The following is a 51,513-nucleotide window of genomic DNA, read 5'->3' on the forward strand; positions in this document are numbered from 1 at the left end:
TCCGGCGCCGCTTCAAGAATGGTGACCTCGGAACCAAGCCGCTTCCACACGCTGCCCATTTCCAGGCCGATCACACCTGCGCCAATCACGCCCAAGCGCTTGGGCACTGCCTCGGTCTTGAGGGCGCCTTCGTTGTCGACGATGTGAACATTGTCGACCGGCACACCCGGCAAGTGCCGCGCGCGCGAACCGGTGGCGACGACGACATGCTTGGCGATGACATCGGCCTCGCCAACCTTCATCTTCCACATGCCCCCCGCATCCGCCACAAAACTGCCGTGACCCGGCAGGAAGGTGACCTTGTACTTCTTGAACAGGCCTTTGATGCCCTGGGTGAGTTGCGTGACGATGTTGTCCTTGCGGCGGATCATCGAGGGAACGTCGATCGACACGCCCTCAACCTTGATCCCATGCATCACGAAGGCATGCGTTGCGTGATCATAGAGTTCGGACGAATGCAGCAGCGCCTTCGACGGCACGCAGCCAACGTTCAGGCAGGTACCACCAAGGCGCGGTTCACCCTTGGGATCGGCATACGGATTGGATTCGCAGCAGGCCGTCTTCAGCCCCAGTTGCGCCGCGCGGATTGCCGCCACATAGCCGGCAGGACCGCCGCCGATCACCAGTACATCGAATTCTTGAGCCATTGAGCGCTCCGATCTTGATTACCCGGCGTTCTCGTCGGGTACGAATATCCAGCAGAGGAGGTAGGCCAGCACGCCCACCCCGCCAAAGAGGGCCATCAACACCCACAGCAGCCGCCAGATCCAGGATTCCACGCCGGTCATGCGGGCGATGCCACCACACACGCCACCAAGCCAACGATCATCGCGCGAGCGGCGCAAGCCGTTGATCGCCGCGGAACTGACGGACGTGCCCGCCGCCGATGGTTCGCGCAGAAGGCGCGCCTTTGCAGCACCAAACTCGTCCTCGGACAAGGCACCAGACTCCTTGAGTTGGTGCAGCTTCGCGATTTCATCGGCAACGGACATAGGGTGTCTCCGGTTAGATTTCCAGCAGCAGACGTGCCGGATCCTCCAGTGCGTCCTTCATGGTGACAAGACCCAGCACTGCCTCACGGCCGTCAATGATCCGGTGATCGTACGACATCGCAAGATAGTTGATCGGGCGAATCACAACCTGACCATTCTCGACCACCGGGCGATCCTTCGTGGCGTGGATGCCGAGAATTGCGGACTGCGGCGGGTTGATGATCGGCGTTGAAAGCATCGAGCCGAAGATGCCGCCGTTCGAGATCGAGAACGTGCCGCCGGTCAGCTCTTCAAGCGAGAGCTTGCCATCGCGCGCCTTGGCACCGAACTCGGCGATCTTCTTCTCGATGTCCGCCAGGGTCATCTGATCTGCGTTGCGCAGGATCGGCACCACCAGGCCACGCGGCGAGCCCACCGCGATACCAATGTCGAAATAGCCGTGATAGACAATGTCACTGCCGTCGACCGAGGCGTTGAGCACCGGGTACTTCTTCAGTGCCGCCACGGCGGCTTTGACGAAGAAGGACATGAAGCCGAGCTTGACGCCGTGCTCCTTCTCGAACTTCTCCTGGTATTTCTTGCGCATTTCCATCACCGGCGCCATGTTGACCTCGTTGAACGTGGTCAGGATGGCGTTGGTGGCTTGCGATTGCAGCAGGCGCTCGGCCACGCGTGCGCGCAGACGGCTCATCGGCACGCGCTGCTCGGGTCGGTCTGCCAGAACGGCTTCAACCGCCACCGGCATTGGCGGCTGCGGCAGTGCCGATGCCGTGGCGCCAACAGCCGGCAGGCTGGCCGGTGCAGCCGGTGCCTTGGTGACCGTATGGGTTGCCGAACCCATTGCATCGGACTTCGTCACGCGCCCGCCAGGGCCGGTGCCTTGGACCGATGCGGGATCGACCCCTTTTTCCGCAAGGATCTTGCGGGCAGCCGGGCCCATGCCGGGCGCCGCCTGCGCGGCAGGAGCGGCCGCGGCGGCAACCGGCGCAGTGGCCACCGGCGCCGATGCGCCAGCCGTTGCCTCGGTGTCGATATGCGCAATGATGTCGCCGCTGGCGACGCTCGATCCATTGCCCAGCACGATCTTGACCAGCACGCCGGCGGCCGGCGCCGGGGTTTCGAGCACCACCTTGTCGGTCTCGATGTCGATCAGGTTTTCATCGCGGGCAACCGCTTCGCCCTCTTTCTTGTGCCAGCTCACCAGCGTCGCTTCAGACACCGATTCGGAGAGCTGCGGGACTTTTACTTCGATCAGCATTTTGTGTTTCCCTCTTTGTTCGTTCAGACGCGCGAGCTCAGCGGCTCGGAGCGACGTCCTGATTCAGTTCGCCGAATGCGCCTTCGATCACGGCCTTCTGCTGCACCTGATGCTTGGCGTAGTAACCGACCGCCGGCGAAGCCGAGGCCGGGCGGCTGACGAGGTGGAGGTGGTGGTTCTTGCCCAGCGAACGCGCAAGGTGCTGACGGGAAACAACCCAGTACCAGGCACCCTGGTTGCGCGGCTCCTCCTGACACCACACGACTTCCTTCGCTTGCGGGAACTTCGCCAGCTCCTCAGCGAAAGCCTCATTCGGGAAGGGATACAACTGTTCGATACGCACCAGCGCCGTATCCTTGATGCCCTTGGCACGGCGCTCGGCGAGCAGCTCGTAGTAGATCTTGCCCGAGCACAGTACGACACGCGTCACCTGATCGGCCTCAAGCGGATCGACCTCGCCGATCACCGTGCGGAACTGGCCTTCTGCCAGTTCTTCCAGCGTCGAGACCGCATCCTTGTGCCGCAGCAGCGACTTGGGTGTCATCACAACCAGGGGCTTGCGCAGTTTGCGCACCATCTGGCGGCGCAGCAGATGGAAGATCTGCGATGGCGTTGTCGGCACACAGACCTGCCAGTTGTTCTCGGCGCACAACTGCATGTAGCGCTCAAGGCGTGCCGAAGAGTGCTCTGGCCCCTGCCCCTCGTAGCCATGCGGCAGCAGCATCGTGATGCCTGACAAGCGGCCCCACTTTGCCTCGCCGGAGCTGATGAACTGGTCGACCACGACCTGCGCACCATTGGCGAAGTCGCCGAACTGGCCTTCCCACACCACCAGGTGGTTTGGTTCGGCGGTGGCAAAACCGTACTCGAAAGCGAGCACCGCGTTTTCCGACAGCACCGAGTCGATCACGGTGAAGGGCGCCTGGTTTTCCTGGATATGGTGCAGCGGCGTATAGATGCCGGCGTCCCACACTTCGCGGTTCTGGTCGTGCAACACCGCGTGACGGTGGAAGAAGGTGCCGCGGCCTGCATCCTGGCCGGAGAGGCGCACCCCGAAACCTTCGGCAACCAGGGACGCGTAAGCGAGGTTCTCGCCCATGCCCCAGTCGAGGGGGATCTTCCCTTCGCCCATTGCAACGCGATCTTCGATGATCTTGGCGACACGCGACTGCAGCGTGATCGTGCTCGGCACGGCCGTCAGGCGCTGCGAGAGGCGACGCAGTTCAGCAATCGGCACCGAGGTATCGCAGTCGTCGGTGTATTCCTTCTTCAGGAAGGGCGACCAGTCTTGTGCGAATTTGCGGGTGTAGCCGGAAAGCACCGGGTTGTAGAGCAGCTCACCGCGGTCGAGCGCGGCGCGGTACTCGGTAATCATGCCGTCCGGCTCAGCCGGACTGCAAACCCCCAGACCGACAAGGCGATCCGCGTACAGTTTGCGCGAACCCGGATGTGCGTTGACCTTCTTGTACATCAGAGGCTGCGTGACCATCGGCTCGTCTTGCTCGTTGTGGCCAAGCTTGCGATAACAGACGATGTCGACGACGACATCCTTCTTGAAGGTCTGGCGGAACTCCACCGCGATCTGGCACACCATGGCCACCGCTTCGGGGTCGTCGCCGTTGACGTGGAAGATCGGCGCTTCGACCATCTTGAACACGTCGGTGCAGTAGAGGGAGGAGCGCAGATCGCGCGGATCGGAGGTCGTGAAACCGATCTGGTTGTTGATGACGATGTGGATCGTGCCACCGGTGCCGAACCCCCGCGTCTGCGAGAAGTTCAGCATTTCCTGGTTTACGCCCTGCCCCGCCACCGCGGCGTCGCCGTGGATCAGCACCGGCATTGCGAAGAGCTTTTCTGCTTCGGTGCGGCGCTGCTGGCGCGCATAGACCGAGCCCTCGACCACCGGATTGACGATCTCAAGGTGTGAAGGGTTGAAGGCCAGGGTCAGGTGCACCGGGCCGCCCGGCGTGCTGACGTCGGACGAGAAACCCATGTGGTACTTCACATCGCCGGCCGACAGATCGGCCGCGTGCTTGCCCTCGAACTCCGAGAACAGCATCGCCGGCTGCTTGCCCAGCGTGTTCACCAGCACGTTGAGGCGGCCACGGTGGGCCATGCCGATAACGATCTCCTGAACACCGGCAGAGCCGGCGTGGTTGATGATCGTGTCCATAGCGACGATGGCCGATTCACCGCCTTCGAGCGAGAAACGCTTCTGGCCGACGTAACGGGTGTGCAGATATTTCTCAAGCGTCTCGGCAGCCGTCATGCGTTCGAGAATCCGCTTCTTCTGCTCAACCGTGAAGTTGGCACGGCCGCGATTCGGTTCGAGCTTGCTCTGGATCCAGCGCTTCTGGCCGATGTCCGAGAGGTACATGTATTCGGTGGCAATGGTGCTGCAGTAGGTTTCGCGCACCGATTCGAGGATTTCGCGCAGCGTTGCCTGCTGCCCACCGGGGAAGTGGAATGATCCGGTGTTGAACTGCTGGCTCAGATCAGCTTCGGTGAACCCGTAGAAGGACGGCTCCAGCTCCGCGATCTGCGGACGCTCCTGACGCTTGAGCGGATCGATCTGTGCCCAACGGTTACCGAGGAAGCGGTAAGCGTTGATCATCTGCAGCACGCCGATCTGACGCTTGTCGGCAATGCCGACCGCCGAATTTGCAAGCTTGTTCTGCTTCGCCATCTGGGCGAATGAGGCGATCACCGGCGCGTGGGCGACGTCGCGTGCGGCTGCGCCCGGCATGTTCTGCAGGGCATCGAAGTAATCTCGCCACTGCTCGGAAACACTGGCCGGGTTATCGAGGTAGGACTCGTAGAGTTCCTCGATGAACGGCGCATTGCTCCCGAACAGGTAGGAGTTGCCCAAAAACTGTCTCATCATTGGAGCCACCTGTCTCTCTGCGGGTAAAAAAAACACGCCGCTCAGCGATCCGGCGGAAGCCACTCACACCGGAAAAAACGGGACGGGGAGGCTCTCCCCCCAGATTGCCAACCCGTCCCGCGGTCAAACGCTGTTGCGACGTGCCTGTTGCCAACTTAACGGAGCGCGATCGGGGTGACGTCGCGCCGTGCCGCCCCAACATACAGTTGGCGCGGACGGCCAATCTTGTAGTCGGCGTCGGTGAGCATTTCCTCCCATTGGCTCATCCAGCCAACGGTACGTGCCAGGGCGAAAATGCAGGTGAACATCGAAGTCGGGATTCCCAGCGCACTCTGAACGATGCCGGAGTAGAAATCGACGTTCGGGTAAAGCTTCTTCTCGACGAAGTACGGATCTTCCAGCGCAATGCGCTCAAGCTCCATCGCCAGCTTGAAGAGCTTGCTGTCGTGCAAGCCCAGTTCATGCAGCACTTCGTGACAGGTCTCGCGCATCAGCTTGGCGCGCGGGTCGTAGTTCTTGTAGACGCGATGGCCAAAGCCCATCAGCTTGAAGGAATCGTTCTTGTCCTTCGCACGCTTGATGTATTCACCCACACGCGAGACATCGCCGATTTCTTCGAGCATGTTCAGGCACGCCTCGTTCGCGCCGCCGTGCGCCGGGCCCCACAGGCAGGCAATACCGGCCGAGATGCACGCAAACGGGTTGGCACCCGAAGAGCCGGCCAGACGCACGGTGGAGGTCGAGGCGTTCTGTTCGTGATCGGCATGCAGGATCAGGATGCGGTCAAGCGCCTTGGCCAGCACCGGGTTCGGCACGTACTTCTCGCACGGCGTACCGAACATCATGTGCATGAAGTTTTCGGTGTAGTCGAGGTCGTTGCGCGGGTACATGAACGGCTCGCCAACCGAGTACTTGTAGGCCATCGCGACGATAGTCGGCATCTTGGCGACGATGCGGTGAAAGGACACCGTGCGGTGCTCCTGATCCGAGAAATCCTGCGCGTCGTGATAGAAGGCGGACAGCGCGCCAACCACCCCCACACACACCGCCATCGGGTGAGCATCACGGCGGAAGCCCTGGTAGAAGCGCGTCAGCTGCTCATGCACCATCGTGTGGCGCTGAATCGATTTGACGAAGGATTCCTTCTGCTTGACGGTCGGCAGCTCGCCTTCACGCAACAGGAACGCGGTTTCAAGGAAGTCGCACTTCTCAGCCAGCTGTTCGATCGGATAACCGCGATAGAGCAGCTCCCCCTTGTCGCCGTCGATGAAGGTGATCTTCGATTGGCAACTTGCAGTCGACAGGAAACCTGGGTCGAAGGTGAAGTCGCCGGTCGAGCCGTACAGCTTCCGAATGTCGATGACATCTGGCCCATGAACGCCAGACATGATCGGAAACTCGACGGTCTTTCCATCGATGGTCAGCGTTGCGGTGCGCGGAGTCGTCATAGTTCGTCCCTTCAGTACCTGTGGATTGCAAAAAACCGTGGCAGGCCGTTTCCGTCAGCTCTGACGTATCCCGGCGATCAAGTGCTTCCATTCCTCGACCGGGCACGCTTCCCGGCCGCTTACCCAGCTCCACAGAACGATATCGTCCGTGGTGAGCATGTCGAGCAAGGTTTCCAGCTCGGCATCGCTCAGGGCATCCAGACTCTTTTCGTAGTATCGCGTGAAAAAAATGTCGAGTTCCAGCAAGCCTCTGCGGCTGCGCCACTTGACTCGTTCTTTCAGCGCGCTCGTCACTGGTTCAGACCGCACGACGAACCATCATGTCCTTGATCTTGCCGATCGCGCGCGTCGGGTTCAGATTCTTCGGACAAACATCAACGCAGTTCATGATGGTATGGCAACGGAACAGGCGATACGGGTCTTCAAGGTTATCGAGCCGTTCGTTGGTAGCCTGATCGCGGGTGTCGGCAATGAAGCGGTAGGCCGCCAGCAAGCCTGCCGGGCCCACGAACTTGTCCGGGTTCCACCAGAACGACGGACACGACGTGGAGCAGCTTGCGCACAGGATGCACTCGTAGAGCCCGTTGAGCTCCTCGCGATCTTCAGGCGACTGCAGGCGCTCACGTTCGGGCGCCGGGTCGTTGTTGATGACGTAAGGCTTGATCGAGTGGTACTGCTTGAAGAACTGGGTCATATCCACGATCAGGTCGCGGATCACCGGCAAACCGGGCAGCGGACGCAACTGAACCGGTTCTTTGAGCGAGGCGATGTCGGTCAGGCAAGCAAGGCCGTTCTTGCCGTTGATGTTCATCGCATCCGAACCGCATACGCCTTCACGGCATGAGCGGCGGAACGAGATCGAATCATCCTTGGCCTTGAGCTTGACCAGCACATCGAGCAACTTGCGATCGGTCGCGTCGACTTCGATCGACACGTCCTGCATGTACGGCGCGGCATCTTTGTCCGGGTCGTAACGGTAGATCTGGAACTTCATAGTACGGTTTGCCACGCGTGGTTCCTCCGATGGCAGATCAGTACGCGCGCTTCTTGAGCGCGATGGTGTCGACGGTCAGCGGCTTCATCACCACCGGCTTGTAGTCAATGCGATTGGCGTCGCGATGCCACAGCGTGTGCTTGAGCCAGTTCGCATCATCACGGCCATCCGGCGTCTCCGGCGAGTCGACCGCATCGTCGCGCACATGCGCGCCGCGCGATTCGGTGCGGTTGTTCGCCGAGATCATCGTCGCCTTGGCCACTTCGATCAGGTTCTCAAGCTCCAGCGCTTCAATTCGCGCGGTGTTGAAGACCTTGGACTTGTCCTTGATCTCGGTTTTCTGCACCAGTTTTTCGACTTCAAGAATCTTCTCGACGCCTGCCGCAAGCATGTCCTTGAAACGGAACACACCGCAGTGCTTCTGCATCGTCTGCTGCATCAGGGCACGCACGTCGTGCACGTCGCTGCCGCCCTTCTGCGAATCAAGCCGTTCAACACGTGCCACGGCGCGGTCGATCTGATCCTGCGGAATCTCTTGCAGCGCAGCACCTTCGCCCTTGATGAAATCGACCATCGTTTCGCCCGAGCTCTTGCCGAACACCAGCAAATCGAGCAGCGAGTTCGTCCCCAGGCGATTGGCGCCGTGCACCGATGCGCAGGCACACTCGCCCGCCGCGTAGAAGCCGGGCACCACACCGCCATCAACGACCACTTCGCCGCGATAGTTGGTGGGGATGCCCCCCATCTGGTAGTGGCACGTCGGCACCACCGGGATCGGCGCGCGGATCGGATCGACGTTGGCGAACTGGATCGAGATCTCGCGGATGCCGGGCAGGCGCTTGTTGATGACGTCCGGATCAAGGTGCGTGATGTCCAGCAGCACATGATCCTTGTTCGGGCCACAACCACGACCTTCATTGATCTCGGTGACCATTGCACGGGAAACAACGTCACGCGAGGCAAGGTCCTTCGCGTTCGGCGCATAGCGCTCCATGAAGCGCTCGCCCGACGCATTACGCAGGATGCCGCCTTCGCCACGCACGCCTTCGGTAATCAGCACGCCCGCGCCGGCCACGCCAGTCGGGTGGAACTGCCAGAACTCCATGTCTTCAAGCGGAATGCCAGCACGTGCCGCCATGCCCAGGCCATCACCGGTATTGATGAAGGCGTTGGTGGACGAAGCGAAGATGCGCCCCGCGCCACCGGTTGCGAACAAGGTAGCCTTGGCCTGGAAAACCACGATCTCCGAGGTTTCCATTTCCATCGCGATGACACCCAACACACGGCCATCCGGCGCGCGCAGCAGGTCGAGCGCCATCCATTCAACGAAGAACTGGGTGTTCGCGCGCACGTTGCGCTGATACAGCGCATGCAGCATCGCGTGGCCAGTGCGGTCAGCCGCAGCGCAAGCGCGGCGCACCGGCTTGTCGCCAAAGTTCGACATGTGGCCGCCGAAGGGGCGCTGATAGATCTTGCCCTCATCGGTACGATCAAAGGGCATGCCGTAGTGTTCAAGCTCGACCACCACTTCCGGCGCCTTGCGGCACATGAACTCGATCGCGTCCTGGTCGCCCAGCCAGTCCGACCCCTTCACGGTGTCGTACATATGCCAGTGCCAGTGATCCGGCTCAGAGTTACCCAGGGATGCCGATACCCCACCCTGCGCCGCCACCGTGTGCGAGCGGGTCGGGAACACCTTGGACAGCACCGCCGTCTTGAGGCCAGCTTCGGAGAGCTGGATCGCGGCACGCATGCCGGCGCCACCTGCGCCAACAATCACCGCATCAAACGTACGCTTAGCGACTTTCACTTACAGCCTCCAGAGAATTTGGGCTGCCCAGCCGGCATAGCCGATCAGCAGGAACGCAACGACCGAGTGCAGCGCGAGGCGCAAGCCCACCGGCTTGATGTAGTCCATCAACACGTCGCGAATGCCAACCCACGCATGGAAGAAGAGCGCGAGCCAGAACAGGAAGGTGGCAAAACGCATGAAGCCGCTGCTGAACATGGCACGCCAAGCGTCCGCCGAGAATTCCGGCATGCAGAACAGGCTGACGACAAAGATCACGGTATAGAGCGCCATCACGGTGGCGGTCACGCGCTGGGCAATCCAGTCACGCAGGCCGTAGTGGGCGCCAACGACGATTCGGTTTTGCATGGCTTTATCCCAGGAAGATCTTGGCGCCGATCAGCAGCGTCAACGTCAGGCTCACCACCAGTACCGCGCCGGCCGTCTTGCGCGCCGTGGGCAGATCGAGCCCCTTGTGGATATCGAGCATCAGGAAACGGATGCCGGCACAGAAATGATGCAAATAAGCCCAGAGCAGCCCGAACAGCACCAGCTTGACCAGCGGATTGCCGAGTACCGACTTGGCCTGCGCCACGGCCTCCGGGCCGCCGACACTTGCACCAAACAGCCAGAGCAAGACCGGCATCATCAAGAACAATCCAACGCCGCTGACGCGATGCAGGATCGAAACAAAACCCGGCAGCGGCAAACGGATCGTCTTCAGATCCAGATGCTTGGGCCGCGGCTTCTTCAGTGTTGTGTCAGACATACATCACCTTTCACTTGCGCGAGCGCCGAACGCCCGCTTTTTCGCGCCCGCCGCCGACCCAGTCCGGCCGGCAACGACCTCAACTCAATTCGTTCAGATAGTAGTGATCAGCCGTCGAGTACAGGCCGCGGCGCCATTCAACCGGTTTGTCGCCATAAGTACATGCAACACGTTCAACCGACAGCAACGGCGTTCCCTCGGCCACGCCAAGCGTTTCAGCAACGGAACGGTCGGCCGATACGGCGCGGATCTTTTCGCGGGCATGCAGCATCCGCACGCCGAATCGCGACTCGAACAGGCCGTAGATCGAGCCCTGCCAGTCGCGCAGCATTTCGATATTCAAACCGGTAAAGACTTCGCCGGGCAGATAGATCTCGTCCACGACGATCGGCTTGTCGTCGTGTTTGAGCACACGCCGCACGATGATGATCGAGGCAGACAACTCGATACCGAGATTGCGCGCAGCTTCAGGCCCAGCCTTCGCACGCCAGCAATCGAGCGGTTCGCTTTTGAGCGCAACGATTTCGCCATTCAGCGGCGTCAGGCGCAGAAAGCGGAACAACGCGCGAGGGTCCGCATGCGACGCAACAAAGGTGCCCTTCCCCTGGCGCCGCACTAGCAGGTTGTCCGCTGCCAACTCGTCGATCGCCTTGCGGACAGTACCCTGACTGACCTGAAAACGAACCGCGAGCTCCTGCTCACTCGGAATCGCTTGACTAGGTCGCCACTCTCCCGACTCAAGCGCCTTAATCATGAGGCTCTTGATCTGACGGTAAAGCGGACTGAAGGTGGGCGGCAGATTCACCATGGATCGAATTCAAGCACAGAATTTCGAGTGTGTCTATAATGCATCTCCTGTCTTATATAAGACATTAGTTAGCTTTTGACACTCTCGGATTTCTGGCCTACGATGATAGCCACGTTGCCGCCGGCGAGCGCCGCGGCGCCCTATTTCGTTCGCGCGCAGGTCCGCGCTCTCCAGCATAGATAAAGGAGTCACACATGGCCAAAACTCCCGTTCGCGTCACCGTCACCGGTGCCGCCGGTCAGATCGGTTACAGCCTGCTGTTCCGCATCGCGTCGGGCGAGATGCTCGGCAAGGATCAGCCGGTCATCCTGCAACTGCTGGACCTGCCGCAGGCACAGAAGGCCGTCAAGGGCGTGATGATGGAACTGGAGGACTGCGCCTTCCCGCTGCTCGCGGGCATGATCGCCACCGACGACCCGGCCGTTGCCTTCAAGGACACACAGGTTGCACTGCTGGTGGGCGCCCGCCCGCGTGGCCCGGGCATGGAGCGCAAGGATCTGCTGACCGAGAACGCCAAGATCTTCACCGTTCAGGGCGCAGCCATCGGCCAGTATGCCGACCCGAACGTCAAGGTGCTGGTGGTAGGCAACCCCTGCAATACCAACGCTTACATCGCCAAGGCAACCGCCACCAAGTTCGGCCGCGTCAAGCCGGGCAACTTCACCGCCATGCTGCGTCTGGACCACAACCGTGCGCTCTCGCAGCTGGCCGCCAAATCCGGCCGTGATGTGTCCAGCCTCAAAAGCCTGGTGGTCTGGGGCAATCACTCGCCGACGATGTACGCCGACTACCGCTATGTCACCTCGAACGGCGACAAGGTCAAGGACCTGATCAACGACGAGGCCTGGAACCGCGACACCTTCCTGCCCACCGTCGGCAAGCGCGGCGCCGCCATCATCGAAGCGCGCGGGCTGTCGTCCGCCGCATCGGCTGCGAACGCCGCAATCGACCACATCCGCGACTGGGTGCTGGGCTCGAATGGCGAATGGGTCACCATGGGCATTCCGTCCGATGGCTCCTACGGCATCCCGGAAGGCATCATCTACGGCTTCCCGGTCACCACCGCGAACGGCGAATACAAGATCGTGCAAGGTCTTGAGATCGACGAGTTCTCACGTGACCGCATGAACTTCACGCTCAAGGAACTCGAAGAAGAGCGTGCCGGCGTGGCTGACCTGCTGGCCTAACGCGGACGGCATCGGGCCCATGAACAATGCTCGCCCCGAGCTCCACCGCGGCGCTGCGGCGGACCGGTCGCCAGGCGGCGATCGCGCGGGCGCGCTCCTGCATCCCGATGCCGTGCTCTTCGCCGGTAGCCGCCCGCTACCGGCGATCCCCGCAGTCGATCACTACTGCGGCACAGAAAAGAACATGCGCAAGGCAATCGCCTTGCAGCAGCAACTTGGTCCTGTTTTCGACATCACGCTCGATTGCGAAGACGGCGCACCGGCCGGCGCAGAACGCGCCCATGCCGAACTCTGCGGCAGCCTGATCGCCAGCAACGACAACCGCCACGGCCGCATCGGCGCCCGCATCCACGATGTCACCCATCCAAGTTGGCACGACGACCTTGAGATCATTCTCGGCCGCGCGGCAGACCGGATTGCATTCCTCACCGTACCCAAGGCACGCGGCGCAGCGGATATCGAAACCGCGCTCGCCGCCCTGCGCAATATGGAATCGCGGCTCGGCCTCAAGCGTGAGATTCCGCTGCATGCGCTGGTCGAAACCCACGGCGCGCTGCGCCAGGCCTGGCAAATCGCTGCCCTGCCCGGCATCGAATCGCTCGATTTCGGCTTGATGGATTTCGTCTCTGAACACCACGGCGCCATCCCCGGCAGCGCGATGCGCTCGCCCGGTCAGTTTCAGCACCCGATGGTGATTCGCGCCAAGTGCGAAGTCGTGGCTGCCGCAATCGCCCACGGCGTGATACCCACGCATAACGTCACCACCGTGCTGGACGACGCCACCGTCGCCTTCGACGATGCGCGGCGCGCCCGCAATGATTTTGGCTACCTGCGCATGTGGAGCATTCACCCGGCGCAGATCGAACCGATCCTGCAAGGCATGCGCCCCGCCGCCGACGAAGTGACCGAAGCCGCCGGCATAGTTTGTGCTGCACAGGACGCCGACTGGGGGCCGATCCGTGTCGGCGCCCGGCTGCATGATCGCGGCTCGTTCCGCCACTACTGGAATTTGCTCGTGCGCGCCCGGTCTACCGGAATGACGCTGCCCACCGAGGCCGAGCTCCGTTTCTTCACCCCCAAACCCAATTGAACGCTTGGCTCACGCCAATCTGATCGCAACCCGGAGGACAACACCGTGCTAGAAGCCTACCGCCAACACGCTGCAGAACGCGCCGCCCTAGGAATCCCGCCGCTTGCGCTGGATGCCAAGCAAACGGCCGACTTGATCGAACTCATCAAGAACCCGCCGGCGGGCGAAGAATCCTTCCTGGTCGATCTGATCACCCACCGCGTACCGCCCGGCGTGGATGACGCCGCGAAGGTCAAGGCGAGCTTCCTTGCCGCCGTCGCACACGGCGACATCCAGGTCGGGCTGATCTCCAAGGCCAAAGCGACCGAGCTGCTCGGCACCATGGTCGGTGGCTACAACGTCAAACCGCTGATTGATCTGCTAGACGATGCGGAAGTCGCCGCGGTGGCCGCCGAGGGCCTTAAGAAGACACTGCTGATGTTCGACTTCTTCCACGACGTCGCCGAGAAGGCGAAGGCCGGCAACGCCAAGGCCAAGGAAGTGATCCAGAGCTGGGCCGATGCCGAGTGGTTCACTACCCGCCCGGAAGTCGAGAAGAAGATCACCGTCACCGTGTTCAAGGTGCCGGGCGAAACCAACACCGACGATCTGTCACCGGCGCCGGACGCCTGGAGCCGCCCCGACATCCCGCTGCACTACCTCGCGATGCTCAAGAACACCCGCGAAGGCGCAGCGTTCAAGCCGGAGGAAGACGGCAAACGCGGGCCGATGCAGTTCATTGAAGACCTGAAGAAGAAGGGCCATCTGGTCGCCTATGTGGGCGATGTGGTCGGCACCGGCTCGTCGCGCAAATCCGCCACCAACTCGGTGATCTGGGCCACCGGCCAGGACATCCCGTTTGTGCCGAACAAGCGCTTCGGCGGCGTCACCCTCGGCGGCAAGATCGCCCCGATCTTCTTCAACACGCAGGAAGACTCCGGCTCGCTGCCAATCGAAGTCGACGTCACCAAGCTCGAGATGGGCGACGTGGTCGACATCCTGCCGTACGACGGCAAGATCCTGAAGAACGGCGAGACGGTAGCCGAGTTCAAGCTCAAGTCCGATGTGCTGTTCGACGAAGTGCGCGCCGGCGGCCGTATCAACCTGATCATCGGCCGCTCCCTGACCGGCAAGGCACGCGAGTTCCTCGGCCTTGGCGCCTCGACGCTGTTCCGTCTGCCGAAGGCCCCGGCCGAGACCAAGGCGGGCTTCACGTTGGCGCAAAAGATGGTTGGCCGCGCGGTTGGCCTGCCGGAAGGCCAGGGCGTGCGCCCCGGCACATACTGCGAACCGAAGATGACCACCGTCGGCTCGCAGGACACCACCGGCCCGATGACCCGCGACGAGCTGAAGGACCTCGCCTGCCTCGGTTTCTCTGCGGACCTGGTGATGCAGTCCTTCTGCCATACCGCGGCCTACCCCAAGCCGGTGGACGTAAAAACCCATCGCGAACTGCCCGCCTTCATCAGCAGCCGCGGCGGCGTTTCGCTGCGCCCGGGTGACGGCGTGATCCACAGCTGGCTCAACCGCCTGCTGCTGCCTGATACCGTGGGCACCGGCGGCGACTCGCACACCCGCTTCCCGATCGGCATCTCCTTCCCGGCTGGCTCCGGACTCGTGGCCTTCGGTGCTGCCACCGGCGTGATGCCGCTGGACATGCCGGAATCGGTACTGGTGCGCTTCAAGGGCACGATGCAGCCGGGCATCACCCTGCGCGATCTGGTGCACGCGATTCCGCTGTACGCAATCAAGGCGGGCCTGCTGACCGTTGCCAAGGCGGGCAAGAAGAACGTGTTCTCCGGCCGCATCCTGGAGATCGAAGGTCTGCCCGATCTGAAGGTCGAGCAAGCGTTTGAACTCTCTGACGCGTCGGCCGAACGTTCGGCTGCCGGCTGCACAGTCAAACTGAACAAGGAACCGATCATCGAGTACCTCAACAGCAACATCGTGCTGATGAAGAACATGATCGCCGACGGCTACCAGGACGCCCGCACGCTGGCGCGGCGCATTGAAAAGGTCGAAGCCTGGCTCGCCAATCCGAGCCTGCTTGAAGCCGACAACGATGCCGAATACGCCGCCGTAATCGAGATCGACCTGAACGAGCTGACCGAGCCGGTGCTGTGCTGCCCGAACGACCCGGACGATGCGAAGCTGCTCTCCGAAGTGGCCGGCGCCAAGATCGACGAAGTGTTCATCGGCTCTTGCATGACCAACATCGGCCACTTCCGTGCCGCATCCAAGCTACTGGAAGGCAAGCGTGACATCCCGGTGAAGCTGTGGATTGCACCGCCGACCAAGATGGACGCCGCCGAGCTAACCAAGGAAGGCCACTACGGCGTTTTCGGCACCGCCGGCGCACGCACCGAAATGCCGGGCTGCTCACTGTGCATGGGCAACCAGGCACAGGTGCGTGAGGGTGCGACGGTGGTCTCCACCTCAACCCGCAACTTCCCCAACCGCCTGGGCAAGAACACCAACGTGTATCTGGCCTCGGCGGAGCTGGCGGCGATTGCGTCCAAGCTCGGCCGCATCCCGACCGTTGCCGAGTACGCCACCGACATGGGCGTGATCAACGCGGACGGCAGCAAGATCTACAAGTACATGAACTTCGACCAGATCGCCGAGTACCAGGAAGTTGCCAAGGGCGTCACCGCCTGAGTCACTTCACCGCAGCATCAAAACGCCCCGCCCCGTAAGGTGCGGGGCGTTTTTGTTTGCCAGATGCGCCGCGCGCGTTCACGCCAAGCAAACAAGCTCACCCCAAGCACAGCGCCACAGCCCAGGCGGATTTGAAGATTCTTCAGGCGACTATTGCCGGCCTGCATGGCGGGGTCGATTCAGCGCGCGGCCCCCAAGCCCGGCGGGGAGTATCGCGGCTCAGATCACCCCGTCGCGCGATAGTTCGGCCAGAGCATCAGCCTGTTTGCCAAGCAGGCGGCCGAGCAGTTCCTGCGTATCAGCCCCCAGACCGGGCGGCGCCTTGCGGTAGGTCGGCGGCGTGCGGGACATGCGTATCGGGCTCGCAACCAGCGATACCTTTCCTGATGCAGGATGGGCCATCTCGATCTTCATGCCGCGATGGCACACCTGCGGGTCTTGAAACACCTTGCCGATGTCATTGATCGGACCACAAGGCACCGATGCCGCTTCAAGCGCGGCGATCCATTCTGCAGTGGTGCGCGTGCGGGTAAGTTCATGCACAAGCGGTATCAATATGCCACGGTGCTTGACGCGTGCAGCGTTCGTACCGAAGCGGGGGTCGGCCACCCAGTCGGTTCCCGCCTCGATGCAAAAGCGTGCGAACTGCGCGTCGTTACCCACGGCAAGGATCATGTGCCCATCGGCGGTGGGGCAAGCATCGTAGGGGACGATGTTCGGATGGGCGTTGCCAAGCCGCGCCGGCGTCTTGCCGCTGGTAAGGTAGTTGAGCGCCTGATTGGCGAGCGCGGCGACCTGCACATCCAGCATGCCAAGATCGATGTATTGCCCTTCCCCGCTGCGTTCTCGCCAGGCAAGCGCGGCGAGGATTGCATTGCTTGCGTACAGGCCGGTCATGACGTCGACCAGCGCAACGCCGGCCTTGGCGGGTGTGCCATCGGGCGCGCCGGTAATGCTCATCAGGCCCCCCATGCCCTGGATCAGGAAGTCATACCCGCTGCGCTCGGCGTATGGCCCATCCTGCCCGAAGCCGGTGATCGAGCAATAGATCAGGCGGGGATTGATTGCCGCCAGTGTGGCGTAGTCCAGCCCGTATCGCGCCAGCGTGCCAACCTTGAAGTTTTCGACCAGCACATCGGACTGCGCGGCAAGATCCCGCACCAGTGCCTGCCCTGCCGGGCGGGTGAAGTCGATGGTGACGGACTCCTTGTTGCGGTTGGCACTCAGGTAGTAGGCCGAGACGTCGGTGTCGGTGCCCTCGGGGCACTTGACCCACGGCGGGCCATACGCGCGGGTGTCATCACCATTGCCGGGGCGTTCGATCTTGATCACCTCAGCCCCGAGGTCACCCAGCAACTGGGTTGCCCACGGGCCCGCGAGCACGCGCGAGAGGTCCAGCACGCGAACGTGCGACAGCGCACCGCTGGGCGCAAGCGGCGCGGCCGCCTTCACGCCGCTTGCCGGTTTGCGGCGGCTTGGCTTTCGACCCAGCTGCACATGGCTTGCATCGCTCGTTGCCAGCATGACGTTACCCCTCGTGTCATCGAAGACGGACTGTGGCTGCGTGCAGCCAGCCTACTGGACGCTGGCGATGGTCTTGCCGGACGGATCCCTGATGCTCTCCCAGGCGCCCTTGATCTGCGAGGCGGTGGCGTTGGGCAGGGGCACATAGCCACCTTCGAGCGCGATCTTTGCGCCGTTGGCGTAAGACCATTCGAAGAACTTCACCACCGCGGCGGCCTGCGGCAGCTTGTCGGTTTTGCGCTGGAGCAGAATGAAGCTCGCGCCGGCAATTGGCCACGCATCGGGCGAGGGCTGATCACTGAGCACCTCGCCATAGCCGGTCTTGGCCCATTCGGCGCTCTGCGCGGCGGCAGAAAGGCTCTTCTCGTCGGGCTGAACGAACGCCCCACTGCGGTTCTGCATGCTCACGTACGCCAGCTGGTTGGCGCGCGCATAGCCATACTCAACATAGCCAATCGCGCCCGGCAGGCGTTTGACGAAGTTCGCCACCCCTTCATCCCCCTTGCCGCCCAGCCCGACCGGCCACTGCACGGCGGTCCCGGTGCCAATGTTGTCGCGCCACTCGGGGCTTGCTTTGCTCAAGTAGTGCGTCAGCAAAAATGAGACGCCGGCGCCATCGTCACGACGCACGACCACGATCGACATCGCCGGCAGCGAGACGCCGGGGTTGAGATCCTTGATGCGGCTGTCGTCCCACCGGGTAAGCCGGCCGCGGAAGATGTCCGCCAGCAAGGGGCCGCTCAGGCGTAATTCGCCGGGCTTCACATCGGGCAGGTTCACGAAGGGCACGGCAGCCCCCACCAGCACCGGAAACTGCACAAGGCCGCGTTTTTCCAGTTCGGACTCGGTCAGCGGAATGTCCGACGCACCGAAGTCCACACTCTTGGCGCTGACCTCCTTGACGCCGCCGCCAGAGCCGATCGACTGGTAGTTGATGGTGTTACCGCTGGCCTTGCCGTAGGCCGCAGCCCATTTGAGGTAGACCGCCCGCGGTGACGATGCCCCCGCACCGGTCACTTCGGCGGCATGCAGGGTAAGCGGCACGAGTGCCGCCACGCCAAGAAGCAGGCAGCTGCGCAGGATCCCGTTCATTTCTGATTCCTTCCTGTTCCGTTCTTGAGAGGTCGGTGCAGTGCCGCTCACGATGCATTCCTGAAGGGGTCGTACACCTGATCGAGTACACCGCCATCGGTGAAGTGATCCTTGAAGGCCTGCCCCCAACTGCCAAAGACCTGATCAACACGGAAGAGCGTCAGTGGCTTGAATCGATTGGCGTATTTCTCGGCGAGCGCACGGTCTGAGGGGCGGTAGTTGTACTTGACCAGCAGCTCCTGCGCTTCGGCGGAGTAGAGGTAGTTGAGGTAGGCATCGGCGAGCTTGCGTGTGCCGCGCTTGTCCACCATCTTGTCGATCATCGCCACCGGCGGTTCGGCCACGATCGACATGCTGGGCACCACGATCTCGTACTCATCCGGCGCGGCAGCCACAATCTGCATGGCTTCGCTTTCCCAGGTGATCATCGCGTCACCGATCTTGCCCTTGGTGAAGGCGGTGTTGGCGCCGCGCGCCGTGTATTCAAGCACCCGGTTGTTGCCATACAGGCGCTTGAGGAACAGCTTCGCGCTGGCATCGTTGCCCCCCGGCTGCTTGAGCGCATAGCCATAGGCGGCAAGGTGCCCCCAGCGCGCAATGCCGGAGCTCTTGGGGTTGGAGGTCACCACGTTGATGCCCCAGCGGACCAGATCGTCCCAGTCCTTGATCTGCCGCGGGTTGCCGCGTCGCACGAGGAATACGACGGTTGAGGTAAAGGGCGAGGAGTGATTGCTGAGGCGGCCCTGCCAGTCGGCTGGCAGCAGGCCGCTGGCGGCAATCTTGTCAATGTCCAGCGACACCGCCAGCGTCACCACGTCGGCCTCTTCACCGTTGCGGATGCGCGCCACCTGGTTGGTGGATTGGGCGTGCGTCTGCTTGATCGTCACCGCCTCGCCGGTCTTGCCACGCCAGTAGCGCGTGAAGGCGGCGTTGTACTCCTGGAACATCTCCTGGTTGATGTTCGACGACGCATTGATCAGCGTCGTGCCAGCCTGCGCGGGCAGGCAGGCGAACAGACAGATCGCCGCTCCCATCCGCAGTGCATTCACCGTATTGGACCACCGTGTCATTGCAAACCTCCTTGGTACTGCCCGATTGCCAGCGCCCTTGCCACCGCCCTGCCCCTGGCCCGGCGCTACTGCAGACTCACCACCAGTGCGGCTTCGAACTTGTGCCAGCGCAAGGGCAGGATGTAGGCCTTCACGCTGCGCGGCACCTGGATCGCACGCGCATTGCCCGACACCACCACCGGCACCGAAATCATGAAGTCCGGCCCGAAGTAGCGTCGTGCATTGCCGGAAATGGTGTTGGCCACCTCGCCGACCAGATCGCTGAGGTTGTTGTCGGAAACATCCGACTCGCCCACATGCAGCAGCAGTTGTCGCAGCAGATCGCGATGGGCCGTCACATACACGCAGCCCTGCCGCTCACCCGAAATGCCGATCACCCCGGTGAAGTCGTAAATCGGTAGCGAGCTGGCGTCGCCCAGGTAAGGGCTGCCAACATCGGGCGCCTTGCCAGTCTGCTTTTCGAAGTACTGGCTGACGATGTCGATGAATACGCGGAGTTGTTGCTCGTCCATGTCAGTCGTCTCCCAGCAGCTCTTCGATTGCCTCGGTCAGGTCGGCCTCCGAGAAGGGCTTGCAGAGAAATCCCTGCGCCCCCTCCTTGAGGGCCTGGATTGCGGTTGATTTGTCGGCCAGTGCCGACACCACCAGGATGCGGATGCCCGGATTGATCTTTCGCAACGCGCGGATGCACTCCAGCCCGTCCATGCGCGGCATGGTCAGATCCATCGTGACCACGTCGGGCTTGTGGGTGGTGAAGAGCTTCACTGCGTCTTCCCCGTTGCTCGCCGAGGCAACCACTTCCATGTTGTGCTGCGAGAGCGTGCGGTTGATCTTGCTGCGGATGATGTTCGAGTCATCCACGATCATCAGCTTGAGCGCCATCAGGCTACCTCCTTGATGCGGTCGGGCATGTTGGTGTCGTTCGGCTCGGCCTTCACCGGCAACTGCACGCGGAAGTGGCAGTACTCGCCCGAGGTCGTGCCGATCCGGATGCGCCCACCGAGGCGACTGATCATTTCTTTCACAGCATCGAGGCCAACGCCACGGCCGGCGTCCTCGTCCACCTCGTCCCGCGTCGAGAGCCCTGGCTCGAAGATCATCAGCGTCAGCGCACGCGCATCCAGACCTTTGGCAACTTCAGGCGAGATTCGCCCCTTGCGTACTGCGGCGAGGCGGATCTTCTCCGGGTTGATGCCACGGCCATCGTCGCGGAAGCTCAATTCGATGGTTCCATCACCCTGATCCGACACGTACACCGACAGGTGGCCCGACTCGGACTTGCCGCGCTTTTTACGGTCCGCCGGCGCTTCAACGCCGTGCACCACTGCGTTACGGATGAATTGATTGACCGAGGTATTGACCGCTTCGCGCAGCTGCGACGACAGCCCATCAACATCCAGCCCCTGATAGGTGAGCTCAACCTGTTTGCCCAGCCGCTTCGCCAGTTGCTGGGCAAAGCCACGCCACTGGCGCACGAAGGGCTGCGCGGCAATCTCGGGGTCGTGCGCCGGCTTTGGCGGTTCAACGCTGACGACGCCACGGACCTGCCCGATGCGGGCAATCACATCCTGGATCGCGTTGACTTCGGCATACAGACCCTTTACCCGGACCGCCACCGGCAGCAAGTCTTCGCTGCTGCGCCGCGTCTGTGCGCGCAGTTCCTGCAAGACAGATTCGAACGCATGCATCGACTGCGATACCGCTTCAAGGTTGAGCGCCGCCGCGTCGCCCTTGAGGCGGTGGGCAATACGCAGCATGGCGTCGATCCGGGGTGTCGACACGCCGGTAGTCGGGCTTGCGGTACGCAGATCTTCGTTGATCTGGTTCAGGCCATCGCTGGCGTGACGCAGGAAGTCCTGCAACTGGCGCGGATCGGCCTGAAGGATATGCACCATCATGCCCATCTGATCCTGCACCCGGCGCTCGCTGTCCTTGAGCTCACGCTCGAGCTTCACCCGGCGGGTGATGTCGTTTGCGGTGACCAGCAGATGTGTCACCTTCTCTGCCTGCAACACGCGGTTGAAGCGGATCTGCAGGAAGCGCGATTCCAGCGCGCCGTTCGCACGTACCGCGCTGATCTCGATGCAATCAAGCGGGTTGAGGCTTGCGACCAGTTTTTCCTTCACGTCGTGGCGCAGCAGCAGTTCGATGTATTCCTTGGTGGTGTCATAGGTCTTGGGCGTGACCAAGGGCTTGAGCAGATCAAGGAAGTTCTCACCCCCCTTGGCTTCAACACCAAGAATTTTCGACAGTGCCTGCGAGGTTTGCGAACCCATGCGGAATTCTGGGTCGAGCAGGAACAGCCCCTCTTGCGTGGTGCGCAGGATGTCTTCGGTTTCGCGCTGGGCGCGTTCAACCGCGCTATCGCTCTTGCGAAGCTGGCCGAGGAAGCTGTAGAGAATGAAGGCGAAGTTCACCAGTGCGGCCGCCATGCCCGCCATCTGCACCGCCCGCAGCTTGGCTGCCTTCGCGGCCGACAGTGCCTCAAGCCGGCTGGTGAGGATGTGCGAAGTACTCAAGAGGTTGAGGTTGTTCGGAATCAGCACCTGAAGCAGCGGGCCAACGTCCGGTCGATGCCCGTCTTTGGGCTGGTTGAGCGCCTGCACCTGCGCGTTGATCGGTTCCCAGAGATCCTTCACCAGGGCAAAGAGCGCCGCGGCCTGGGTATCTTGGCTAGGCGTCAGCGCGAGCTCTTCCGTCATGTCCGGCAGCTTCGCGCCACCGTCGAAGGTGGCGATGATCGCGTTGAAACGATCTGCGGTCGCGATCAGGTCCTTGACCTCGTTGAGGCTCGACTTGCCGCTGCTGTCGAAGGTGCCTTGCGTCGCGTCCTGATCGATCAGCAAGGCCGTCTTCGCGAGCTTCTGCACAAGGTAGCGGTGCTGACCTGCGAGGTTGATCGAGATCGCGTCGGCCGTCAGCTGCCGCGAGATCACAAATGTCATTGCAAGCACGCCAATGTCAAAAACAATGAACAGCGTGATCAGGATGACAATCGATCGGTACTTGCCCAGCCCCAGTTTAAGCATGTCGTTCGCCCCTCCATCAAGGCGGTGCCTACTTCGTGCAAACCGATTCCGGTGCTCACGCGAATACAGCCGCTTCTGCCCGACCGTGTCGCACCCCGTGCACGATGAACCGGATGAATTCCCATAATTCGTATCCGGACGCATTGGTCCGAATTGCTTAATTAATTCTTATGCGGGATTTCGTCACCAGTGTGCGCAAAGTTGAATTAACACGACGAACGGCAGCATTTCGCATGCGAACGGTATTGATCGGACAAACAACAAACCCGTAAAGCATATTTCATTGATGCGCTAGGCATAGTTGCTTTGCATTGTGCATCGCCATATCAGACGCAACCATAAACACGCTACCCAATTGTTTTTGCGTGACTTTTGTCAATCCCGCGAGGCGCCATACCGCCCCACTAGTGACGAGACAACATCCTCCAAAACCGGAATATGGGCATTCATCCCATTTAGCCTTACACGCTACGCCAATGGCATTTTGTGCAGGACAAATACCGACAATTAAAACGAGCGCTTTTGACACACTCTCTCACCCTGCTCCGGCCGTCTGGATTAATGAGAACCGCTCCAGAATAAATTGTCTGTAATCGCTCAAAATTCACCGAATTCGGCTCAGAAATAGAATGGGCGCCGATCAAAGCGCCCTTGTAATTGATCAAAACAACCACGCGATTACGGCAGCGTGAACACCATGAAGTCATCCATGATCAAGGGGTCAGTCGTGCCAGTTCCGCCAGAGAACGCCCACTCCTTCGCCGTCGGCGACAGGCCACGATAGCCGTCGTCGTAGTCCCATGAGGTGACATAGACCTTGACGCCGGAGAGCGACGTCAGCCTCCCAAGCGACGCATCGGGCAGGATGAAGCTGACAGCATTGTTGGCGGCATCAAGCGGTATCCGTACAGCAGGCGACGCGCTGGTGCCTTCGCTGATCGCCGAGGCGCCTTCAGATGAAAAGAACGCGTTTGACCAGCCGTGTGCGCGCAAACGGTAGTGCCACTTCATGCCGCCCGGCAGTGAAGCGTTCTGAAAAGGCATTACAGCCATACCACCGTGCTTGCCTGGCACTTCGATGAAGATCGTGAACGCCACATGATCGAATCCATTGGTCGGGTTCCAGAGGGTCGTGATCTTGCTGGTCTGCACATCAATACGCATGGCGCCACCGGCGAGCGACACGGTGAGCTTGCGAAGGTCAAGCTGGCGACTGCCCCCCAGGAGGTGTTGGTCGGGTGTAGGCACCTGCTGGCCCGACGTCGTCACCTTGCGGGTCGATGACTTCGGCCATCGATGACGAACGGACGATCGACAAAAAACTGCCTGAGTTCGACAGCACGCTATCTGACCCGCTCAAGGCGACGACTCTGTGCCGGATCGTCAGGTCGAACATCGCGGCCGTGTCCAGTGTCCACAGTGGCAGCCCAGTTGCCATCGTCTGCAGATTTCACGTTCAGCGCATGAACAAGATTGCCATCAACAGCGCTGCCAAATCTGCAAACTCGCGACTGCCGCGCAGCAGCCACTGATCCAAGGCTCGCATCAAACTGCACAGCACGAACCGCGCGTGGCGCCAGCCACTATGGGCCAGCGCGAACTGGTATTGCCGACGAGGAAACGCCACACCGCCCAAGCGAACATCGAGTTCATCGGCTACAGTGAAGTCCGACAGCCCGAGCCGACTGGGTGGGAGCGCCTACGCGAAGTAGATCTCGCGCTCGCCGCCATGAGTGGCGCGCCACTGGCTGACCCGCCGTTGCAGCGTGCGCAGCACCGTTTCGGCAAACCATTCCGGGTGGCGCCACTGCAACGCCTCAAGCACCTTCACAGCCATCAGTGCCGGCACTCCCTTGAGCATTGGAACCACTTCAGCATCCCACACCGCTGCCAGTGGGGCAGTGCGGATGCGTCAGTGGCGCAGTGGGTTACCTTCGCCTTAAAGGCGACACAGTAAGAACCCAACCGCAAAACGCACTCGAGCGGCGTGAGTCAAACACTCACGATAGTTGTCGCTGAGCGCTCACGATAACTGTCGTCCACCACGGGCTCCTGAAGAAGCCTGTCGCCTCTCAGCAGGACGAGGCAAACAAGGCCGTAAGCGCTGCAGCCAGCAGCAGCGGCAGCCGCTTGCTTGTGTTCATCGATTGGACTCCGGTAGTCAGCCTGAAGCCGGACAACGGGAATACCCGGCAGCGAAGGCACGCGCGGCCAAAAGAAGAAAGGATCCGCGCCGCAAAGGCCAGAAAGGCGAAGGCGCCTTGCGCAAATCGCCAAGGCCGCGCAGTAATCGGAAAGCGGTTGATGCGAAAGCGCCCCTGGGAGGCCTCTCGCATTTCTCTCGCAGCCCCACCGCGCTATGCGACGGAACAAGGCAGAGGTCCTTACGCTTTCAAGCGCGGCGCACCGCTTGCAACGCCGGGCCAGATTGGCCAAGCCATAGCGGCAAAAAACAGCCGCCCCGGGCGGCGGCCGTCGTTCCCCGCCATTGGCGCTAGCTGCAGCGCCCCACGACCGAAGCGGTGGCGATCAATTCGTTGAGCAAGGCCATCGAGGCCTGCCCCGAACAGTTGAACGGGTTGAGAACGGGCCGCTCCGCATACTTGAGCAGCAAGGAGGGGTTCACTGTCGCCACGTTCACGTGGCCCATCGTCCAGCCGCCAAAGCGCCGCTCCGGGATCTCTTCAAAGCTAAGCAGCCGCACGCTCGTGTGACGATCGTCCCTGACGATCGTGTTGTAGAGCTCGCATACCTCGTCGCGCCCGCCTTCGAGGACTTGCAGAAACAAGTCATCGCTGTAGCAAAGCATGCCGGTAATGCCCAGCTTCGGATTGTGCGCGCGCGACTGGGCAAGGATTGCGTCGATGACGGACGCCTGGAGCGGCGCGGCCGCGCGGCTGGCATAAAGCAGTCGAACAAGCATCGGGGCCTCAGTGTTTCAGGTTGATGAGAGAGAGAAACTCACGGCGCAACGCAGCATCCTTGAGGAAGGACCCACGCATCACACTGTTGATCATCTTGGTTTCGGAATCCTTCACGCCACGCCAATGCATGCAGAAGTGATCAGCCTCCATGACAACCGCAAGGCCATCGGGGCTCACCTTGCGCATCAGCAACTCTGCCATCTGGGTGATCGCCTCCTCCTGAATCTGCGGGCGGCTCATCACCCATTCCGCCAGGCGCGAGTACTTCGACAGGCCGATCAGGTTCGAATGCTCGTTTGGCATCAAGCCGATCCACAGGCGCCCCATGATCGGGCAGAAGTGATGGCTGCACGCGCTGCGCACGGTAATCGGCCCAACAATCATCAGTTCGTTAAGGCGCTCGGCATTCGGGAACTCGGTCACAGACGGTGCCGGCATGTAACGGCCGCGAAAAACCTCGGTGAGATACATCTTGGCGACGCGGCGCGCGGTGTCTTGCGTGTTGTGATCGCTTTCGGTGTCGATCACCAGGCTCTCAAGGACCCCCTTCATCTTGCCTTCGACTTCATCCAGCAAGGCTTCAAGATCACCTGGCTCCAGAAAGGCCGAAATGTTGTCATTGGCATGGAAGCGCTGTTTTGCGCGGTAAATCCGCTCCCGGATCTTTGCCGACACGGGCTGAAAAGCCGGCGTATCGGGCTTCTGCGAAGCTTCGCTCATGATGGGCCGTCAGTTGGGTAAGAGTGTGGGGAGTGTCATACAACGCAGCTCAGACCGCAAACCCGCCTATCCGTTCCGCAATGTCTCCAATTGGTTTTCCCAGCGCCGTCTCCGGCCCCATGCAGCATCTGCGCGATGAGGAGCGACGACCGCATCCAGGATGGGGCGATGCTCAGCTCTGACGCCCAATCCAATGGCTCAGCAGTCTCGTGACAGTCTTTAACATATCCGCCACAAGCCGCACCGGCGTTGGAACTATGGCAATCAGATATTGATCTATAATTCGGGAACTGGACTTGACTAGGCTGGTCCTACGACAGAGATGCCTGAACCTGTGTGAAGGCTGAGCAAGAAATACAAGTGCAAAGCGAGGTTGCCACCATGAAGAGTAACGACAAAGTTGATGTTCGCGAAATCCGCCGCAAGCTTGGCCTGAACCAGTCACAGTTCTGGTCGAAGATCGGTGTTACCCAAAGCGGTGGATCGCGTTACGAAAGCGGCCGCAACATTCCGCGCCCGGTTCAAGCGCTGCTTCGCCTGGTGCACGTTGAGCAGGTCGATATCGGCAAGATCCGCAAGGACGAAGTTGATGTCATCGAATACCTGAAGCAAACCGATCCTGAACTGCTGAAGAACCTCAAGAAAGAAGCCAAGGCCAAGAAGAAGGCCGGCTGATAGAATCTGCGGCCTCTTCCGGCAGGCTTACAAAACAACGGCATCCAGGTGGATGCCGTTGTTGTTTCTGGGCAAGCCTCGCCAAAGACCGATCAGTCAAGCAAAGCAGGCAGATGAAATATGAGAATCACGCGGCGACTTGAGTTTGATGCGGGACACCGCATCCCCCATCACAACAGCCAATGCAAGAACTTGCATGGTCACCGCTACACGCTTGAAGTCACGCTGCTTGGCGAGACAATCACGAAATCAGGCGCCTCAGACGAGGGCATGGTGCTCGACTTCTCAGACGTGAAAGCGATCACGAAGCGGGAGATCGTTGACGTATGGGATCACGCTTTTCTCGTCCACGCCGACGACACCGAAGTGCGTGCATTTCTGGAGTCAATCCCGGGCCACAAGACAGTCGTACTTCCGTTGATCCCAACCGCCGAGAATCTGGCCAGAATCGCCTTCGACACGCTTGCAGGCAGATTTGCCGAGACCTACGGATCGCGCCTCACGCTGGAGCGCGTCCGTCTGTACGAAACACCGAACTGCTGGGCAGACGCTGAAGCAATCTAGCATGTCGCAAGCGCAGCTCAAGTTCTTGCTTTGAAGCTGAGCATAGGCCGAGCATCAGCGCCCGCCAGAAATGCAAAAAACCGCAGAGCCTGTCGCTGTGCGGTTTTGTCTGATTACTTTGGCGGAAGCGGTGTCTGCCGACCCCCGCGTTTCACCACGTCTCAGTAAGTCGATCCATCTCCCCTAGATCCTTCCACCGCAAGGGTTTCATGGAATTCTCTTGTCTCAGCGCTGCTCCGACGATACCATCCAATCGCGAAATTATTGATGGGGCTTTGGATGGGGCGAAAAGCGAAGGAGTTGTCGGCGCTTGAAGTTGGCCGACTCACCAAAGCCGGGATGAACTTCGTCGGAGGTGTCTCCGGACTCGCCCTGCTCATCTCCGAACGCGGCGCCAAGAGCTGGATTTTGCGCATCCGCGTGAGCGGCAAGCGGCGTGATATGGGGCTTGGCGGATACCCGGACGTCACACTCGCCGACGCCCGCCGCCGCGCGAGGGAGGAACGCGAACGGATTGATCGCGGCGAAGACCCCATCGCCGAGCGAACAAAAGCCAAACAGGCTCGACTCGTCGAGGCGATGGCAATGATCACATTCGATCAGTGCGCTACTGCTTACATTGCCGCAAACGAAGCGGGCTGGAAGAACGCCAAACACACAAGCCAGTGGCGGGCAACGATTACTCAATACGTCAGCCCCGTAATTGGCGACATTGCGGTCAACAATGTGACGCTCGCCCATGTTCTACGAATTCTCGAACCGATCTGGGCGACGAAGACCGAGACTGCAAGTCGCCTGCGCGGACGGATCGAGGCCGTTCTGGACTGGGCGACAGTGCGCGACTACCGGTCAGGCGATAACCCGGCCCGATGGCGCGGCCACCTGGACAAGGTGCTACCCAAGCCATCACGCGTAACCAAGGTCGAACACCACGCCGCCCTGCCCTACCGTGAGATCGCCGCCTTCATGAAGTGCCTGTCCGAACAAAACGGCCTTGGTGCGCGCGCTTTGGAGTTTGCCATTCTGACTGCAGCCCGGTCCGGCGAAGTAAGAGGCGCAACTTGGCAAGAGATCGACCTGCGCGCTGGCGTGTGGACCATCCCCGCCGAGCGGATGAAGGCGGGCAAAGAACATCGAGTCCCGCTATCCCCACGCGTGCAGGCTATCTTGCGGAACCTGCAATGCGACGAGGGCTCGGATCTGCTGTTCCCGAGCACTCGCAAAAAACCGCTCTCCGACATGACGCTCACCGCGCTTCTACGCCGAATGAAGCTGGATGTCACCGCACACGGATTTCGATCCACGTTCCGGGACTGGGCCGGCGAAACGACCGCATATGCCCGCGAAGTCATCGAACACGCGCTCGCTCACCAGCTCAAAGACAAGGCGGAAGCCGCTTACCAGCGCGGTGATTTGTTCGAGAAGCGCCGCCACCTCATGTGCGACTGGGCCGCTTATTGCTCAGGCGAAGATCCCCGCAAGTAAGCATGCCTCTCGGTGCGGAGACTCGCCCCATTGCCCTCAAGCACCTCAGCACCACAAAATGCAGCTTGGACAATCATTGATCCGGCCATGCCCGCCTCGAGCAACTTCACCTTCCTAGCCGAGCACGACCCAGTCTTCCTTCAGCTCGCCACGACTGCCGAGCAGGTCTTCGCCGCCGACCCGAACACCACGCTGATCAAGCTCCGCCAGCTCGGTGAAGCACTCGCGCAAGACGTAGCCGCGAGGGCAGGCGTGCAGTTCGATGCGGAGACGAGTCAGGCCGATCTGCTGTTCCGACTCAATCGCGAAATCAAGCTTGATCCCACGGTGCGCGAGCTGTTCCACACCCTGCGCATCGAAGGCAACAAAGCGACCCACCAGTTCCGCACCCAGCACAAAGAAGCGATGGACGGTCTCAAGGTCGCCCGCGCGTTGGCGATCTGGTTCCACCAATCCTTCGGCAAGGCGGGCGCTGCATTCAAGGCCGGGCCCTTCGTCCCGCCGCAAGACCCCAGCCTGCAACTGCGCGAACTGCATGCAGAGATCGACGCACTCAAGGCCGAGCTGCTCGGCAACCGCGAAGCGTTGGACACCAACCAGCAGCTCGCCGCCCTGCTCGCCCGTGAGAAAGAAGAGTTCGCGGTCCTCGCGCAGCAGATGGATGCCGAAGCGCGCACCTATCAATCGCTGACCGAAGAACAAAGCGCCGCGGTGGATCGCGTTCGCGCCGAGTTCGAAGCACGCATTGCCGAACTGCAAACCCAGCTTGCCGACAGCCAGAAGGCCGCCCAGTCGGTCACGCAGGCCACGCAGTCCGCCAGCAAGCAGCTCGTCCTCAGCGAAGAGCTGACCCGCATCCTGATCGACCAGCAGCTCGCCGCCGCCGGCTGGGAAGCGGACACGCAGAACCTCAAATACGCCAAGGGCACGCGGCCAGAGAAAGGCAAGCAGCGCGCGATTGCCGAATGGCCCACCACCGGCAAACAGGCCGCCGACTACGTGCTGTTCGCCGGTCTCTCGCCGGTCGCCGTGGTCGAAGCGAAACGCGAGAACGAAAACGTCGCCGGCAAGATTCCGCAGGCCGAGCGCTATTCGCGCGGCTTCAAGCAGGAACAAGGCTTTAAGCCCGCGTGGGAACTGGCCGGCCTGCCCGCCCCCTGGCCGGACGGTCAGGGCGACGCCTTCCAGATCCCCTTCGTCTATTCGAGCAACAGCCGCCCCTACCTGCAGCAGCTCGCCGAACAATCCGGCATCTGGTTCCGCGACGTCCGCAGCCCCGCGAACCTCGCCCGGCCGCTGATGGACTTCCACACGCCCGAGGGCCTGCTCGATCAGCTCCATCGCAGCAAGGAAGCCGCCGAGGCCAAACTCAAGGCCGAAGGCTTCGCCTACCTGCAACTGCGGCCGTATCAGGAGAAGGCGATTCAGGCCGTCGAAGCGGCGATCGCAGCCCACCAGAGCGCCTGCCTGCTCGCCATGGCCACCGGCACCGGCAAAACGCGCACCATCATCGGCCTGATTTACCGCTTCCTCAAAGCCGAACGCTTCCGCCGCATCCTCTTCCTGGTCGATCGCACCGCACTCGGCACCCAGGCGCTGGATGCCTTCGGCGACGCGCTGCTCGAACAGAACCAGCCGCTCTCCAAGATCTACAACATCGCAGAACTCGGCGACATGGCCGCCGAAGCCGAAACCCGAGTGCAGGTCGCCACCGTGCAAGCCATGGTCAAGCGCATCTTCCAGTCAGACGACCCGCCCGGCATCGACGCCTTCGACTGCGTCATCGTCGACGAAGCGCACCGCGGCTACACGCTCGACCAGGAAATGTCTGAAGGCGAACTACAGGTGCGCGACCAAGGCCAGTACCTCTCCACCTACCGCCGCGTGCTCGACTACTTCGACGCGGTGAAGGTCGGCCTCACCGCCACGCCGGCCCGGCACACCACCGAAATCTTCGGCCGCCCGGTCTACACCTACTCCTACCGCGAAGCCGTCGCCGACGACTGGCTCATCGACCACGAACCACCGATCCGCTACCAGACCCTGCTCTCGCAAAAAGGCATCAAGTTCGACAAGGGCGAAACGGTCAGCGCCATCAACCTCGGCACCGGCGAGATCGAACAGGCGGAACTCGAAGACGAGCTCAACTTCGAAGTCGAAGCCTTCAACCGCCGCGTCATCGTTGATGACTTCAACCGCGTCATCTGCGAACAGCTCGCGCAGGAGCTCGACCCCTTCAGCGAAGAGAAGACCATGGTCTTCTGCGCCACCGACCTGCACGCCGACATGGTCAAGCGCCTGCTCGACGACGCCTTCAAGGCGGTGCATGGCGACGCCTACAACGAAGCCGCCGTGCGCAAGATCACCGGCAAGTCGGACAAGGTCAGCGAGCTCATCAAGCGCTACAAGAACGAGCGCTACCCCAACATCGCGATCACGGTTGACCTGCTCACCACCGGCATCGACGTGCCCCGCATCGCGCACCTCGTCTTCATGCGCCGGGTCCGCTCGCGCATCCTTTACGAGCAGATGATCGGCCGCGCCACCCGCCGCTGCGACGAAATCGGCAAGACGGTGTTCAAGATCTACGACCCGGTCGACCTCTACAGCGATCTGCAAGAGGTCAGCACCATGAAGCCGCTGGTCAAAGATCCGAACGTCACGCTCGAACAACTGCTCGGCGAACTGCACAACCCAGAAAGCTTCAACGCCCCCGGCAGCCGCAGCGAGCAAACCCACGCCCACGACGTACTCGACGCCCTCAGCCAGAAGCTGATGCGCGTGCTGCGCGACGCCACCCACAAGGCCGAGAAGAAGCCCGCGCTGAAAACCCGCCTCGCCGAACTCGAAGCCCTGTGGGGCGTCGCCCCGGCCGAACTGCACAAGCACCTCAAGGCGCTCGGCCCGCAAGACGCAGCAGCCTTCCTGCGCCAGCAAGCCGCACTGCTGCAGCAGATCGACGAAGTCAAAGCCCTCGTCGGCAGCGCCTACATGCCGGTGCTCTCAGACCACAAGGATCAGCTCGTCGCGCGCGAGCAAAGCTACGGCGCCTACAACCGCCCCGAGGACTACCTCGACAGCTTCAACCACTTCGTGCGCGAGCAGCTCAACCAGTCCGCTGCGCTCGCCGTCGTCGTCAATCGCCCCAAAGACCTCACCCGCGAACAACTCAAGGAAGTGCGCCTGCTGCTCGATCAGCACGGCTTCACCGAAGCCCGCCTGCAGTCCGCCTGGCGCAATGCCACCAACCACGACATCGCCGCCAGCATCATCGGCTACATCCGCCAGGCCGCGCTGGGCGAAGCCCTGCTCCCCTTCGAGCAGCGGGTCGCGCAGGCCATGCAGCGCATCTACATGCTCACCAACTGGTCGACGGTTCAGCGCAAGTGGCTGGAGCGCCTTGCCAAGCAGCTCACCCACGAAGTCGTCATCGACACCCAGTTCGTCAATGTGGCCTTCCAGCAAGACGGCGGCGCCAAGCGGCTAGACCACCTGCTCGGCGGGAAACTGGGTGACGTACTCGATCAACTTGCCACCGGCATCTGGTCCGAGGCCGCCTAGCCGCGCGCGCACTTCTATCAATCTATACACAGTCTGAGATATATTTGTGTATAAATTGCTAGAGATCCGGAAGACGCACCCATGGACCCGATCAACAACCCATTTTCACCCGGCGCAGGCGCGCCGCCGCCAGAACTCGTGGGTCGAGACCCCTTGCTCGAAGAAGCCCGCATCCTTCTCGGGCGCATCAAACAGGGCCGCCCAGAGAAAAGCCTGCTGCTGACCGGCCTGCGGGGTGTCGGGAAGACCGTGCTGCTCAACGAAATCGAGCGTCTGGCTCGATCGGCCGGCTACCAGACGATCCTGCTCGAAGCGCACGAAGAAAAACCGCTCGGCGAACTGATCTATCCCGCCTTGCGCAGCCTGCTGTACGAGCTCGATCGCCTTGCGGGCGCAGGCGACAAGGTCAAACGCGGCTTGGCCGTGCTTCGCGCATTCATCGGCAGCATCAAGTTCACGGTGGGCGACGCTGCGCTGGGGCTCGACATCGAACCCGCCAAAGGCACTGCCGACAGCGGTGACATTGAAATCGACCTGCCCAATCTCTTTCAGGCCATCGCCGAAGCCGCTCAGGAACGCCAGACCGCAGTGGCCATCCTGATTGACGAAATCCAGTACCTCAGCCAGAGGGAACTCGGCGCAATCATCATGGCCATGCACCGCATGCAGCAAAAGCAGCTCCCGCTTGTACTGCTCGCTGCCGGCTTGCCGGTGCTACCGGGCATGGCGGGCGAATCCAAATCCTACGCAGAGCGGCTCTTCAACTTCCCTGATATCGGCGCCCTCTCTGAAGCCGATGCAGCGAAGGCTTTGCGCGACCCCGCGGCCAACATGGGGGTCGAGTTCCAAAGTAACGCGCTGCAAGAGGTCTTCCGCCTCACCCACGGCTACCCATACTTCGTTCAGGAATGGGGCTACCAAGCCTGGAACCAGGCCGCCGCCAGCCCGATCACGCTTGACCTCGTTCAGCGCACCACACCCGCCGTGATTGCGCGGCTAGACAAGAACTTCTTCCGCGTGCGCTTTGACCGCCTCACCCCCAGCGAACGTAACTTCCTGCGCGCCATGGCCCACCTCGGGCCCGGCAGCCATCGCACCAGCGACATTGCGGCCACTTTGGGCACCAGCGTCAGCGGCATTGGCCCGGTCCGCGCCAAGCTGATCAAGAAGGGAATGATCTACAGCCCCGCCCACGGCGACATGGCCTTTACCGTGCCGCTCTTCGATGAATTCATGGTGCGCGCCATCCCAAGCTTCACGCCCGGAAAGTAAGCCGTGCGAAAGCAACTCACGGCACCCGATCGACGCCACCCGGCAGGCGAGCGTGAAACACCGCGCCGCACTATTTCAACTTCGGCCACAAGTTAAAACATGAGCAACAACGAAATCGTCCAGAAACTCTGGAACCTCTGCGACGTCCTGCGTGACGACGGCATCAACTACTCTGACTACGTCACCGAGCTCGTGCTGCTGCTCTTCATCAAGATGGAGCACGAAAACGCAGAAAGCGGCGTCATGTCCGGCCACAAGCTGCCCGCCGGCGCGCGCTGGCCCGACATCGCCAAGCTCAGCGGGCTCAACCTGCTCAACCACTACCGCGCCACCCTGCTCGATCTTTCCAAGAGCACCGACCCGCTGCTCGCCGCCATCTATGCCGACGCGCAAACGCGCCTCAAGGAACCGCGCCACCTCGAACAGCTCATCAAGAGCATCGACGCCATCGACTGGTTCTCCGCCCAGCGCGACGGCCTTGGCGACCTCTACGAGGGCCTGCTCGAAAAGAACGCCACCGAAACCAAGTCCGGCGCCGGGCAGTACTTCACCCCCCGCCCGCTCATCGACAGCATCGTCGCGCTGATCGACCCGCAACCGGGCGAAACCGTGCAAGACCCGGCCGCCGGCACCGCCGGCTTCCTCATCGCGGCGGACACCTACATCAAGGCCCGCACGGACAACCTCTACGACCTCAACGAGAAAGCGCGCACCTTCCAGCGCAACCACGCTTTCATCGGCATGGAACTTGTGCCCGGCACCCGCCGCCTGGCGCTGATGAACTGCCTGCTGCACGGCATGGAAGGCGACGCGGCCGGCGTCGTGCATCTGGGCAACACCCTCGGCACCGCCGGCGCTGCATTGCCCAAGAGCCACATCATCCTCAGCAACCCGCCCTTCGGCACCGCCAAGGGCGGCGGCGGTCCCACGCGCGACGACTTCACCTACACCACCGCCAACAAGCAGCTCGCCTTCGTGCAGCACATCTACCGGCATCTGAAAGACGGTGGCCGCGCCGCCGTGGTGCTGCCCGACAACGTGCTGTTCGAAAGCGGCGTCGGCGCCGACATCCGCCGCGACCTGATGGACAAGTGCCGCCTGCACACCCTCCTGCGCCTGCCCACCGGCATCTTCTACGCCCAGGGCGTGAAGACCAACGTGCTGTTCTTCGACAAGGTCAGCGACAACGCCGAGGGCGCCACGCAGGAAGTCTGGGTCTATGACCTGCGCGCAAACATGCCGCGCTTCGGCAAGCGCACCCCGCTCACCCGCGACCATTTCAAGGAGTTTGAAGCCGCCTACGCCCCGCTCGCCGCCGAAGCCCGCGCCACCTCCGGCACGAGCCACGGCCCGCGCACCGACGCTGGCGAACAAGGCCGCTTCCGCCGCTTCACCCGCGCGTGGATCAAGGAGCGCGGCGACAGCCTCGACATCGCCTGGCTCAAGGACGACAACGCCGAAGACGCCGCCGACCTGCCCGAACCCGCCGTGCTCGCGCAGGAAGCGATGAGCGAACTCGAAGGCGCAATTGCGGAGTTGCAGGCGATTCTGGAGGAACTGGGTGAAGAGGTGGACGAATGAAAGAGTTGCCGCAAGGTTGGAGCACGACCACCCTTGGAAAAATCACCACTATTCGCACTGGAAAATTGGATGCAAACGCGGCCTCTCCTGATGGTCAATTCCCGTTTTTTACCTGCTCGGAGACACCACTTAGAATCAACTCGTTTTCGTTTGATACAGAAGCCGTCTTACTGGCGGGCAACGGTGGTTTTTCGATCAAATGGTTCAAGGGAAAGTTTGATGCCTACCAACGCACCTACGTAATTGAACCGACGTTGGTTCATGGCCGCTATCTTTATCGACTTGTGTCTTTCGTTTTGCCGAGCATCACCAACGCGGAACGCGGATCAACAATTCCGTATCTCCGTGTGGGCGACATTACTGGGGCGGCGGCCCCGCTCGCACCACTCCCCGAACAAAAACGCATCGCCGACAAGCTCGACACCGTGCTGGCGCGGGTGGACGCCTGCCGCGACCGCCTCGACCGCATCCCCGCCCTGCTCAAACGCTTCCGCCAATCCATCCTCGCCGCCGCCACCTCCGGCCGCCTGACCGAAGACTGGCGAGCTACCCATCATTGTGGGACCGGTGCCCCCGACGTGGACTCACCGACAACTCGCAACGTATCCCTTGGCGAAGAGCAATTGGCGGTGCCCGAAACTTGGAAGCGGTGCACGTTGAGCGATCTGATCAACAAGAAACGCCCTCTTTGCTACGGAGTCGTTCAACCTGGCAACGAGGCAGATGATGGCGTTCCGCTGGTGCGAGTTCAGGACATGGAGAATGGCGCAATTCTGATTGCCGGCCTTCGCACAGTCTCCAAATCGGTTGATCTTGAATACAAACGCTCTCGTGTCGTAGCGGGTGATCTTCTAGTTTCGATTGTCGGCACGATCGGACGAACCGCCGTTGTCCCCTCTGGTTTCGAAGGGAACATCGCCCGCGCGATCGCGCGCATCGCCCCTTCTGCCAACGTACTGGCTCAATGGCTTGATTGCTGGCTATCGACCCCCGCAGTTCAATGGTGGCTACTGAGCAGTTCTCGCGAAGTTGCCCGCAAGACGCTGAACCTCGCCCAGCTCGCTGAAACGCCTGTCGCCGTGCCATCTCTCGACGAACAACTCGAAATCGTCCGCCGCGTAGAAACCCTGTTCGCCTTCGCCGACCGCCTCGAAGCCCGCCTCGCCACCGCCCGCAAGCAGGCCGGCCAGCTCACACCCGCCCTGCTCGCCAAAGCCTTCCGCGGCGAACTCGTCCCGCAAGACCCCAACGACGAACCCGCCACCGAACTCCTCAAACGCCTCGCCACCCAGCGCGACAACGCCCCCAAACCCAAGCGCCGCAGGGGAAGTGCTACGCTGGCCGCTTCTATCGGAGACTCTTCATGCTGACCGCATTTACGCTGCGCATGTTTAAAAGCTATCGCGAGTCGCGGCTTCCGCTTGGCCCACTCACTGTTCTGATTGGTGCTAACGCGGCAGGCAAGAGCAACGCGCTAGAAGGACTGCGCCTGCTATCGTGGCTAGCACAGGGGCAGCGGCTCTCTGCGATTCAATACGAGGTGAACCGCGCCCACCGGGTGGTGCGCGGCCGAGTGGATGATCTGTTTTTCCGCCTGGAACCTACCCTTGAGATCGGATGCGACACGGACGACGCGGACTGGAACCAGCTCCGTATGCGATTAACGCTGCGCGAAGGCGAACTTCACATTGCTGGCGAGCAGATCAGCAACGCGTCAGGCGGCGTTCGCCTCTACGATCTCGACCAGCCCGCACAGGGCTTGGGCTCGGACGCTGGCGTGGCTTACAACAACTTCGCTCGCGGGCCCAACAAACCGCACATTACTTGCAACGACCAAACTGCCGTATTCCTTCAACTCACCAGCCCGGCCAGCTTTTCAACGCAGAAAGCGCAACAGACGATACCCGCTGTCGCCAAGAACTATGAGCGTTTGCTGAGCAGCATCTTGTTCCTTGACCCGGCACCCGCCCAAATGCGCGACTACAGTTTTGCGAGCGAACGCAGGCTGTTGGGCGACGGGACAAACCTCTCCAGCGTTCTGCATCACCTGTGCTCTGATCCGCAAAACAAAGCGGATGTGCTGAGCTTCATCCAGAGCTTGCCTGAACAGGACATTCAGGACATCGAGTTCCTTACCGGTCCGCGCGGCGAATTGATGGTGCAGTTGGTGGAAACCTTCGGTGGCCACGCGATGAGCTACGACGCCACGCTACTGTCCGACGGTACCTTGCGGGTGCTCGCCATCGCGGCGGCGATGCTTTCTGCGCAAGAAGGCAGTTTGGTGGTGATCGAAGAGATAGACAACGGCGTCCACCCAAGCCGGGCGCGGCACTTGCTGGAAAGGATCCGCGCGATAGCAGAGCGCAGGAAGCTGCGCGTGCTGCTCTCTACACACAACCCGGCAATGCTCGACGCGCTGCCAGACCCTGCCGTTCCTGACGTGGTGTTTTGCTACCGCGACGCCACAAGTGGTGCGAGCTGCCTGACGCGGATGCAGGATATACCCGACATGCCAGAGTTGCTCGCGCAGGGTTCATTGGGGCATTTGATGACCAGCGGGCTGCTGGAGCGCTTCGTGAAGCACCACCCCGGCGCCGAGGAGAAGAAACGTCAGGCATTGGCTTGGTTTGACGCTTTGCAGGGCGATACTGGGGAAGCTCGTCAATGAGCACCATTGTTATTGTCGATACATCGGTGCTGCTGAACGGTAAGCGTCCGCCCATCACCGTCTTTCGTCCGGGCCCGATGCTGTCCAGAGTAGTGTCCATCACTGTGAGTAGTGGGGACTACTTTGGATACCGACAGCAAGGCGGCGAGCCGCAAAGGGCGCCCGAATCATCCGATCGATTTCAAACACACGCTGGCCGAGCAGGCCTGCGCGCCGGGGGTCTCGGTCGCGAAGCTCGCGCTAGCGCATGGGCTCAACGCCAACATGCTCTTCAGGTGGCGGCGTGAGTACCGCGCTGGCAAGTTCGGCGCAGCCGTTGCCCTCAAGGCGGATGTCGCGGCAGCGCGCACGACGGCACTCCCCGCGCTGATCCCGGTGATCGCACCTGCGACCAGCGTGCCGTCCGAGCCGCAGGCGCCGACCGCTTCGATCGAGATCGTGCTCGGGCGCGTGACAGTGCGCGTGCACGGCGAGGTCAGCCGCAGTGCGCTGCGCACGGTTCTCGAATGCCTGGGTGTGAAAGCATGATCGGGCTGCCCACCGGCACCCGGGTGTGGCTGGTGGCCGGCATCACCGACATGCGTCGCGGCATGGATGGTCTGGCTGCACTGGTGCAAGGCGCGCTGTCGGAGAATCCCTTCTCTGGCCACGTCTTCGTTTTCCGCGGTCGGCGCGGCCACCTGGTGAAGCTCTTGTGGTGGAGTGGCGATGGCCTATGCCTGTTTGCCAAGCGCCTGGAGCAGGGCCACTTCGTGTGGCCGCAAGCTGATGCAGGCGCGATCCACCTCACCACCGCGCAGCTCTCGATGTTGCTCGAAGGGATCGACTGGCGGCACCCGCAGCGCAGTTGGCAGCCGGAACGCGCCGCCTAACGGCGTATGTGCCCGGGGGCTGTTCACCGGGCGCGCGATCCCGTAGACTCTGGGCATGCCCGGTTCTGATCACGCGCCTCGCCCCGCTGAACTGCTCGCCAAGATCGAGGCCCAGCAGCATCGGCTCTGGGCGTTGGAGCAGGAGAACGCGCACCTGAAGCTCCTGCTTGCGAAGTATCGGCGACTGCATTTCGGGCGCCGCGCCGAGCGTCTGAGCGATGCAGGGCAACTGGAGCTGGGCATCGAATCCACACCGGCTGATACATCGGCACTGACTCCTGCGGGCAGCACCGAGCGCGAGGAGCCGGGCGCAAGCAATCACGCGCGCAAACCGCTGCCGGCCCATCTGCCGCGCGAGTCGATTGAGCATCGGCTGCCCACCTCGCACTGCCCCGCGTGTGGTGGCGCGCTCAAGCGCTTGGGCGAGGACGTAGCGGAGATGCTCGAATACGTGCCGGCCCACTTCAAGGTGCTGCGCCATGTCCGGCCCAAGCTTGCCTGTGTGTGCTGCGACGCGATCGTGCAGGCCGCGGCCCCTTCGCGCCCGATCCTGCGCGGCCTGCCGGGGCCCGCGCTGCTCGCCCATGTGCTGGTGGGCAAGTTCTGCGACCACCAGCCGCTGTACCGGCAGAGCGCAATCTATGCGCGCTCGGGGGTCGAACTGGAGCGCTCCACGCTGACCGACTGGGTCGCCCAGAGCCAAGCGCTGCTCGCCCCGCTGGTCGAGGCGCTACGCGACTATGTGCTGGCCGGCGAGAAAGTGCATGCCGATGACACGCCACTGCCGGTGCTCGCACCGGGGAAGGGGCGCACCAAGACAGGACGCCTGTGGACCTACGTGCGCGATGATCGCCCGGCGGCCTGCGCCGATCCACCGGCGGTCTGGTTCGCCTATTCGCCCAACCGGCGCGGCGAACATCCCCAGCGGCATCTGGCCGCCTTTTGCGGCATCCTGCAGGCCGATGCTTACGCGGGCTTCGACGCGCTCTACCAGAGCGGACGCATCCAGGAGGCCGCGTGTTGGGCGCACGCGCGGCGTAAGTTCTTTGAACTGCACCAGGCGCACGCCTCGCCGATTGCCACCGAAGCGCTGCAGCGAATCGGCGCGCTCTATGCCATTGAGTCGGCGATTCGCGGCGCACCACCTGCGATGCGACGGCAAGTCCGCGAGACTCAGGCCAAGCCGCTGCTCGACGCGCTGCACGCCTGGCTCGAACGCGAAGGCGCACGCGTGTCGCGCCACTCGGCGCTCGCCGAGGCGATCGGCTATGCGCTCAACCACTGGCCGGCACTGGTGCGCTACGCCAGCGATGGACGCATCGAGATCGATAACAACGCGGCCGAGCGGACGCTGCGCGCCGTGGCCTTGGGGCGCAAGAATTTCTTGTTCTCAGGTTCGGATGCGGGCGGCGAACGTGCTGCGGCCCTCTACAGCCTGATCGGCTCGGCCAAGCTCAACGCGCTCGACCCCGAGGCCTACCTGCGTCACGTACTCGCGCGTATCGCCGAGCACCCGATCAACCGCATCAACGAGTTGCTGCCATGGAACGTCGACCTCGCCCCGCTGGGCGCAAACCGGCAAGCCGCGTAGCGCCAATCCCGCCGCACGACCCGCTGGCAGGCCTGCCCAATGTTGCCGCGCTGATCGAGACCGAAGGACAGATCTCGCTGGGCCAGATGGCCCCGGTCGGCTGCGTCGCCATCGCCACCGACGAACACAACTGCCTGGCGATGCTCCAGCGCCGCGACGGTGAAACCCTTTACCAACTCCTGGCCCGACTTGACGTGGCCATCGCCCGCGCGTGGAACCAGAGCGAGTTCACCGACGAAATCAACCCCTCCGACTGAGTAACTCGCAAGACGGTCGGCGGCGGACGCTTACGCTGAACGTGCTCGATGTTCCTGGCCGCAATCAGGATCGCGCAGGTGTAATGGCCGAACTGAAGACCTATCTCGAGCACGGCGACCACTTGTTGCTTCCAATGGCCGCAGTAGTGGAAACCGGAAACCACATCGCGCACTGCCAAAACAGAGCACACGCCCGCGACGCTGCGGCACGTTTCGTGGATCAAGTCGGTAAGGCTCTGCGCGGCAAGGCGCCATGGCGCATGACCCGATTCCCAATCAACGAACAGGTACTGGAATGGCTGGCTGACTTCCCAGACAGCGTCAGTCGTGGCATTGGCTTTGGCGACCTGTCGATCATCAAGGAATGGGAAGGCGCCTGCGCGAAGTACCCTCTAAGTCGCGTTCTGATTTGGTCCAGAGACCGGCAAGACCTTGGCGCATACGACAGGACAGTCTGAGCCCAAGCGTTAGTCACGCGTGATCATTTGCGACTGTGACACGCACGACGATGACGACGACCAGGCCAAGCCATCGCGCGCCAAACGTCACACGGTCGATCCCGTACCGTGGGCGATCATCTACTACGGCATGATGACTGGTGAATGCTGCATCACGCACTGCGTCGCACCAGGCAGGTTCGCCGATCAGTTCGCGCTTATCGAACCCGACGCCACGGATCCCGAACGCCCCACCCGCGAAACAAGCACTTACCTGCGCCGCCGTGAAGTTTGCATGCGCGTGCTCAAACGCGCGGGCGGAGTGTGCGAGTACTGCGGCGAGCGCGGCTTCGAACCCCACGACAGCCGCACCTACCTGGAAACCCATCATGTCGTTCCGCTCTGCGAGGGCGTGCCCGATCAGGACTCGAACGTCGCTGCGCTTTGCCCCGATGGCCACCGCCGCGCGCACCACGGCCAGGAGCGAAGCGTGATTCGCGCGCAACTGCAAGCCCAGTTCGGTCGCTAGGCGTCGACGGACCGCTTTCTTGCGATGACGCCCTGACAAAGCTCCCCGCTAACGCGGGGAGCCAAGTTCAGGAGCCAGACCTCATGCCAGCGCCGACCGTCGGTCAAGCACCGCAGTCGCGGCACGCTCGATGAGCGGTCGAATCGGTCCTCCTATGATTCGCCCCTCCGCAAGCCCCTTCTCAGCTTGGCGCAGCAGCGCCGCCAGGTGAGGGCTGTCGGCAGCGACGATGCCGCGCAAGTGTGCGGCAACATCCTTCCGATCATTTGAGGAAGCGCCCTTGACCAATTGCTCGACAGGCGATTCTCCGCAGCGGCTGCCTGCGATGCGATTGCGCTGGCGCAAGGCCTCCCGCTCGGCGTCTTCCCGCCGCCGACGAGTGCTGGCTCTCACGGCGGAATAACCGTATCGAAGAGCTTGCGGACCACGTGCACGAAGAGTCGCGATGATCTTCGGCAACCATGCCTCGATACACCGAACGGGATCCACCTCACCGCGCTCCGCCGCACGCTCCCGGCCCGCGATCTCTGCGAGCAAAATCGCGATCTCGTCATCCGTCAATCCGTACTCTGGTGCGAGCGCCGAAAGCAGGTCGGCAATGCTCCCTGTTACCCCTGTTGGCTTCGGTGGCAGCGTGGGCCTCGCTGTTTGCTCAATAACCTTCAAGTCCCAAGAAAATCCACCTCGCCGCCGGCCTTCGACATCACGTTTGAGAACCCCGAACGCGAGCAGCTCCTCACGGATCTTTGGCCACCCCCCCTTTGTGATACCAAGTCGCGCCTGCAGATACGTTACGCGGGGTTCAAAGTGCGAAGCGTGCGTCTTCAGCCAGGCGAGGACTGCGCGCGACTGTAGGCTGATCCTTTGATCTTCCAACTCACCACGCGTGATGGTCGAACGCACTGCGGAATCTAGCCGAGGGGCGCTCATTTCCGGTCATCCAGATCGGTCCCAATCAGCTGTCTGACTGCGCCTACGCAGATTCGGCGAGACCCACCAATCTTCACTGATGCAAGATCCCCGGAGGACATGCTGCGATAAATCGAGGCCCTCGATCTCCCGGAAATCAACGACACATCCGAAATGGAAAGGAGCGCCTCGCGGGGCAGGTCGGAAAAATGTATGACTGCAGTCGAGGGCCGCATTTGTCTCGTTTTCTTTGTCATGAAAAGCCTCCAAATGAGTGAGATCCCATGACGACGCGAAGCATTGCCCCTACCGGGCGGCAGGGGTACCCTAGGTCCGCTTGGTCCCAAGCAGACGATGTAGTTGACACGTCGTCCCCTGTGACCGCGGGGTGGCAGCCCCGCGGTCACACCTCAAGATTGCCGCGTTGGAACGCCCTAGGCAAGAGGGGAAAATCTCATAATAGTCCCAGCAAAACAACAGCTTGCGTGTGTATTGCATATATCTCATGCACGAAAAACGTGGATTACGGATACACCCTGGGCTCGCATGAGAAGTCTGAGCTTCTAGGTGCCGAGTGACCTGAGTGAAGTTGCGGCATCGAGTGCACAACGTGTAGCTGTTACACACCATTGAATCGGCCCGGGTTTCTCGGAGGCCATTTGATTTAGGTCAGACGGTCACGGCCTGACCAGCGCGTTGACGATGGTAATTGGCGTCGAACTCCGCAAGAGGGATGTAGCCCAACGGCCCCATGAGCCGATGATGGTTGAACCAGGCTACCCAGTCCAACGTTGCGAGTTCCACGGCCGGCTTAGTCGGAGGATTCAACCGGTTGTCGCAATACCTTCAACGAGTAGGTGTTTATGGGGCGATCCGCAGGAAGAGTGGAGCAAATGACAGGGAGAGATGCAATGCGCTCTCCTGGAGCGCCATCGGCGGACCGGGCACCGGCATGACCCATCTGGCCACCACGCTGGGCGTGAAAGCGGTGCAGCGACATGGCACGCGCAGCGCTTTCACCCCACGATCGAACTGGTGAACGCGCTCTAACAGGAGAAGGCGGCCGGCAACGCCGGCCAGATTGCCCATCGGCTGATGCACGCCGACATGCTGATTATCGATGAACTCGGTTATCTACCGTTCAGCCAAGCAGGCGGGGCCTTGCTCTTTCACCTGCTCAGCAAGCTCTACGAGCACACCAGCGTCGTGATCACCACAAACCGAGCTTCTCCGAGTAGGGCAGCGTATTCGGCGACGCGAAGATGACCACCGAGCTCCTCGATCGCCTCACCCATCACTGCCACATCGTGGATACGGACAACGAGTCCTGGCGCTTTCGGCTCAGCACGACCACCGCTGATGCACTTCGCGCCACGTCATCCAAGAAACGAAAAGGAGGCAAAACCGAACCGCCGGAACAACTGACTTTCGCAGACCAGGGCCCCCTCGGGTAGCCTTGCTCGGTGGGTCAATTTTCAACGATCGCAGTGCGCCGATCCTGTACGCGACGGACTTCAGCCACAAGAACAAACCAACGCCCTCTTTTGCTAACGATCAAAGGACAGCAGCGCGACCCGACAATGGCACAAAGTGGTCCTTCCAAGAATCAGGAAGACGCAAATAGGGGAGCTAAGGAAGGAAGGAAGGAAGGAAGGAAGGAATTTATAGATGTTCCTTCTTTCTTCTCTTGGCTCACCACTTGGGCAACCCCATCATTGCGATATGAGGCGAACTCCCAGCAACAGCTTTGATCAATGACACTGCGCCAAACAGTTCAACGCTTTTCCCACGGCTGATCGGCCTGCGGTGTGCAAGATTGCTCGTCATCTACCGCCTCAAGGCCGTCAAGAATCGCCATAAGCCCGGCAGGTGTATATCCCAGACTGATCGCACGCTCGATACAAGTGGCCCACGTGGCGCACCGCCCCCCTTCCGCATGGGCAATTAGTGCGGCGGCATCGGCAACCTTAACCTGATGCGAAAGCCAGGGACCAATATCCGGGACAACAAGGGTTTGGGCGACCGTCGCAAGAAGCGGATGAGCCTCGGAGCACTCAAACACGCCATCACCGATGGCGTACAAAGTCGCGCCATCCAGCCTCCGCAACCGGACTAGCCAATGCCACGGTCGGGCGGTGTCAGATGCACTGCGGGGCTGGTTCCCATCTTCCAGTTGCCAACACTCCCCCCCCAAAAACCAGGCGGCCAAGACGCCTCGCAGGCTCTCAAGAGACTGGACAGACCAACGATGAACCCGATCGTCCGATGGCCGCCCTGCGTCATCCAATCCGATTTCCTCGCGCAGGCGCCCCCAAACCTCCAACGGTAGTCCACGACGCCCTCCGAGCGCGGCAAACAGGTTCGACTTCTCCACCCCGATCGCTGCCGCAAGAGAGCGAACGCTCTTCGGTTGCAGGCGACAGAGCGCGGCAAGTGCTGGGGTCAAACGTTTCATGGCGCGAATTCTAGCCCAGAGCGACACCACATTTGACACCGCCTGAGACACCCTGAAATGCAAGGAGTAAACGCGCTCTCGCAAACAAATGACACCACTCTTGACACCCACAATTGCAACCACTAGATTGCCCTTGGCGACACCTTCTTTGACACCCACAATATCCCTGCCGACCAAGGAACCGCACCATGGACGAACCAACTGAACTCCTCGTGCTTCTCAACCGACTTTGGGATGCGCCGCTGCCACCGCGAAAGATTTCGCCCGCCACCCAAGCGGCATACGAAAAGGACCTCCGACGTCTTTTCACCGGAGGCACGGCGATCGCGGCAAAGGCAACGGCCTATCGTTATCGGGCCGCATTGACCTGGTTTCTGGGGCAGCTGCGGGAAACGACCCTGTCCGACTTTGTGCAGACCGGCAAGCTCAGGCACGGCAGGGTTGCACCCGAGCAGCTTTCAATGCTGCGGATCCTGGTCGATTTGCTAGATCGATTCCCGCCGGGCAGCTACGAGCCGCCGCCACTCAACGCGGCGGATCAGCCCGTGAGCGATTTAGCCGACGGTGTGGCGCACTCGAAGCGAGACGAGCTAGCACTCCTCCCACCCGATTGGCGAGAGCGGTTGTTTGACGTCACCGAAGACGACGAAGATCGCGCCGCACTGGCGATCCTGATTTCCACAGGCCTTCGGCCGAGCGAATTCGAGCGTGGCGTGCGCGTTCAGCGCGCATGCGATGAGAACGCGCTGATTTTCCATATCAACGGCAGCAAGGTCACCGAGACAAACGGGCAACCCATTCGGCGTATCGGCGTTCTCATCCAGGGGGACCTGATCGTTCGCGCGATTGAAGACTACCTGTGCGTCTTCGGCGCAGGCGACGACGCCGAGATCGACTTCGGCGCCGACCGTCTCCGCCGACTCGTACAACGCGCAGCTGATGAGGCCCTGCCCGTCGGCGCGCCCCGTCCGACACCCTTGTCGTTTCGTCATCAGCTCGCCGCCGACCTGAAGGCCGACGGGCTCGCTTCGGAAGTCATTGCAGCGTTTCTCGGACACCGATCGGTTCGAACCCAGGGCCACTACGGCAGACGCCGAGACGGCATTGCCGGAAATCGAGGCGTTGCCAACGTCTGGGCGGTCAACCCAGTCCGAGCGAGGACTCGAAGCCATATTGTCTTGAAGAACATAACCGGCGCACTCGTGGATGCCCCCAAGGTTCCGCCAGGAGCCCAATCGGCACCCCAGAGTCACCCAGCAGCGGCTTAGGGAGGTGTCGGCATGGACCCCACCGGCAACCACTTGTCATCAATTGATCTCGCCCGCATAGACGTCAATCAACTCGAGGAAGCACTTGCGGGCCTCCACAAGTTCTCTCGGGTCACAAAGAAGGAGATGGTGCGGCGCCAACTCGCCGCTATCGAGTCCGCTCGCGAGCGCGGCGTCGGTTACGCGGCGATCGCCGCGGCGTTCTCCGCTTCGGGTTGTGCGATTGACGCCAGGGTGCTTCGAAAGTACGTCCATCAGTTGCGTCGAGCCGCCGACAGGTTGCCGGCTCATGGCGACGCAGAAACAGGCGGCCTCGGCAAAACCAATTCGGAGCCACCAACAAGAGGTCGGGCAACCGCGCCCCTCTCCAAAGATGCCGGGCCAGCACCACGACGCAGCCTGAGCAGAAGCGCGCTCGTGGCTGCATCCAACCCCAGCAACGCAACTTGAAGGGAACCCAATCATGGCAATCGCTCAACAATCAAATAGCCCAACGCGCAAGCGCCTGCATGTCATCGCGGGCAAGGGCGGCGTCGGCAAGTCCATGCTGGCCAGAGCGTTGATATGGGCCTCGGCGGAACGTCGGATCAAACTGAAGGCCTTCGACGGTGATGGGTCGAATGCAAGTCTCAAACGCTTCCACCAGGACGCCGATGTCGTTGACGTGGACGGGGACGGCCTCGTCGCACATTGGTATGAGCAGCGTGTTGTGCCGTCGCTCCTGAACTCAGCCGGGTCTAGCGTGTTGCTCGATCTTGGCGCGGGAGCCGAGCGGTTGTTCCGGCGCTGGGCAGCCCAGAACGAGGCTGCAGCGCTACTTCAGGACTACGATGCCGAAATCGTGATCTGGCATGTACTTGAACCGTCACTGGACTCGGTTTCGCCGCTGCTCGACACGCTTAGTGTCTTACCCGAGGTGCGACACATCGTCGCCCTGAACCTTGGCCTGGCGCGTGGCATTCATACCTATGACCCAGAGGCCGCGTTCAAGCCCCTGCTGAGCGAACCGGAATTCCTCGAAGCGGCCCACGGCAAATCGATTCTCAGACTCCCTCCCCTACTCGACGCCGGATTGCTCGATCGCCACGACCTGTCGTTCGCAGATGCGCTAAAGCCGGACTCACCGCTCTCCATCTTCGAACGTGCGCGTGTCCGCAAGTGGCTCACCACCATCAGCGCCCCATTCGCGCAATGTCTGTAGCCGTTAAACAATCGACCCGCATGACGCCGACAGGAATAGTTCGAGCTTGGGCGGCCTGCGAAGCCGAGTGGAAAGCCATCCGTCGAAAGCTGGATCGTGCAGGTGTCGCCCATCACGATCCGCTCTATCCACTGATCGTTGAGATGGCTCTACTACCAGCGCGGCTCTGGCGTATCGCCCTCGCATGCACGGTGATCCTGGTCGCTGCACTTGTCGCGTTCGGCACGATCGAATACAAACATCGATCTCCGCCAATCAGTGGCGTTCGCATCGTCCCAACCGGCAACGGTGATCGCATTGAGCTCGCCCTACCGCTGGGAGCCAAGCGCGTGCCGTGTAGCTCCGATCGTTACCAGCTATGCATAGAACGGCCCCAAAAATAGGAAACCGCCCCAAGGGGATCGCTCGCCCACCCGGCGTCGTGCAGTTGTCCGCGTCCGCCGCTCATCTCCCGTCACGCTTGCGTCGGCCTTGCTGCGCTAGCTAGCCGTCGCTGCAGCAAAGACGCCGAGCGACGCGTTCTCGGCCATAGCGGTCCCTGGGCACCAGGGTGATCGGCTCGCGAACGTCAGCTAACGAGCGTTGAGGCACTCATCGGCAACCGGCGAAAAGCGGTCGGCCCCCTGCAGGACTTCAAGCGCGCAGCCCCTTCCAAACCGGACGATCAAGCGCTCCAGAACGCCGTAATCGGTAGATTACCCACGGCCCTCGCCAAGTTCTCTGAACGCGTCGATGTCGGCGTCGAGCTTCTCTCTTAGCGGCGCGCCCATTGCATCGTCTGCGATCAACCCGAAGGCGACAGCTCGGGCCACCGCTAGAGCGGGAGTCAGGCTCGTGTATCGCCCGTAGAGTTGGCGAGAAGCTCCGTTGTGAAACTCATGGATGCGTTCGACCAGCTCAAACGAACTAATCCCCTGATTCGCCCACGAGTCGAACTGCGCGTGCAGTTCCAACAAGCAAACTCGAAGTTCGGCATCCCACGCCTCGTCCGCAAGTCGGCGGAGCAGTTTGGTCTCGGATCTCGTGAACTCGTTGGGCATCGGGGCCCCTCAACGTGGAAGTGAGGGACAGCCGGAGCGAAGCGGAGGGAACCACAAGCGCAGCTTGTGGCTGTCCCTCTCGACTGTAGTGTTAGGTTGTTGGTACGTCATGAGCTCTTCTCTTTGCTCTTACATACTCAATCAATTGTGCAACTTTCTCACGTTCGGACGCTGGGTACCTAGCGACTACGTTAATAGCTTCAAACGCAAGGCTCTCAAAAGCATTGCTGTTTGCTAGGGCTGCCAGTGCCAAAGACGTAAGCAAAGCGTATGGCGGTTGTGCAGTGTTGAAATTTCGTTGAGGCGAATTGACCCGCTCTTCAAGAGCCGAGATGGTTTTGCACTCCTCCAAGACAGGAAGAACGGCGTCAAAGAGAACTGTTGAAACGGCACTAGTTGCGGAGTTTATATCTTGGGTTGAAGACACAAGGTAGGCTGTTTCTTCGCGACCAGTGAAGTAACTGAGCTGAACGATTGCTGTTTCGGAAAGCTTTTGATACTTCTCTGGCGCCCCGGAGAAAAGATGAGCAATTTCCTCAACAGGATCGGCCCTAAGGCCGATCACAACAGAGAACTCAAAGGCGGGCTCCAGATCGACGATGGAGATATAGACACTTTGCCGGCCCTGTGGAATTGCGCGTACAAACGCTTCTTGGCCTTTGTTGAGTTTGAAAGAATGCGGCTTGAGAGCCTCACTTAGCCTGGCATAGATAGCGGTTCGTACATCCGTGAGCTTCATTTAATTGCGGACAACCTAACGTTGGACGTGAGGGGCGGCCGGAGCCGCGAAGCGGCGGAGGGAATTTGCAAGCGCAGCTTGCAAAGCGTCCCTCTCGACGGAACTGTTAGGCGTGTTCGCGCCCAGATCTGAACTCGCCTACGCGAATAAAAAACAGATCGCCATCAAATGTTTTAGCCTCGAATACGGGGGTGGGTTTACATTGGTGCAAGCCAACTAATCTCGCTTGTTTTCCATTGAAATAGCCGCTCTGAATGATTACTTCTTCTAGAAATTTGTGCGCCACCCCTTCGGCAGGGGACCCCTTCTTCCACTGAGCACAAATCTCATGATAAATGTCGTCGTGGACGTAGGCGCCATGGAGTGCGGATCGAGGAATTTGATTCTTGCATCTCATTTCATGTAGGAGTGGTTTGACGGAATTTCCCCACTCCTCCATCAGGGCTCCTGCCCCTTCGTCTATACCGCCGCCTAGCCCTCCTATTCGGCAGCAAGCGAGTAGGGCTTGTTTTCTTAGCCAATGGTGCGAACTTAAGCCAAGGGCATCAGCTAGCATCATGGTCAGCCATGCGAAAAAACCAAGTGTGATACCGTAAATTAACCGAGGCATATTTCTGGTGAGCCTAACGTTGGACGTAACGGGCGCCGGAGCGCAGCGGAGGGAACCAAAATGCGTAGCATTTTGGCGTCCCGTTGACGGACTTGTTAGGCCTAAGCACCAACGACTTTCTCGAAAAGAGAAGACACGAGTCCGGCTGCTTGTGCGGAGATTAGCGTGGTACCAAGCCCGGTTAAGTCAGCAGTGACGCCAAGCCACTTAATGAGCTTGGATTCGCGCAACCGATCAAGCCGCTCGTTCTGAGGCATGTCGTTGGTAGCCTCCAAAATCTTCAGCGCTTCAATTAGGTATTCAGGAGGGGTTTCGGGGGGGAGCCCGAGACGTTGAAGGATGCTGGGAGGGTCTCTTAGTTCGATCGCTTGCGCCGTATTTACAATTTCGAGGTTGTTGGCGTGAATCTCGGCGTCCTTGGGTGCTGATATTCCGCCTCCACAGTTTGAAATTCTGACGTTGTTCAGATGTATAGCCATGACAACTCCAATTTGCCTAACGTTGAAAGTAACCGGCACCGGAGCGCCAGCGGAGGGAACCCAAACTGCGCAGCAGTTTGGGTGTCCGGTTGACTGACCTGTTAGCCATTGCTATTTCCGGGCAAGTTCGCAGAAGCCTTCGTGTTGCTCGCCGTTTGTCGATGCCTTCCAGCGACCGGTTCCCGTTGGCTCAACTTCGACCGTAAGTACATTTTCAACCGATGGCCGACCAACTAGTACGAGGCGTTCGCCACGTTTCTCGATATGGCACAAGAACTCGGTGTTCTTGTGGGACTGAACGAAGGCGCCAAGCGGGTGTTCGAACAACGAAGGAGCAGTTGGTACGCCGGAGAGAATGCAGTCGGAACTCGACGGAGCGCTGGCAAGTGCGGTCGGGTTGGCGAGCAAGAGGAAACCAACAAGTTTTCCAGGTTCAGTAAGCAGCGCAATTGCGGACATTGGTTTTGCAGTGGCTAACGTGGAAGTAACCGGCACCGGAGCGTCAGCGGAGGGAACCAAACTGCGCAGCAGTTTGGTGTCCGGTTGACTGCACAGTTAGGCTTCTTTGCATAACGAAAGAAGAGCATGGTTTGGTGGGGCATGCAGGGAAATATGGGCCTGAAAACCGGGGTCGTAGGCTATGGCCTCAGGTAAGAATAGGGAGTAGCGCGAGGTGGCAGTTTTGATTTCGTAGCCATTGATGCCTTCCTCGGTATTTTTCTTGGCCAAAGTGATTGGGTCGCTCCACGAAACGGTAACTGGGCGTTTTGAGAAGTAGGACTTTCCACGAAAATATTGGGGTGATACGAACACATACTTGTACTGCAGCGTGTACCAATAGCTGCACCCTAGGAGAGCCAATATGACTGCACAGGCGGTTAGTGAGGACGCTATGCCGGCATGCTTGCCAACTAAATAGGCTGTACACAGGACGCCAATAAGCATGACGGCCGTCGATTTCATGTAGGCGCGTTTGACGAAATTCGTGGGTAAGGAAAAGGCAACTTCGTCGGTCATTGGAAGTGGAAGCCTAACGTTGGACGTAACGGGCGCCGGAGCGCAGCGGAGGGTACCAAACTGCGCAGCAGTTTGGCGTCCCGTTGAC

Annotated in this window: 48 protein-coding genes and 3 pseudogenes (1 of these 51 cut by a window edge); 22 read left to right on the top strand and 29 right to left on the bottom strand. The window is 61.2% G+C overall.

Annotated elements, in window-relative coordinates; all coding sequences use genetic code 11:
• The 11 genes from lpdA to OPU71_RS14080 form a co-directional block, all read right to left on the bottom strand.
• Positions 1–647, bottom strand: the beginning of a protein-coding gene (lpdA, locus tag OPU71_RS14030; protein ID WP_267728636.1) for a dihydrolipoyl dehydrogenase. The gene continues 778 nt to the left of window position 1, outside the view; 647 of the gene's 1,425 nt are visible here — the first part of the coding sequence; its start codon is at positions 645–647; the stop codon falls past the left edge of the window.
• An 18-nt stretch (positions 648–665) separates the two neighbouring features.
• On the bottom strand, positions 666–992 hold the full coding sequence (locus tag OPU71_RS14035) for a PspC domain-containing protein (RefSeq protein WP_267728637.1): 327 nt from the start codon (positions 990–992) through the stop codon (positions 666–668).
• Positions 993–1,005: 13 nt separating this feature from the next.
• A complete protein-coding gene (odhB, locus tag OPU71_RS14040) occupies positions 1,006–2,250 on the bottom strand; it encodes a 2-oxoglutarate dehydrogenase complex dihydrolipoyllysine-residue succinyltransferase (RefSeq protein WP_267728638.1) in 1,245 nt (414 codons plus the stop codon).
• Between the two features lie 37 nt (positions 2,251–2,287).
• Positions 2,288–5,134, bottom strand: coding sequence for a 2-oxoglutarate dehydrogenase E1 component (locus OPU71_RS14045; RefSeq protein WP_267728639.1), 2,847 nt, complete (start codon positions 5,132–5,134; stop codon positions 2,288–2,290).
• Between the two features lie 155 nt (positions 5,135–5,289).
• Positions 5,290–6,582 (bottom strand): citrate synthase, encoded by a 1,293-nt coding sequence (gltA, locus tag OPU71_RS14050; RefSeq protein WP_267728640.1) that lies wholly within the window; start codon positions 6,580–6,582, stop codon positions 5,290–5,292.
• A gap of 54 nt (positions 6,583–6,636) precedes the next feature.
• A complete protein-coding gene (locus tag OPU71_RS14055; protein ID WP_324256067.1) occupies positions 6,637–6,891 on the bottom strand; it encodes a succinate dehydrogenase assembly factor 2 in 255 nt (84 codons plus the stop codon).
• Positions 6,881–7,576: a succinate dehydrogenase iron-sulfur subunit gene (locus tag OPU71_RS14060; protein WP_267728682.1), complete on the bottom strand. Its 696-nt coding sequence runs from the start codon at positions 7,574–7,576 to the stop codon at positions 6,881–6,883. Before OPU71_RS14060 ends, OPU71_RS14055 begins: the two co-directional genes overlap by 11 nt.
• A gap of 37 nt (positions 7,577–7,613) precedes the next feature.
• Positions 7,614–9,386, bottom strand: a complete 1,773-nt coding sequence (gene sdhA, locus OPU71_RS14065; RefSeq protein ID WP_267728642.1) for a succinate dehydrogenase flavoprotein subunit — start codon at positions 9,384–9,386, stop codon at positions 7,614–7,616.
• Positions 9,387–9,734, bottom strand: a complete 348-nt coding sequence (gene sdhD, locus OPU71_RS14070; RefSeq protein ID WP_267728643.1) for a succinate dehydrogenase, hydrophobic membrane anchor protein — start codon at positions 9,732–9,734, stop codon at positions 9,387–9,389.
• Between the two features lie 4 nt (positions 9,735–9,738).
• The gene (gene sdhC, locus OPU71_RS14075) at positions 9,739–10,134 is read right to left on the bottom strand and encodes a succinate dehydrogenase, cytochrome b556 subunit (protein WP_267728644.1); all 396 of its coding nucleotides are present in this window, start codon (positions 10,132–10,134) and stop codon (positions 9,739–9,741) included.
• A gap of 79 nt (positions 10,135–10,213) precedes the next feature.
• Positions 10,214–10,942: a GntR family transcriptional regulator gene (locus OPU71_RS14080; RefSeq protein ID WP_267728645.1), complete on the bottom strand. Its 729-nt coding sequence runs from the start codon at positions 10,940–10,942 to the stop codon at positions 10,214–10,216.
• Between the two features lie 194 nt (positions 10,943–11,136).
• Between OPU71_RS14080 and OPU71_RS14085 the strand changes: the two genes are divergently transcribed.
• From OPU71_RS14085 to acnB, 3 genes are read left to right on the top strand one after another with little or no spacing between them, the layout of a single operon-like run.
• Positions 11,137–12,129, top strand: a complete 993-nt coding sequence (locus OPU71_RS14085) for a malate dehydrogenase (RefSeq protein WP_267728646.1) — start codon at positions 11,137–11,139, stop codon at positions 12,127–12,129.
• Between the two features lie 19 nt (positions 12,130–12,148).
• Complete coding sequence (locus OPU71_RS14090; RefSeq protein WP_267728647.1) at positions 12,149–13,219, top strand: HpcH/HpaI aldolase/citrate lyase family protein; 1,071 nt, start codon at positions 12,149–12,151, stop codon at positions 13,217–13,219.
• Between the two features lie 45 nt (positions 13,220–13,264).
• Complete coding sequence (gene acnB, locus OPU71_RS14095) at positions 13,265–15,856, top strand: bifunctional aconitate hydratase 2/2-methylisocitrate dehydratase (protein WP_267728648.1); 2,592 nt, start codon at positions 13,265–13,267, stop codon at positions 15,854–15,856.
• A 219-nt stretch (positions 15,857–16,075) separates the two neighbouring features.
• Here acnB and OPU71_RS14100 read toward each other — a convergent pair whose 3' ends face one another.
• From OPU71_RS14100 to OPU71_RS14130, 7 genes are all read right to left on the bottom strand, one after another.
• Positions 16,076–17,380, bottom strand: a complete 1,305-nt coding sequence (locus OPU71_RS14100) for a CaiB/BaiF CoA transferase family protein (RefSeq protein WP_267728649.1) — start codon at positions 17,378–17,380, stop codon at positions 16,076–16,078.
• 51 nt (positions 17,381–17,431) lie between these two features.
• Positions 17,432–18,472, bottom strand: coding sequence for a phosphate ABC transporter substrate-binding protein PstS (pstS, locus tag OPU71_RS14105; RefSeq protein WP_267728650.1), 1,041 nt, complete (start codon positions 18,470–18,472; stop codon positions 17,432–17,434).
• A 47-nt stretch (positions 18,473–18,519) separates the two neighbouring features.
• Positions 18,520–19,542 carry a sulfate ABC transporter substrate-binding protein gene (locus tag OPU71_RS14110; RefSeq protein WP_267728651.1) on the bottom strand — a complete coding sequence of 341 codons (1,023 nt, stop codon included), beginning with the start codon at positions 19,540–19,542 and terminating at the stop codon, positions 18,520–18,522.
• A 65-nt stretch (positions 19,543–19,607) separates the two neighbouring features.
• Complete coding sequence (locus tag OPU71_RS14115; protein ID WP_267728652.1) at positions 19,608–20,054, bottom strand: chemotaxis protein CheX; 447 nt, start codon at positions 20,052–20,054, stop codon at positions 19,608–19,610.
• A 1-nt stretch (position 20,055) separates the two neighbouring features.
• Complete coding sequence (locus OPU71_RS14120; protein WP_267728653.1) at positions 20,056–20,424, bottom strand: response regulator; 369 nt, start codon at positions 20,422–20,424, stop codon at positions 20,056–20,058.
• On the bottom strand, positions 20,424–22,571 hold the full coding sequence (locus tag OPU71_RS14125; RefSeq protein WP_267728654.1) for an ATP-binding protein: 2,148 nt from the start codon (positions 22,569–22,571) through the stop codon (positions 20,424–20,426). The genes OPU71_RS14120 and OPU71_RS14125 overlap by 1 nt, the downstream gene beginning before the upstream one ends.
• A 678-nt stretch (positions 22,572–23,249) precedes the next feature.
• Positions 23,250–23,819 (bottom strand): glucodextranase DOMON-like domain-containing protein, encoded by a 570-nt coding sequence (locus tag OPU71_RS14130; protein WP_267728655.1) that lies wholly within the window; start codon positions 23,817–23,819, stop codon positions 23,250–23,252.
• Positions 23,820–23,851: 32 nt separating this feature from the next.
• On the opposite strand from OPU71_RS14130, the gene OPU71_RS14135 reads away from it, so the two are divergent.
• Positions 23,852–24,103 carry a hypothetical protein gene (locus OPU71_RS14135; protein ID WP_267728683.1) on the top strand — a complete coding sequence of 84 codons (252 nt, stop codon included), beginning with the start codon at positions 23,852–23,854 and terminating at the stop codon, positions 24,101–24,103.
• 35 nt (positions 24,104–24,138) lie between these two features.
• On the opposite strand, the pseudogene OPU71_RS14140 reads toward OPU71_RS14135, so the two are convergent.
• The 3 genes and pseudogenes from OPU71_RS14140 to folE form a co-directional block, all read right to left on the bottom strand.
• Positions 24,139–24,483: pseudogene (locus OPU71_RS14140) on the bottom strand (IS21 family transposase); the annotation flags it as partial.
• Positions 24,484–25,065: 582 nt separating this feature from the next.
• A complete protein-coding gene (locus OPU71_RS14145; protein WP_267728656.1) occupies positions 25,066–25,494 on the bottom strand; it encodes a BLUF domain-containing protein in 429 nt (142 codons plus the stop codon).
• A 7-nt stretch (positions 25,495–25,501) separates the two neighbouring features.
• Positions 25,502–26,215, bottom strand: a complete 714-nt coding sequence (gene folE / locus OPU71_RS14150; RefSeq protein ID WP_267728657.1) for a GTP cyclohydrolase I — start codon at positions 26,213–26,215, stop codon at positions 25,502–25,504.
• Positions 26,216–26,596: 381 nt separating this feature from the next.
• On the opposite strand from folE, the gene OPU71_RS14155 reads away from it, so the two are divergent.
• The 14 genes from OPU71_RS14155 (at position 26,597) to OPU71_RS14220 (ending at position 41,707) form a co-directional block, all read left to right on the top strand.
• Positions 26,597–26,890 (top strand): helix-turn-helix domain-containing protein, encoded by a 294-nt coding sequence (locus tag OPU71_RS14155; protein WP_267728658.1) that lies wholly within the window; start codon positions 26,597–26,599, stop codon positions 26,888–26,890.
• A gap of 120 nt (positions 26,891–27,010) precedes the next feature.
• Complete coding sequence (gene queD / locus OPU71_RS14160) at positions 27,011–27,454, top strand: 6-carboxytetrahydropterin synthase QueD (protein WP_267728659.1); 444 nt, start codon at positions 27,011–27,013, stop codon at positions 27,452–27,454.
• Between the two features lie 267 nt (positions 27,455–27,721).
• Positions 27,722–28,939, top strand: a complete 1,218-nt coding sequence (locus OPU71_RS14165; protein ID WP_267728660.1) for a tyrosine-type recombinase/integrase — start codon at positions 27,722–27,724, stop codon at positions 28,937–28,939.
• An 87-nt stretch (positions 28,940–29,026) separates the two neighbouring features.
• The gene (gene hsdR / locus OPU71_RS14170; protein WP_267728661.1) at positions 29,027–32,500 is read left to right on the top strand and encodes a type I restriction-modification system endonuclease; all 3,474 of its coding nucleotides are present in this window, start codon (positions 29,027–29,029) and stop codon (positions 32,498–32,500) included.
• Between the two features lie 81 nt (positions 32,501–32,581).
• A complete protein-coding gene (locus OPU71_RS14175) occupies positions 32,582–33,772 on the top strand; it encodes an ATP-binding protein (RefSeq protein ID WP_267728662.1) in 1,191 nt (396 codons plus the stop codon).
• Positions 33,773–33,871: 99 nt separating this feature from the next.
• Positions 33,872–35,353, top strand: a complete 1,482-nt coding sequence (locus tag OPU71_RS14180) for an N-6 DNA methylase (RefSeq protein WP_267728663.1) — start codon at positions 33,872–33,874, stop codon at positions 35,351–35,353.
• Positions 35,350–36,723, top strand: coding sequence for a restriction endonuclease subunit S (locus tag OPU71_RS14185; protein ID WP_267728664.1), 1,374 nt, complete (start codon positions 35,350–35,352; stop codon positions 36,721–36,723). The genes OPU71_RS14180 and OPU71_RS14185 overlap by 4 nt, the downstream gene beginning before the upstream one ends.
• Entirely contained in the window at positions 36,717–38,021 is a 1,305-nt protein-coding gene (locus OPU71_RS14190; RefSeq protein ID WP_267728665.1) for an AAA family ATPase, read from the top strand. The genes OPU71_RS14185 and OPU71_RS14190 overlap by 7 nt, the downstream gene beginning before the upstream one ends.
• A gap of 123 nt (positions 38,022–38,144) precedes the next feature.
• Positions 38,145–38,549 (top strand): IS66-like element accessory protein TnpA, encoded by a 405-nt coding sequence (tnpA, locus tag OPU71_RS14195; protein ID WP_267728666.1) that lies wholly within the window; start codon positions 38,145–38,147, stop codon positions 38,547–38,549.
• Positions 38,546–38,893 (top strand): IS66 family insertion sequence element accessory protein TnpB, encoded by a 348-nt coding sequence (gene tnpB / locus OPU71_RS14200; protein WP_267728667.1) that lies wholly within the window; start codon positions 38,546–38,548, stop codon positions 38,891–38,893. Before tnpA ends, tnpB begins: the two co-directional genes overlap by 4 nt.
• Positions 38,894–38,948: 55 nt before the next feature.
• Positions 38,949–40,484: an IS66 family transposase gene (tnpC, locus tag OPU71_RS14205; RefSeq protein WP_420712386.1), complete on the top strand. Its 1,536-nt coding sequence runs from the start codon at positions 38,949–38,951 to the stop codon at positions 40,482–40,484.
• On the top strand, positions 40,436–40,741 hold the full coding sequence (locus OPU71_RS14210) for a hypothetical protein (RefSeq protein WP_267728668.1): 306 nt from the start codon (positions 40,436–40,438) through the stop codon (positions 40,739–40,741). The genes tnpC and OPU71_RS14210 overlap by 49 nt, the downstream gene beginning before the upstream one ends.
• A gap of 83 nt (positions 40,742–40,824) precedes the next feature.
• Positions 40,825–41,199, top strand: a complete 375-nt coding sequence (locus OPU71_RS14215; protein WP_267728669.1) for a hypothetical protein — start codon at positions 40,825–40,827, stop codon at positions 41,197–41,199.
• A 19-nt stretch (positions 41,200–41,218) separates the two neighbouring features.
• Complete coding sequence (locus OPU71_RS14220) at positions 41,219–41,707, top strand: HNH endonuclease signature motif containing protein (RefSeq protein ID WP_267728670.1); 489 nt, start codon at positions 41,219–41,221, stop codon at positions 41,705–41,707.
• 81 nt (positions 41,708–41,788) lie between these two features.
• Here the strand turns inward: OPU71_RS14220 and OPU71_RS14225 are convergent, their stop codons facing one another.
• Positions 41,789–42,610 carry a hypothetical protein gene (locus tag OPU71_RS14225; protein ID WP_267728671.1) on the bottom strand — a complete coding sequence of 274 codons (822 nt, stop codon included), beginning with the start codon at positions 42,608–42,610 and terminating at the stop codon, positions 41,789–41,791.
• A gap of 675 nt (positions 42,611–43,285) precedes the next feature.
• Positions 43,286–43,432, bottom strand: a pseudogene (locus OPU71_RS14230) (IS3 family transposase); the annotation flags it as partial.
• A 115-nt stretch (positions 43,433–43,547) separates the two neighbouring features.
• Between OPU71_RS14230 and OPU71_RS14235 the strand changes: the two are divergent.
• A pseudogene (locus OPU71_RS14235) lies at positions 43,548–44,070 on the top strand (ATP-binding protein); the annotation flags it as partial.
• A 320-nt stretch (positions 44,071–44,390) separates the two neighbouring features.
• Here OPU71_RS14235 and OPU71_RS14240 read toward each other — a convergent pair.
• A complete protein-coding gene (locus OPU71_RS14240; RefSeq protein WP_267728672.1) occupies positions 44,391–45,071 on the bottom strand; it encodes a hypothetical protein in 681 nt (226 codons plus the stop codon).
• 188 nt (positions 45,072–45,259) lie between these two features.
• On the opposite strand from OPU71_RS14240, the gene OPU71_RS14245 reads away from it, so the two are divergent.
• From OPU71_RS14245 to OPU71_RS14255, 3 genes are read left to right on the top strand one after another with little or no spacing between them, the layout of a single operon-like run.
• Positions 45,260–46,339, top strand: a complete 1,080-nt coding sequence (locus OPU71_RS14245) for a site-specific integrase (protein ID WP_267728673.1) — start codon at positions 45,260–45,262, stop codon at positions 46,337–46,339.
• 12 nt (positions 46,340–46,351) lie between these two features.
• Positions 46,352–46,789 (top strand): hypothetical protein, encoded by a 438-nt coding sequence (locus tag OPU71_RS14250; RefSeq protein WP_267728674.1) that lies wholly within the window; start codon positions 46,352–46,354, stop codon positions 46,787–46,789.
• A 13-nt stretch (positions 46,790–46,802) separates the two neighbouring features.
• Complete coding sequence (locus OPU71_RS14255; RefSeq protein WP_267728675.1) at positions 46,803–47,540, top strand: hypothetical protein; 738 nt, start codon at positions 46,803–46,805, stop codon at positions 47,538–47,540.
• A gap of 695 nt (positions 47,541–48,235) precedes the next feature.
• Here OPU71_RS14255 and OPU71_RS14260 read toward each other — a convergent pair.
• The 5 genes from OPU71_RS14260 to OPU71_RS14280 form a co-directional block, all read right to left on the bottom strand.
• Positions 48,236–48,580 carry a hypothetical protein gene (locus OPU71_RS14260; protein ID WP_267728676.1) on the bottom strand — a complete coding sequence of 115 codons (345 nt, stop codon included), beginning with the start codon at positions 48,578–48,580 and terminating at the stop codon, positions 48,236–48,238.
• Positions 48,581–48,671: 91 nt separating this feature from the next.
• A complete protein-coding gene (locus tag OPU71_RS14265; protein ID WP_267728677.1) occupies positions 48,672–49,319 on the bottom strand; it encodes a hypothetical protein in 648 nt (215 codons plus the stop codon).
• Positions 49,320–50,030: 711 nt separating this feature from the next.
• A complete protein-coding gene (locus OPU71_RS14270; RefSeq protein ID WP_267728678.1) occupies positions 50,031–50,408 on the bottom strand; it encodes a hypothetical protein in 378 nt (125 codons plus the stop codon).
• A gap of 111 nt (positions 50,409–50,519) precedes the next feature.
• On the bottom strand, positions 50,520–50,867 hold the full coding sequence (locus tag OPU71_RS14275) for a hypothetical protein (RefSeq protein WP_267728679.1): 348 nt from the start codon (positions 50,865–50,867) through the stop codon (positions 50,520–50,522).
• Between the two features lie 96 nt (positions 50,868–50,963).
• On the bottom strand, positions 50,964–51,513 hold a 550-nt coding region (locus OPU71_RS14280), incomplete at its 5' end, for a hypothetical protein (RefSeq protein WP_267728680.1).

The sequence above is a fragment of the Niveibacterium sp. 24ML genome (assembly GCF_026586805.1).
GTDB lineage: Bacteria > Pseudomonadota > Gammaproteobacteria > Burkholderiales > Rhodocyclaceae > Niveibacterium.

Coding starts and splice junctions, on each gene's coding strand:
- OPU71_RS14035 (WP_267728637.1), bottom strand. CDS start 992: ATGTCCGTTGCCGATGAAATCGCGAAGCTGCACCAACTCAAGGAGTCT.
- odhB (WP_267728638.1), bottom strand. CDS start 2,250: ATGCTGATCGAAGTAAAAGTCCCGCAGCTCTCCGAATCGGTGTCTGAA.
- OPU71_RS14045 (WP_267728639.1), bottom strand. CDS start 5,134: ATGATGAGACAGTTTTTGGGCAACTCCTACCTGTTCGGGAGCAATGCG.
- gltA (WP_267728640.1), bottom strand. CDS start 6,582: ATGACGACTCCGCGCACCGCAACGCTGACCATCGATGGAAAGACCGTC.
- OPU71_RS14060 (WP_267728682.1), bottom strand. CDS start 7,576: ATGAAGTTCCAGATCTACCGTTACGACCCGGACAAAGATGCCGCGCCG.
- sdhD (WP_267728643.1), bottom strand. CDS start 9,734: ATGCAAAACCGAATCGTCGTTGGCGCCCACTACGGCCTGCGTGACTGG.
- sdhC (WP_267728644.1), bottom strand. CDS start 10,134: ATGTCTGACACAACACTGAAGAAGCCGCGGCCCAAGCATCTGGATCTG.
- OPU71_RS14080 (WP_267728645.1), bottom strand. CDS start 10,942: ATGGTGAATCTGCCGCCCACCTTCAGTCCGCTTTACCGTCAGATCAAG.
- OPU71_RS14085 (WP_267728646.1), top strand. CDS start 11,137: ATGGCCAAAACTCCCGTTCGCGTCACCGTCACCGGTGCCGCCGGTCAG.
- OPU71_RS14090 (WP_267728647.1), top strand. CDS start 12,149: ATGAACAATGCTCGCCCCGAGCTCCACCGCGGCGCTGCGGCGGACCGG.
- OPU71_RS14100 (WP_267728649.1), bottom strand. CDS start 17,380: ATGCTGGCAACGAGCGATGCAAGCCATGTGCAGCTGGGTCGAAAGCCA.
- pstS (WP_267728650.1), bottom strand. CDS start 18,472: ATGAACGGGATCCTGCGCAGCTGCCTGCTTCTTGGCGTGGCGGCACTC.
- OPU71_RS14110 (WP_267728651.1), bottom strand. CDS start 19,542: ATGACACGGTGGTCCAATACGGTGAATGCACTGCGGATGGGAGCGGCG.
- OPU71_RS14115 (WP_267728652.1), bottom strand. CDS start 20,054: ATGGACGAGCAACAACTCCGCGTATTCATCGACATCGTCAGCCAGTAC.
- OPU71_RS14120 (WP_267728653.1), bottom strand. CDS start 20,424: ATGGCGCTCAAGCTGATGATCGTGGATGACTCGAACATCATCCGCAGC.
- OPU71_RS14125 (WP_267728654.1), bottom strand. CDS start 22,571: ATGCTTAAACTGGGGCTGGGCAAGTACCGATCGATTGTCATCCTGATC.
- OPU71_RS14135 (WP_267728683.1), top strand. CDS start 23,852: ATGACTTCGGCCATCGATGACGAACGGACGATCGACAAAAAACTGCCT.
- OPU71_RS14145 (WP_267728656.1), bottom strand. CDS start 25,494: ATGCTTGTTCGACTGCTTTATGCCAGCCGCGCGGCCGCGCCGCTCCAG.
- folE (WP_267728657.1), bottom strand. CDS start 26,215: ATGAGCGAAGCTTCGCAGAAGCCCGATACGCCGGCTTTTCAGCCCGTG.
- OPU71_RS14155 (WP_267728658.1), top strand. CDS start 26,597: ATGAAGAGTAACGACAAAGTTGATGTTCGCGAAATCCGCCGCAAGCTT.
- queD (WP_267728659.1), top strand. CDS start 27,011: ATGAGAATCACGCGGCGACTTGAGTTTGATGCGGGACACCGCATCCCC.
- OPU71_RS14165 (WP_267728660.1), top strand. CDS start 27,722: ATGGGGCTTTGGATGGGGCGAAAAGCGAAGGAGTTGTCGGCGCTTGAA.
- hsdR (WP_267728661.1), top strand. CDS start 29,027: ATGCCCGCCTCGAGCAACTTCACCTTCCTAGCCGAGCACGACCCAGTC.
- OPU71_RS14175 (WP_267728662.1), top strand. CDS start 32,582: ATGGACCCGATCAACAACCCATTTTCACCCGGCGCAGGCGCGCCGCCG.
- OPU71_RS14180 (WP_267728663.1), top strand. CDS start 33,872: ATGAGCAACAACGAAATCGTCCAGAAACTCTGGAACCTCTGCGACGTC.
- OPU71_RS14185 (WP_267728664.1), top strand. CDS start 35,350: ATGAAAGAGTTGCCGCAAGGTTGGAGCACGACCACCCTTGGAAAAATC.
- OPU71_RS14190 (WP_267728665.1), top strand. CDS start 36,717: ATGCTGACCGCATTTACGCTGCGCATGTTTAAAAGCTATCGCGAGTCG.
- tnpB (WP_267728667.1), top strand. CDS start 38,546: ATGATCGGGCTGCCCACCGGCACCCGGGTGTGGCTGGTGGCCGGCATC.
- tnpC (WP_420712386.1), top strand. CDS start 38,949: ATGCCCGGTTCTGATCACGCGCCTCGCCCCGCTGAACTGCTCGCCAAG.
- OPU71_RS14210 (WP_267728668.1), top strand. CDS start 40,436: ATGGAACGTCGACCTCGCCCCGCTGGGCGCAAACCGGCAAGCCGCGTA.
- OPU71_RS14215 (WP_267728669.1), top strand. CDS start 40,825: ATGGCCGAACTGAAGACCTATCTCGAGCACGGCGACCACTTGTTGCTT.
- OPU71_RS14240 (WP_267728672.1), bottom strand. CDS start 45,071: ATGAAACGTTTGACCCCAGCACTTGCCGCGCTCTGTCGCCTGCAACCG.
- OPU71_RS14245 (WP_267728673.1), top strand. CDS start 45,260: ATGGACGAACCAACTGAACTCCTCGTGCTTCTCAACCGACTTTGGGAT.
- OPU71_RS14250 (WP_267728674.1), top strand. CDS start 46,352: ATGGACCCCACCGGCAACCACTTGTCATCAATTGATCTCGCCCGCATA.
- OPU71_RS14255 (WP_267728675.1), top strand. CDS start 46,803: ATGGCAATCGCTCAACAATCAAATAGCCCAACGCGCAAGCGCCTGCAT.
- OPU71_RS14260 (WP_267728676.1), bottom strand. CDS start 48,580: ATGCCCAACGAGTTCACGAGATCCGAGACCAAACTGCTCCGCCGACTT.
- OPU71_RS14265 (WP_267728677.1), bottom strand. CDS start 49,319: ATGAAGCTCACGGATGTACGAACCGCTATCTATGCCAGGCTAAGTGAG.
- OPU71_RS14270 (WP_267728678.1), bottom strand. CDS start 50,408: ATGGCTATACATCTGAACAACGTCAGAATTTCAAACTGTGGAGGCGGA.
- OPU71_RS14275 (WP_267728679.1), bottom strand. CDS start 50,867: ATGTCCGCAATTGCGCTGCTTACTGAACCTGGAAAACTTGTTGGTTTC.